General features: G+C 62.1%; 28 protein-coding genes, 1 tRNA gene and 1 pseudogene (1 of these 30 cut by a window edge). 8 read left to right on the forward strand and 22 right to left on the reverse strand.

The genetic code is table 11. The annotated features are described in order from the left end of the window. On the forward strand, nt 1-964 hold the 3' portion of the coding sequence (locus ACFCU0_RS00935; protein WP_434971777.1) for a nucleoside recognition domain-containing protein. 20 nt of this gene lie to the left of the window's left edge; 964 of the gene's 984 nt are visible here — the last part of the coding sequence; the start codon falls outside the window, past its left edge; it ends in the stop codon at nt 962-964. Nucleotides 965-1,032: 68 nt separating this feature from the next. Further along, nucleotides 1,033-1,578, forward strand: coding sequence for a spore maturation protein (locus tag ACFCU0_RS00940; RefSeq protein WP_434971778.1), 546 nt, complete (start codon nt 1,033-1,035; stop codon nt 1,576-1,578). An 85-nt stretch (nt 1,579-1,663) separates the two neighbouring features. On the opposite strand, the gene ACFCU0_RS00945 is transcribed toward ACFCU0_RS00940, so the two are convergent. Then, nucleotides 1,664-2,746: a M14 family metallopeptidase gene (locus ACFCU0_RS00945; RefSeq protein ID WP_434971779.1), complete on the reverse strand. Its 1,083-nt coding sequence runs from the start codon at nt 2,744-2,746 to the stop codon at nt 1,664-1,666. Nucleotides 2,747-3,100: 354 nt separating this feature from the next. Here ACFCU0_RS00945 and ACFCU0_RS00950 point away from each other — a divergent pair, with 354 nt between their 5' ends. Further along, complete coding sequence (locus tag ACFCU0_RS00950) at nt 3,101-3,316, forward strand: cold-shock protein (RefSeq protein WP_434971780.1); 216 nt, start codon at nt 3,101-3,103, stop codon at nt 3,314-3,316. 227 nt (nt 3,317-3,543) lie between these two features. Here ACFCU0_RS00950 and ACFCU0_RS00955 read toward each other — a convergent pair whose 3' ends face one another. The 6 genes from ACFCU0_RS00955 to ACFCU0_RS00980 form a co-directional block, all read right to left on the reverse strand. Continuing rightward, entirely contained in the window at nt 3,544-4,881 is a 1,338-nt protein-coding gene (locus ACFCU0_RS00955; protein ID WP_434971781.1) for a type IX secretion system plug protein domain-containing protein, read from the reverse strand. An 86-nt stretch (nt 4,882-4,967) separates the two neighbouring features. After that, entirely contained in the window at nt 4,968-7,304 is a 2,337-nt protein-coding gene (locus ACFCU0_RS00960) for a tetratricopeptide repeat protein (protein ID WP_434971782.1), read from the reverse strand. A 117-nt stretch (nt 7,305-7,421) separates the two neighbouring features. Next, nucleotides 7,422-8,297, reverse strand: a complete 876-nt coding sequence (locus tag ACFCU0_RS00965; protein WP_434971783.1) for a DUF3078 domain-containing protein — start codon at nt 8,295-8,297, stop codon at nt 7,422-7,424. Between the two features lie 220 nt (nt 8,298-8,517). After that, nucleotides 8,518-8,709, reverse strand: coding sequence for a histone H1 (locus ACFCU0_RS00970; RefSeq protein WP_434971784.1), 192 nt, complete (start codon nt 8,707-8,709; stop codon nt 8,518-8,520). A gap of 161 nt (nt 8,710-8,870) precedes the next feature. Then, the gene (locus ACFCU0_RS00975; protein WP_434971785.1) at nt 8,871-9,599 is read right to left on the reverse strand and encodes an acetylglutamate kinase; all 729 of its coding nucleotides are present in this window, start codon (nt 9,597-9,599) and stop codon (nt 8,871-8,873) included. A 211-nt stretch (nt 9,600-9,810) separates the two neighbouring features. Beyond that, on the reverse strand, nt 9,811-11,088 hold the full coding sequence (locus tag ACFCU0_RS00980; RefSeq protein WP_434971786.1) for an amylo-alpha-1,6-glucosidase: 1,278 nt from the start codon (nt 11,086-11,088) through the stop codon (nt 9,811-9,813). Between the two features lie 592 nt (nt 11,089-11,680). On the opposite strand from ACFCU0_RS00980, the gene dnaE reads away from it, so the two are divergent. From dnaE to ACFCU0_RS01000, 4 genes are all read left to right on the forward strand, one after another. Beyond that, complete coding sequence (gene dnaE / locus ACFCU0_RS00985) at nt 11,681-15,172, forward strand: DNA polymerase III subunit alpha (RefSeq protein WP_434971787.1); 3,492 nt, start codon at nt 11,681-11,683, stop codon at nt 15,170-15,172. 460 nt (nt 15,173-15,632) lie between these two features. Beyond that, nucleotides 15,633-16,454, forward strand: a complete 822-nt coding sequence (locus ACFCU0_RS00990; RefSeq protein WP_434971788.1) for a phosphatase PAP2 family protein — start codon at nt 15,633-15,635, stop codon at nt 16,452-16,454. A gap of 141 nt (nt 16,455-16,595) precedes the next feature. Further along, the gene (locus ACFCU0_RS00995) at nt 16,596-17,357 is read left to right on the forward strand and encodes a type 1 glutamine amidotransferase (RefSeq protein WP_434971789.1); all 762 of its coding nucleotides are present in this window, start codon (nt 16,596-16,598) and stop codon (nt 17,355-17,357) included. Nucleotides 17,358-17,370: 13 nt separating this feature from the next. Next, the gene (locus ACFCU0_RS01000) at nt 17,371-18,315 is read left to right on the forward strand and encodes a diacylglycerol/lipid kinase family protein (RefSeq protein ID WP_434971790.1); all 945 of its coding nucleotides are present in this window, start codon (nt 17,371-17,373) and stop codon (nt 18,313-18,315) included. A 43-nt stretch (nt 18,316-18,358) separates the two neighbouring features. On the opposite strand, the gene ACFCU0_RS01005 is transcribed toward ACFCU0_RS01000, so the two are convergent. Beyond that, the gene (locus ACFCU0_RS01005) at nt 18,359-19,189 is read right to left on the reverse strand and encodes a DUF3667 domain-containing protein (protein WP_434971791.1); all 831 of its coding nucleotides are present in this window, start codon (nt 19,187-19,189) and stop codon (nt 18,359-18,361) included. Between the two features lie 183 nt (nt 19,190-19,372). On the opposite strand from ACFCU0_RS01005, the gene ACFCU0_RS01010 reads away from it, so the two are divergent. Continuing rightward, a complete protein-coding gene (locus ACFCU0_RS01010; protein WP_434971792.1) occupies nt 19,373-19,969 on the forward strand; it encodes a peptidoglycan DD-metalloendopeptidase family protein in 597 nt (198 codons plus the stop codon). A 74-nt stretch (nt 19,970-20,043) separates the two neighbouring features. Here ACFCU0_RS01010 and ACFCU0_RS01015 read toward each other — a convergent pair whose 3' ends face one another. The 14 genes and pseudogenes from ACFCU0_RS01015 to tuf form a co-directional block, all read right to left on the reverse strand. Next, nucleotides 20,044-21,699 carry a hypothetical protein gene (locus ACFCU0_RS01015; RefSeq protein WP_434971793.1) on the reverse strand — a complete coding sequence of 552 codons (1,656 nt, stop codon included), beginning with the start codon at nt 21,697-21,699 and terminating at the stop codon, nt 20,044-20,046. A 28-nt stretch (nt 21,700-21,727) separates the two neighbouring features. Further along, complete coding sequence (locus tag ACFCU0_RS01020) at nt 21,728-23,074, reverse strand: dicarboxylate/amino acid:cation symporter (RefSeq protein ID WP_434971794.1); 1,347 nt, start codon at nt 23,072-23,074, stop codon at nt 21,728-21,730. A gap of 172 nt (nt 23,075-23,246) precedes the next feature. Continuing rightward, a complete protein-coding gene (locus tag ACFCU0_RS01025; protein WP_434971795.1) occupies nt 23,247-24,710 on the reverse strand; it encodes a DUF92 domain-containing protein in 1,464 nt (487 codons plus the stop codon). A gap of 227 nt (nt 24,711-24,937) precedes the next feature. Then, complete coding sequence (locus ACFCU0_RS01030) at nt 24,938-27,298, reverse strand: right-handed parallel beta-helix repeat-containing protein (protein ID WP_434971796.1); 2,361 nt, start codon at nt 27,296-27,298, stop codon at nt 24,938-24,940. A gap of 394 nt (nt 27,299-27,692) precedes the next feature. Further along, nucleotides 27,693-32,024, reverse strand: a complete 4,332-nt coding sequence (rpoC, locus tag ACFCU0_RS01035; RefSeq protein ID WP_434971797.1) for a DNA-directed RNA polymerase subunit beta' — start codon at nt 32,022-32,024, stop codon at nt 27,693-27,695. A gap of 110 nt (nt 32,025-32,134) precedes the next feature. Continuing rightward, entirely contained in the window at nt 32,135-35,998 is a 3,864-nt protein-coding gene (gene rpoB, locus ACFCU0_RS01040) for a DNA-directed RNA polymerase subunit beta (RefSeq protein WP_434971798.1), read from the reverse strand. 1,078 nt (nt 35,999-37,076) lie between these two features. Next, nucleotides 37,077-37,460, reverse strand: coding sequence for a 50S ribosomal protein L7/L12 (gene rplL, locus ACFCU0_RS01045; RefSeq protein ID WP_434971799.1), 384 nt, complete (start codon nt 37,458-37,460; stop codon nt 37,077-37,079). A 212-nt stretch (nt 37,461-37,672) separates the two neighbouring features. Then, nucleotides 37,673-38,212 carry a 50S ribosomal protein L10 gene (rplJ, locus tag ACFCU0_RS01050; RefSeq protein WP_434971800.1) on the reverse strand — a complete coding sequence of 180 codons (540 nt, stop codon included), beginning with the start codon at nt 38,210-38,212 and terminating at the stop codon, nt 37,673-37,675. A gap of 76 nt (nt 38,213-38,288) precedes the next feature. Beyond that, nucleotides 38,289-38,999, reverse strand: a complete 711-nt coding sequence (rplA, locus tag ACFCU0_RS01055) for a 50S ribosomal protein L1 (protein ID WP_434971801.1) — start codon at nt 38,997-38,999, stop codon at nt 38,289-38,291. A 136-nt stretch (nt 39,000-39,135) separates the two neighbouring features. Continuing rightward, complete coding sequence (gene rplK, locus ACFCU0_RS01060; protein WP_434971802.1) at nt 39,136-39,573, reverse strand: 50S ribosomal protein L11; 438 nt, start codon at nt 39,571-39,573, stop codon at nt 39,136-39,138. A 165-nt stretch (nt 39,574-39,738) separates the two neighbouring features. Continuing rightward, nucleotides 39,739-40,287 (reverse strand): transcription termination/antitermination protein NusG, encoded by a 549-nt coding sequence (gene nusG / locus ACFCU0_RS01065; protein ID WP_434971803.1) that lies wholly within the window; start codon nt 40,285-40,287, stop codon nt 39,739-39,741. A 74-nt stretch (nt 40,288-40,361) separates the two neighbouring features. Then, a complete protein-coding gene (gene secE / locus ACFCU0_RS01070) occupies nt 40,362-40,544 on the reverse strand; it encodes a preprotein translocase subunit SecE (protein WP_434971804.1) in 183 nt (60 codons plus the stop codon). A gap of 146 nt (nt 40,545-40,690) precedes the next feature. Then, a tRNA-Trp gene (locus ACFCU0_RS01075) sits at nt 40,691-40,766 on the reverse strand. An 82-nt stretch (nt 40,767-40,848) separates the two neighbouring features. Next, nucleotides 40,849-40,986 (reverse strand): annotated as a pseudogene (tuf, locus tag ACFCU0_RS01080) (elongation factor Tu); the annotation flags it as partial.

Here is a 40,986-nt window from a genome sequence, read left to right on the forward strand (position 1 = left end):
GGGACTGATCGTGTTCAGTCTCGCCTTCGCGCTCGTGACGGATGTCACGGAACTCGTTCAGGATCGCTTTCCCAACGAATCCGCGGTTCCGGCCGCCGTCACCTTCCCTCAGGGCTACGACGCCGACGCCCGACGACAACCGGTCCGGGTCACGTTTGACGACGAGACGTACCGGAGCCGCTTTCCCGAGGATTCGCCCGATTCACTCGCATCCGCCTACGACGGCACGCTCGTTCAGACGCGCGACGGCCGCCAGATCCGCCTCGAGGCCGGCGCCCTGCCGGAGCCTCTCGCCACGATCCGCTCCTTTCAGGCGGATGAGGATGGAGATCCGCTGCGTGCACGCATCGATGGGTCTCCCCGATTCGCATCCGGACCGGTGGCGGTGGATCTGCGCTTCGAGCCCGTCCGATTTCGGAAAATGAACGACATTGCGCAGGCGGCTCTGACCTTTGCCGAAACCGGCGCCTCGCTCGCGCTCGGGTTCATCGGCATTCTTGGGTTGATGCTTGGGCTCGTCAAGATCGGGGAAGAAGCGGGACTCGTTCAGGCGCTCGCACGATTTGTCCAGCCGGTGCTGTCGCCGCTCTTTCCAGGCGTGCCGAAGGATCACCCGGCCCTCGCGAATGTGACGCTCAACCTGCTCGCGAACGTTTTCGGGCTTGGAAACGCCGCCACACCACTCGGGATCAAAGCGATGGAGGACCTCCAGGAGTTGAACCCGAAGAAGGAAACCGCGACGGATGACATGGTGATGCTCCTTGCCATGAACACGTCCAGCGTCCAGCTCGTCCCGCCTTCGCTCCTCGTGGCAATCATGGGCCTGCAGATCAACCAGCTCTTCTTCTCTATCACGCTGGCGACGCTCTTTTCCAGTATCGCCGGCATCCTGGGTGCCTATGGGCTGAGCCGGCTCCGGCGCTTCCGCCGCTCGAATCCGATGCTCCAGAAGGACGACGCCTGAGTCTCGCTTCCGCCTCTGTTTCGGCCACGCCCTCCCGATCAAGCCCTGTCATTCCACGCCTTTGCCCCATGATTGAAGTTCTGCGCGACGTCGTCTCCGTTCTTTCTTACTTCGTTCTTCCCTCCCTGCTCGTCGGGTTTCCGCTATACGGCCTCTACAAAGGGGTTCGCGTCTACGAAGTGTTCGTCGAGGGAGCCAAAGAAGGCTTCCAGGTGGCCGTCACCATTATTCCGTATCTCATCGCGATCCTCTTCGCGATCGGGATGTTTCGTGCGAGCGGTGCCATGGACTTCCTCGTCGACATGCTTGACCCGGTTCTCGCCCTCATTGGCATCCCTGCCGAGGTGGTCCCGATGGGCCTCATCCGTCCCCTGACCGGATCCGGCTCGGCCGGGCTCGTCGCGGACATGATCCAGCAGTACGGGGAGGACTCGCTCCTCGTGAAAATGGTTGCCACCATGTTCGGATCGACCGAAACAACGTTCTACGTGATCGCCGTCTACTTCGGCGCTGTGAACATCCGGGAGACGCGCCACGCCGTTCCGGCCGGACTCTTTGCCGATTTCGTCGGCTTTCTGGCGTCGGTCTACGTCGTGAAGCTACTTTTCGGATAGCCGGTTGGCCTGGCGTTCGCGCCCACAATCTGCGCAGGCAACGGCCTTCCGGTGCACCGGTCTTCCCCTGGCACCGACCGCCAGATCACCCTATGGTCGCGAGGGCCAGACTAAGAGCGGTGAGCTGCAAACGCATGGCCTCAGACGGCGGAAGGGGCGTAAGCGAGAATGTGCGAAGCAGGTCCGCAACGGCATCATCGTCGTCAGCCACGTCACGATGGCGAAGGTCGGCGAACCTGTCCCGAAACGCTTCATAGCGGGCCGGACGATGCGGGTGATCGGATGAAGCAACGGAGGTCGGCCCGCCCGTGAGGACCCACAGCGGTAGCTCCGTTACGAGGCACAGCGGATCTCCGCCCCACCCCATCACCATCTCCATCGAACTGTCGTGGAAGCGGCGCGCCATGTCGTCGTCGCCGATCGACCGAAAGTAGGACCGCATCGCCTCCCCGCGGGGTGTCGTCTGGATACCGGGATCGATCCAGAAAAACCCTTTCTCGCCCTTCCGGTTGTGATCGTGCATGGCGAGGCCCGCCTCGGCCGCCGCGCGCCTGTATTCGTCCTGCAGGTCCTCTGTGCGATACGTCCAGGGACGATTGATCAGCAAAAGCGCCCCCTCGCTGACCGACATGCCGTGCAGACTGGCGTGCAAGACAAACGGTGCATGCGGCTTCAGGAACGACGCCACCGCCTCATTCTCCGGCCGCATCGACGGAAACCCAAACTCCAGGTCACGCCCCGGCAGGTCGCGACTGACGTGCCGCAGGTAGGCGCGGATGTCGGGCCAGGCCTTGATCCACGGCCGATTCCGATGCTCTCCGTCAGGGTTCGTATGGGGCACGATGTAGAACGTAAACCGCTCGAGCACCCCCTCGAATCGATTCGGCTGATCCAGGACCTCGCGAATCATTGACCGAAGCGTCTCCGGACCGACGGGCTCATCCGCGTGGTTGCCCGCGATCAAGCTGACGTGCCGCTCGCCGCTCCCGAGAACGACCGCGTCGATGGGACGTCCCTCCTCACTCTCCCCGATGGTACGGAACCGTGCAAGAGACGGATGCCCCTTACAGGCCGTAAGCAACCAGTCTCGTGCCTCGGCACTTGACGCAAAGCTCGGGTCGGGATCGGCGCACGGTGTGAGATCAAACGGGTCGGATCGGGCCATCATGGGCGAAACAGGCGTTCACAGAAATATAGACAAAAAGGATGCATGATGAAGATATGCCCAGAATACGGAGGTTTCAATAATATGGCTCCCTGGCTCGGACCCTCACCCGGGGCGCGGGGTTGTGGAGGGCTGCAGGATGCTTGCCTCGGGACGTGTCCGGAGCGGGTCGATGAGTGCGCCTTCAAAAAACTGAGGGCAACGGTTGACAATCCGCATGCTCATCCACTAACTTCGCCACCGTACCCAGGGCCTCATGTCCGGCTGACCCGAAGACGGTTTCGATCGTCTTCGATCGCCAGCAGGGTGGAGGAGTCCTGCATTACTTCATGCATTCATTGGATTCAACGCAGCATCATGGAAGAGCGCAAAGTCGGAACCGTCAAGTGGTTCAGCAACGAGAAAGGATTTGGTTTCATCGTGCCTGAAGAGGGAGGTGAGGACCTTTTCGTGCACTATAGCGAAATCAACACTGAAGGGTTTAAGACTCTGAATGAGAACGACCGTGTAGAGTTTACGGTCGGCCATACAGATAAGGGCCCGAATGCGCAGGACGTTGACGTGATCGGCTAATGCCTCTGACGTCACGACGTGCCAACGCCCCGACTTGCTTCACGCAGGTCGGGGCGTTTTGCGTTTGGGAATAGGGTTCAAGGTTCAGGGTTCAAGGTTCGGGGTTCCCTGATGCCCAAACCCATGGACAAACCAAAGTACAAACAAACCCAGCTGTACCCCCTCCCTCGATCGGGTCGAGGTGACCTTGCCCTATGTACACAGTCGCACCTCCAGACGACGCCGACTTACCGCACGCCTTCGACCGTCCCTACATTCACCAGTCGATCAGAATTGAGGGTGATGTCGCGGTAGTAGACGAACGCCTGGTACCGGTCGCGTGCCGGAGCGGCGGTTCGGTTCATTTCTGCGCGCAGGCCGGGATCGTCGGTCGCGTAGAAGTACTCGTACCGTCCCTGCTTCAGCAAAACGTCAGCTTCGTAGCGGCCGCGTCCCTCGACCCACCGCATCCGGTTCTCCGATCTCACCTGGTCGCCGGAGAAGCTCCCGGCCAAGATCACCTCTCCTCCGACCGGGCGTTCGGCCGGCGGTACGAAGGCGAACGTCGTCTGCACATATTCCGCCGCCGTCTGCGGCCGAGACAGCGCCGTTACGGCATCATTGACCACGATCTGGGGTCCGATGGGGTCGCGGAACGGCGTGCCGGAAAAGCGAGCCACATCGGGTTCGAGCAGCACCTGAAACGGGGAAACTGACCGGTCGACCCGTTCGATGCGTGGTCCCACGCGAAGCTGGCTCAGGTCCAGGGCGTAGCGCGACCGAACGGGAGCAAATGCACGGCCTCGTGACAACTCGAACTCCACTCCGTCGGAGGGCATCAGGCGCGACCGATTGGCGCACCGCGTGGCCGAGAAGTCCGCATTCCTTGCGAAACAGACGGCGTAGTCGTACGTGCTGCTGCTCAACGCCGGGGGCGGCACGTAGCGCGCGATCGGACGATCCGACGGCTGTTGCTGCCCGGTCACGATGAGTCCTTCAACGCCGAGGTTCAGCGACCCTGCGTCTTCCGTGACGAAGAAGGGCCGCTCGAACAGAACGGCATCCTCCCTCCCCTGCTCGGTCACGCGGACGATGAAGTTGCCGCTCGCCTCAAACTGGATGTCCTCGTTCGGGAATTGGTAGCGGTAATGCGTGTATCGCACCTCCGTCCCCTGCGACGGCGTGTACTCCAGGACGTTGTCGGACTGGAAACTCGCCAGGAAGCGGCTTGCCGAAGCATCCCGGTTCCAGTCCCGGTCAGCGTGGTAAAAATAGACCGACACGGGTCCCGACGCCTCCCCGATGAGGTCGAAGGCAAGGGTGAGCGTCTGGGAGCCGTTCAGACGCAGAATGGGAAGGGCGGCCTCATTCGTCCCGCGGAAGAGCTGGACCGTCTTTGCGCGATCCGCCTGTGGCGCGAGACGGAGACCGGCCTCCTCCCGGGCGGGCTCGGCGGACTCGGACTCTGCCGTGTCCGTCCCCGCGCAACCCGCGAAAAACAGAACCAGTGCGGCCAGCGTCGACAGCAGGGCCGGCCGGACACACCACTGCCGCGCAGATCGAGACGAGGAAAAACAGGCGCGCATGGAGGACGAGATCAAGACCACGGAGGAAACGGCTGGCTCGTGCCGGCGGGCCAGTACTCAGAGTATAGGTGATGCATCCATGCCCCTCAACCGCCTCGGGAGGTCGATTCGAGTTCGTCACGGGGCGTCTCGTCGTTCCGTTTCCGCAGCCACTCGGCCCGCTCCGCCAGGTGATGCCAGACGCGGGCTTCGGAACCTGCGCGTCGGTCCGTCATCTCTTCTGCCGCGCGTTGAGCGATGGCGGACACCGCTTCCGAGCCACCAGCCCGTGCTGTGAGAGATGCGCGAAGCAGTTCATGAGACAGCGTCACCCGCCATGCGCGCGGGAGCACGTTTCCTCCGATTCGGTCTACTAGACCCAATGCAGGTCTTTCCCAGTCCGCCGGTCGCTCAGGCAGAGGGATAAGAGAAGCCCAGTGCAACGCCGACGCATCCGGCCGGTGCCCTGCGTCGTAAAGAAGCGCGGCCCAGAGTTGGGCGCGGCGAATCTCTTGCGGAGCGCGAGGGGAGGACGCCGCCCAGCGCAGCACCTGCTCGGCCCGTGGCACGGCCGGCCCACCTCCCACCACGTGTCGCAACAGTGTCGGATTGCGAACCGAAAGGCGCCGTACCCAGATCGCCACGCGCTCGTCCACCCGGTACGGAGGGATCGCCGAAACAGCCCGATCGTACATCGTCGCCGCCGAGTCAGGGCGTCTCGCCAGGACCAGCGCATCGCCCCGGACGACGTCGACCCCAGGCGTGTGCCACTCCGGGGGAAGGTTGGCCAGACCGGCGAGGACGGTGTCTGCGGGCACAGCCTGCGCCAGCCGGAGTCGGGCGCGCCGCACGTGTGCGGACGCCGATCGCGGCTCGAGCTGTATGGCACGCTCAAGGTGCGTGATGGCCGCGGACGTGTCGCCCGAAGCCAGTTGACGATCCGCTTCCTGGATCCGGCGGCGGTGCGCCGGGACGAAGTGCGGGCATCTCGTTTCCAGGAGTGACGGTCGCGCGAACCACCGATCGGCCGTTCCTCCGGCATCGGCATCGATTGGCGTCGACAGTGAGAGCGCATTACTCCACTCCGCGGCAAGATCGCGGACGGATCGCCCGTATACCCGCTGAAAATCGGCTCGGGCGTAGACGGCTTTCAGTCGTTCCGGTCCATACCGATCAAGGAGATACGACACGAACGATCCCATCGTCGTGTACGAGACGGCGCCGCGATCCGTCCAGAACCCTGCAGGTGAGAGGCGCGCGGCCACCGCCTCGGGAAGGTCCGTGCCGAGTCCGGTGCGCCCCCGCGCCGCGCGGACGAGGTCGTCGGGCGACGGTGCGAGAGACGGCGGCTCCAGGGCAACGGCCCATCCCTCTACCAGACCCACTGACCACGATGCGCGAACCCCCGGCAACCCGAACGGACGGCCGAACAGGTGCGCGAGTTCGTGCTGGAAGCTACCTTTCAGGCGGTCCACCAGCAGGTGCGACTGCGCCCGTCCGAGCCAGACGGGTGCGACGGATGTCTGACGCGCACCGGTGAGCCGCGCTTTCACCTCCGGCGACGGGTAGACAAACGTGAGGATGCGCTCGCCCCGGGCCATGTCCGTCTGGAGTCGTTCGGACAGCTGGTGATACGCAAATTCCTGCTGCAATGCCCACGACCGAACTTCCGCCGGCTCGTGAGCAGTGGAGTCGTAGTGAATTTCGAAGTGGTCCGTCTGTAACGTTCCGGGGAGCGCCTTCTTGAGATGGCTCTCGGTCACCGTCACACCGAGATTCGGGGCAAAGAGGTACGAAACGCCGAGAAGCCCGGCGGCAATCACGCCGGTTCCCGTCCAGCGCCGGGACCCGAATCCACGCAGCCGCGCGCCGAGGACGACGGCGACAGCGATCCACAGCACGGTCACACCGCGGAACCAGAACAGTCCCGCCCGAATCGCGAGCTGCTCGTCGTAAATGGGCCCGAGAACACCGCCGAAGACGTGGTTGTACGTGAAAAACTGAGGGTGAAAGCCCAGGTCGTACACCGGCCCGGCCATCATCACGACAAGCCCCACGAGGGCTACGCGGACTACAGGGCGTCCCGTCGAGGACGCGGTGATTCCGTAGGCGACGGCCCCACCCAGAACCGCGGACACCGGGACGAACAGCAGATACAATCCCACCCCGGTAAGGTAGGCACAGTTCGGTGCCCAGAGCATAGCAACAGTCAACAGTCCCGCCGGGACGAGCGCCGGCGGCAGGAGATGAAGCCCGGTGCGAACTGCCTCCCCGGGGCTTGTCGCCGGCGTGAAGCTCGTTGCGGCCGCCCAGCCCGAAATGAAATAGGCTGCGGCCGCCACCACGGCTGAAGACTCTACATGAAGCACATTGAGCAGCGGTATCGGCCACAACGCAACGCCAACCGCCGCATACGCGAGATGTATCCGAAAGCTTCGGTTCACCGCTCGATGGGTTCGGTTGTCGGACGGTACGTGTGCGCGTGACCGGTGAGGCGCTTCAAGTTAGCGGGCGCAGATGAATCCTCACGTAGTGTCGTGGCCCGCCTCGCAGCGGGGACGCTACAGTACGTCGAACGACACCCCTACGGAGAGCACCTCCTTCAGCTGGACGCTGTCATCAATGTTCTTATCATATAACAGTGTGACCTCCAGTTCTGTGCTGATATAATCGTTGACGCTCAGCTGCAGAACGTTTGTCCACAGCACATCCGGTGGATCCTCCGTCTGATTGAATGAAAAGAAGGCATTCAGATTGGACTTGTACCGAATGTCCTCCGTGATACGCCGATTCACGTCGAGCGCGTACTCGGCACCCGCCTCAACCCGCGCGGCCCGGTCAAAATCGACATCGTACAGTACCTTCAACTGGTCCTTGAGCACGATGGTCTGCTTCGAAGCTGCGCCGAGACGCATCTGCACCCACGGAGCAGGCTCGTACGTCAGACCGATGGACTCCGTGATGAAGGCAGGCGCCAGAAACTGGGACACGAGACGCGATTCCCCGTCCGTAATTTCTCCCCCCCGCGGATTGTCGTCGGGATATGGGTTATCCTGGCCAGGAAACGCAAATCCTTTCGCGAACTGCGTCCGGATATTCCCGGCGATCGTCGGGTTGAAGATGCGAAAGAAGCCCTCGCCCTGGTAACGGAGGGCGGACTCCAGCCGAATCAAGTCGTCGGCCTTGCGCACCTCACTCTCGTCATCCTGGTCAAAATCCTGGCGCAGGATGCCGAAGGCGAGCCGCGCCTGGTGCCGATGAATCCAGTGACGTCCGCGCCGCTCCGCGAGCCCGTCAATCGACGTGGTAAACGCCAGCGAGTTAACGCCCCCCTCCTGCCAGTTGCTATATGCAGCCTGCGACCCCGACAGCTTGCCGCTTACATCGGTGGACCAGACCCCCACCGTATCGGACGACGCCGTTTCTTGAGCGAGCACCGGTGGAGCGGAAACGAAGAGCCAGACGATCGCGACAGCAGCGAGGCTGTGCGCAACTGAACGGCATGAGATCGATTTTGAGATACGTGAATACATGGGATACGGTCGAATGGATCGAAAAACGGGATCGACGAAGTACGTGCAGAGACAGAAAAAGGCTATGCCGTGATAACGACATAGCCCTCTGTGCCAGAGGCACGGAAATCCGAAGGGGGAGATCCTACAGCTCGTCGTTCTTGATCTCCTGAATCTCCTGGCGGATTTCGTGGGCGAGCTTCTTCAGCTCCATCATGCTCTTCCGAGCCCGCGTGCCAGCCGCCTTGTTGCCCTTCTCATAGAACTTCATGAGGTCCTCCTCGGCTTCCTTGACGGTGTTGGTGAGCTCTTCGTAGCGTTCTTCGAACTTACTCATATTTGAGTCGCCTCCGTTAAAGTGTGCGTGTGATACGTCTGATCAGACGGTACGTCTCGATTACTCTGAACCGAACATAAGGCGCCTCTGAGCCCCTGTCAAGCCGCTTTTCGGGGAAAAACCGCCCCGTGCCCGACCTGAGCGGGGTTTTACCGAAACGTTCAAGCAGCGAGACGTGTGGCTCTCACCGGGTCGTCCCACAATCCCTCCGGATTTGTCACAATGGCTGAGCACCCGGCGTCTGCCACACGGCGCACCGCGTCCGGCTCGGCGACGGCGTCCCCGACGGACGTCGCGTCGACCTCATCTTTCGTCCCTTTCGCATCGATAATCCCCGCCTGCCCGGCCTGAGACAGGAAAACGACGGTCGCGTCGAACACATCATCCAGGGCGTTCTCGATGGCGATGACCGTATCGGCTGTCCAGACTTCCCGCACTTCCCCCGACGCCGTGCGCGCCAGACTCGACACCACGCCGACAACGTGCTGCTTCAGTAGAGCCTCCAGCCAGCCGGTTTTGCCGACGGACAGGTTCGGGCCGGTTTCCGACCCGTTGGCCGTCTCTATCCGGAGAAGCCCGCGATCGGTGCCCTGAATCCCGACGGTGCTAACGACTTCGTCCGTGAGCGAGCCAACAATTTCCTGATTCGCCTCGCGTACGGCACGCTCCACCAGCCGCTTCTGCTTCTCGGTTTCCACATCGAGCACGCCGCTCGACCGCTCCGGGAAAATGCCCTGCGCCTCAAGCGTCCGTTCGACCTTTTCCCCACTGCCGTGCACAATCAGGCAGTCGCGCTGTGCACCCTGCGTGATCTGCTTGGCCATTTTCTTGATAAAGAGCGGATCGCCGAGATGGTACCGATCCAGGTAAACGATGTACAGATCGCGCATGAAGACCGAGGAACGTCGTTAGAAAGGATGTCGGTAAGCATGACGAGAAAGCCGGCAGGTACCGGTCCGCGTCACGTCAGGCGTTCGCGCATGGAGCACATTCGTATCAACCACCCGCCGTAGGAAGCGGTTCGGCTTGGCCGTATTTTCAGAGGGGATAGTGCCGCGAGAGGGTACCTCATCCGCCGGCAGCCGCCTTCACATTGCGCGGTCACCCGAGATCTGGAGTCGCCGGCCGGTACGACAGACGCTTGCCTGCGAGATGTCTGTCGAGGATCACCGCACCTGCGGCGCTCCATGCAAGGGGGCGCGTGCCGCCCGGGGCCGCTGTTTCAGCGTCGCGATACTCCGGAAACAGCCATCTTTCGGAAACACCATCCGCGCCGCTCGCGTCGAGGGCCGGGTCCCCGTCTTGCCGACGATTGGCCCCGTGAATCGCGTCGAGCACGTCGCGGGCCGCCTCCTCCTGCCGTCCCATGCCGAGGGCGCATCCCCACCATCCATTCACCATCGGCCAGAGGCCGCCGTTGTGGTAGTGGCCCGGACGGTTCTGAAAGGTACCGCGGTGGTTGCCCTGGAGCAGGTGCCAGTCCGGATCGCCTTCGCGAACCGGCGGCCAGAACGCCGGAATGAGCCGGCCGGGGCGGTCCGACCGCATCGACTCGCCCGCCTCCAGCGTTCGCCGTGCCGACGCGTCATCGCCGAGGCCGAGCAGCACGGCGAGAGCATTCCCCCAGGCGTCGAACATCGTCTGGTATCCGCCGGGACTCAGGGCCGGCAGCCAGTACAGGGGGACGGCGTTGCCCTTTAGAACCTGTTGCGCAGCGTACGGGTGGTAGGCACCGTCCGCGGCCGAGCCGCCGAGGTCCAGCCGGAACGTTGCCGCGATGCGCCGCTCGATCGTGTCTCGTCGCTCCGCCGCGTCGCCGATCCCAAGCATTTCCGCGCCGCGAAGTGCCCAGACGCGCATTAGCTGATCGAACAGCACGTAGCCGTGCAGGATGTACTCATCCGCCCAGTCCCCTCCGAGCGGGACGTAAACGAGACCTCGTCGGTTGTACTCCCAGGCGGTGAGGAGCTGGAGGCCGCGCCGGACGTCATCTGCATGTCGTGCTCCAAACGCCACGTCACCGGTTGCCTGCACGTACTGGGCCAGGCCCACGACGAACCAGGAAATGGCGTCGACGCGGCCGCTGAGGCCGCCATAGCTCACGTCGGTGATTTGTCCCTCCCGAATGGCGAGGTTCGACGGGATCTGACCGTCGGGCCCACCGGCAGCTGCGAGGGCTTCGAGGGTGTCCTTCAGGCCCTGCGTGATCCGATCATCGCCCGCCACCAGACCGGCCAGCCCACACATCACGCTATCTCGGGCCCACACGCGGCGATAGTTCGTCACGTCCGTCGGGCTCGCGAGAATTCCGTCTGACGTCGTGACGGCGTGAAGAAGGTCGAGAGCCGCATCGGTAGCAGGGTCGAAGGAAGCGGGCATGCGGGCCGGCAGATGTCGAACAGTTAGAATGGACTCGTCAACGTAGGCCCCGGCCGCACGACCGTCAAGCGCGTCCTGGGCGTCCTGGGCGTCCTGGGCGCCCTTCGGATCGTTTCCGCTATGCGCCCCCGGCCCGTGCGAATTGCTCAGATACGTGGCGGTGTTCAGGTGCTTCGGTGTTCAAGTGCGCAAGCGTTCGGGTTGTCGCATGTTGACGTGTTGAGATGGTCGCCAAAGGGGCCTTGCCCCCGAAGCGTCGTGTGGCTGAAGGCACCAACGAGTCCACGACCCAACGGTCCATGACCCAACGGTCGAAGGCCGCCCCCACTCCGACTGTCCCGCCCCTGAAGCTACGGATTCGGTACCCGGCGTTACATGCGATCCCGGCAAAACGCCGGTGATCCCATCCCGCAACGCAATCAAATCCCCAATTCCCAATTCAAGATCCGCAATCCCCAATCCCCAACCCTTATTCACTTGCGTTCCCCCATGGATATCATTTGCTTGGAAAGGCCGGACGTAAGTTTCTTCCCCGGGCGGTCTTGCCCCTCCCCGGCCCCGCTTCTGCTTCATCCGACCCCGACGTACCTGCATGGATTTCTGCCATCTCCACTGCCACACGCAGTATTCGCTCCTGGACGGCGCCGCCGGCATCGACACGATGATCCAGCGAGCGAAAGAAAAGGAAATCCCGGCCGTCGCGATTACCGATCACGGGAATCTCTACGGGGTCCCGGAGTTTTACACCACTGCTCAGAAGCACGGCGTTCAGCCCATCATCGGGTGCGAGTTCTATGTAACTCCAAGCGGGCACCAGGACAAATCGGACCGGACACGGTATCACCAGGTGCTGCTCGCGAAAAACGCGACCGGCTACCAGAACCTTATCAAGCTCTCCTCTAAGTCCTACACGGAGGGCTTTTACTACAAGCCGCGCATCGATCTGGACATGATGCGCAAGCACCACGAGGGGCTGATTGCGACGACGTGCTGCCTGCAGGGCTGGGTCCTTCAGACCATCCTGAAGAAAGGAGAGGACGCCGCGCGACAGGTCTTCGAGGCGTTCCTGGACATCTTTCAGGACGACTATTACATCGAGATTCAGAACCACGACATCGAGGACCAGCACACGTGCAACGAGGTGCTGCTCCGGTGGTCGGAAGAATACGACGTGGATGTCATCGCAACGAACGACGTTCACTACGTCGACCAGGGTGACGCCGAAGCGCAGGATATCCTCCTTTGCCTGCAGACCGGGAAGGATTACAAGGATCCGAACCGGATGCGCTTCTCCAACGACCAGTTCTACCTGAAGGGCGCCGAGGAGATGACGGAGGCGCTGACCGGGATTCCGGAGTCGTTCCAACGCGAGGCGCTCGTGAACACCAACGAGGTGGCCGCCAAGTGCAACTTCGAGCTTCAGATGGGCGACTTGCTCATGCCGCACTATCCGATTCCGGATGGCTTCGACGGCATGGATGATTACCTCCGTCACCTCACCTTCGAACGTGCCAACGAGCGCTATGGCGACCCCCTCTCCCAGGACGTCGTGGACCGGCTCAACCACGAGCTCGGCATCATTAAGGAGATGGGATACTCGGGGTACTTTCTGATCGTGCAGGACTTCACCGAAGCCGCCCGTGACCTGGACGTCCGCGTCGGTCCCGGCCGGGGATCGGCCGCGGGATCGGCCGTTTCCTACTGTCTCGGCATCACGAACGTCGAACCGCTCCAGTACGACCTGCTCTTCGAGCGTTTCCTGAACCCGGAGCGCGTGTCGATGCCCGATATCGACATTGACTTCGACGACCGCGGCCGATCGAAGGTGATCGACTACGTGGTCAAGAAGTATGGGCGTGAGAACGTCTGCCAGATCATCACTTTCGGCACGATGGGTGCGAAAACCGTCGTCCGGGACGTGTCGCGCGTTCTCGACGTGTCGCTTGACCGAGCCGACGAAATCGCAAAGATGATTCCGGAAGGGCCGGGCGTAAGCCTGGAATCTGCGTTCGAGGAAAACCCCGACTTCCGGGCCCTGAAGGACGCGGACGACCCATCCGTGCGCAAGATGATGAATTACGCGGAGGTGCTCGAAGGATCTGTTCGGCACACCGGCGTTCACGCTGCCGGCGTCATCATCGCGCCGGGTGAGGTGAGCGACTACGTACCGGTCTCCGTCTCAAAGTCCAAGGGCGAAAAGGTCATCACGACGCAATACGACGGGGACTGGGTCGAAGACTTCGGCTTACTCAAGATGGACTTTCTCGGGCTGAAGACGCTTACCGTCATCAACGATGCGATCGAGCTGATCGAGCGAAATTACGACGTCACGATCGATCTTGATGAGATCCCGCTGGACGACGAAGATACGTACAAGCTATTCCAGCGAGGCGACACCGTCTCCATTTTTCAGTTTGAGTCGACGGGGATGCGCGAATGGATGCGCAAGCTGAAGCCGACGGAGCTCAATGACCTCATTGCCATGAACGCCCTGTATCGTCCGGGGCCGATGGAAAACATCCCGACCTACATCGACCGGAAGCACGATCGGGAAGAGGTCGAGTATCCACACCCGATGCTGGAGGACATCCTGAAGCCGACGTACGGCATCCCGGTGTACCAGGAGCAGGTGATGCAGATGGCGCAGGAGATGGGCGGGTTTTCGCTCGGGAAAGCCGACATTCTTCGCCGCGGGATGGGGAAGAAAAAGGCGAAGGTGGTCAACAAAATGAAGGGCGAGTTCGTCGAGGGGGCCAAAGCCCGCGACGTGGACGACGAGACGATCGAGCGCGTCTGGGAGCTCATGGCCAAGTTCTCCGGGTACGGTTTTAATAAGTCACATGCAGCGGCTTACTCCATCGTCGCGTATCAAACGGCGTTTCTGAAAGCCCACTTCCCGGCCGAATTCCTGGCCGCGGCCATGACGAATGACATGGGCAACACCGACAAGCTAAGCGTCGTCCTCGAGGAGGCCCGCCGAATGGGGATCGAAGTGCTGCCGCCGTCCATCAATCACAGCCAGACGAAGTTCGATGCGAAGGACGGCAAGATCCGCTTCGGAATGGGCGCCGTAAAGAACGCGGGCGTAAATGCCATCGAGTCGATCATCGCCTCTCGCGACAAGAACGGCCCGTTTGAAACGATTTACTCGATGACCAAAGATCTTGATCTTTCGGTCGTCGGGAAACGGACGCTCGAAGCACTCGCGGATGCAGGCGCCCTCGACGATCTCGAAGGCCACCGGGCGCAGCTGGCAAACGCCGTTGACGGCGCTGTACGGTACGGCCAGAAGGTACAGGCCGATCGTGCGGCGGGCCAGAATTCGCTCTTCGGGAACGGAGAGATCGGATCGAGCGAAACCGAACCGAAGCTTCCCGATGCCGAGCCGTGGCCGACCGGCACCCGCCTTAAAAAGGAGCACGACGTCCTCGGGTTTTACGTATCCGGCCACCCGCTCGACGAATACCGCGCCGAGGTTGACGCCTTCGCCTCCGCCCAGTTCGGCAATACAGATGCGATCGAGAAGTTGATCGACAATCACAGCGGCGACGAGGACCAGTACGGGCGCGATCGCGGGCCCGTCCGCACGTTCTGTGGCATCGTCACGGAGATCAACCGGCACACCACGCGATCCGGAAAGCCGATCGCGTTCGGCACGATCGAGGACTTCACTGGGCAGGGCGAACTGGTCTGCTTCTCCACGGTCCTTGACCGCGCCGGGCAGTATCTCGACGTCGACAAGGTGGTGCTCGTAAAGGGCAACGTCGAAATGCGCGGCGGTCAGGTGAAGGTGCTCGTGAAGGACATTCTTCCGATGTGGAAGGTCCGCGAGCAGAAGGTGGAGGAAGTGATCCTGACCGTCGACGCCGAGACGATGGTGGCGGAGGAGCTGCTCCAGCTCAAGGCACTTTGCGAAAACAATCGCGGCCACTGTAAGCTTTACTTTGACCTCAAAGCCCCGGAGTTAACGGGACCCGAACGGCTTCGGAGTCGCTCCTTCGTGATCGAACCTACCTCCGAGTTCATGAAGGGAGCGCAGCGCCTGGTAGGCCCGGAAAATATACGACTGACGGGTTCGATTTAACCCGTTCCCGTCCAGCCCACTCAACAGGGCGTGCTTGGCCGACAGATCTCAAATTCAGAGCCCTTCCCGGATCCGGGGCCCTGACGCGCATAGAGCAGCATCCAGAGCCAGCTGGTTTTTTGTGAAGGAACAGTGGACAACGACGGCATTTCGTTTGTATGTTACGAAACCGTAGTGTTGTTACATACCCGACACGCCCCGCGCGCCTGTGTTCTCTGCTCCATCCTGCGTAGCCCGCATTCTGGCCCGTACACTTGCGTGTGAACGCCTGTACTCCGGTTCCTGCATCCTGTGCACGGTCCTCGCGCTCCTCAGCTGTCACGGACTTCTGCCCGGATCCGCAAGCGCGCAATTACGACCCTCGGCGCTCTCTGAAACGGAGACGGTCAGCGACGCGGGCACAAGTTTGCGAGTCCACGCCGCCCCCCGCGGCCCCTCCCCTCGTGCGTCATTCGCACCGATGCAACGACAGGGCCTTCGCGCCGGCTCTTACCTTCCGGAAGCCGACGAACCGGTGCTCCGAACCGACGCGGATCGGTGGATCCCATCCTGGCAAAACGTCCGGTCCGACGTTCTTTCCATTGTCCGGGCACCTTTCACACTCGATCGAGACGAGACGCTCCAGCTGGTCGGTGCCTCCGGTCTTGTCGTGGGTGTGATGGCTGGACTGGATCGCCCCGCCGCCCGACGCGTCCCCGCGAATGCCGACACCCACCTCGCAACTCTGGCCACGCCGGCATCCGCCCCCGGACGCCTCTACGACCGGATCGGTCCCGACCGCTTTGTCCTCGGAGCCATTGGGACGTTCGCGGTGACGGGCATCGCTCTGCAGGAGAAACAGTTCACACGCACGTCCTTCAATCTGGTTGAGGCCCTCGCCCTCACCAAGGTCACCACCGGCCTCTTCAAAGGGCTTGCCGGTCGATCCCGCCCGTATGCAAACGCAAGCCCTTGGGACATCAATGCCGCGAAGTTCGGCAGCGCCCATGCGACCAAGTCGATGCCGTCGGGCCATACCTCTCGCGCGTTTGCCATCGCCTCGGTCATCGCCCACGACTATGATCGGTGGTGGGTCCAGGTACCAGCGTATGGCGTTGCAACCTCCGTTGGCGTCCAGCGGATTCGCAGCGGCAATCACTGGCTCTCCGACGTTGTCCTCGGCGGTGCGCTCGGGTACCTGATTGGACGCACGGTCGCCGACACGGACGGCCCCGGGGACGGATCGGTCTCCTACGACCCGATCGTCGGGACGAACCAACTCGGTCTTCGCGTCCGGTTTTAGCACGTCGCTACCTTCCGGTACCCCGCAGGAGACCTTCCGGCCGCTTTACAATGACGTGAGCGACCTCGTCTCCATAGGAACGGCAGCCCGGGCGAGACGTGCCCGAGTATCGCATAGGTCACCAAATACCCAATTGTCGGGATGCTGCACATCGCACTGCTGGACGCCTCCCTCGGAACGCCGCATGCCAAGCGAAACTTCCGGCGTGAGATCGACGCGACGCTGACGGTGTTCGATGTAAACAAGGGTGAACTGCCACCCCCGATCGCCGATGAGAAACCGCTGCGGCAGACCGGGATCTCCGACCCGTTCGACGCGGCCGTCATCTCGGGGTCACAGTCGTCCGTCTATCACGACGACGCCTGGATCGCCCGATTGTCTACCTGGGTTCGTACTGCCGTTGCATCAGGCCTCCCCATGCTCGGCGTCTGCTGGGGCCACCAGCTACTGGCCGAGGTGCTCGGTGGACGCGTCGAAGGCGGAGCGTACGAACTCGGGTATACGGAGGTCGAACGAGTCAACTCGGATCCGTTCTTCGAGGGCGTGGAGAGCCCCTGTACCGTATTTGCGACGCATTCCGATCATGTCACCGAGATGCCGCCGGAGGCAACCGTCCTGGCCCGAAACGACGCGAGCATCCAGTCTTTCCGACACCAGAACGTGTTCACGACGCAGTTTCACCCTGAATACGATCTCCGAACGGCCAAGGCGATGATCGAGTCGAAAGACCTGCCGGCGACGGACATCCAGCAGGCACTCGACACCTGCACGGCCGAGAACGTGCGCAAGGCCCAGAACGTCAAGCGCGTGTTCGACAACTTCCTCTCGTACGTCGCCGGTGTGTCGGATCGAGCACCGATAGCAAACGACCCGCCGACCGCCGAACGCCCGTCCCAGCCGTAGCGACGATCTGAACGTGTCTCCCACCACGCACGTCATCGCCAATCCGGCGGCCGGGTCTCGGCACGTCCAGCGCCGGTCGCGACGCATCGCAGCACGCCTATCGCAGGGACCGGCGGCGGCGTTGATCTCGTGGACGCAGGGGCCCGGTCACGCCACGCGACTGACGCGGCGCGCGCTTCGACAGGGAATCCGTCAGATCATCGTTCTGGGAGGCGACGGCACCCTCAACGAGGTGGTCAACGGCTTCTTTGATGCAGACGAGCCCATTGCCCCCGACGCATCGCTTCTCCCGCTCGGTGGAGGCACAGGGTCGGACTTTCTCCGAACACTGCGGGAACTGCCGGACCGTCCCACGGGAAACGCGGGCACCGACGTCCACCCGGTGGATCTGATGCGGGTTTCTTATACCAACGTCCACGGTGATGTCCGTACCCGCTACGCGATCAATATCGCGTCGATGGGTCTGGGCGGGCTGGTGGTCCGAAGGGTGCAATCAGTTGAACAGCGACGCTTTATCGGGGGGACTGTTGCCTACTTTGCAGCGATCATTCGGTGTCTCCAGGACTACGAGCACGACGACGTTCGCGTTATCGCGGACGGCACGGACACCGGCGTACATCGCGTACGAAACATCGCCGTTGCCAATGCACGATATTTCGGTGGCGGACTCCAGATCGCGCCGCACGCGGTGGTCGACGATGGCGTGCTGGATGTCGTGTTGCTAGACAATGTCCCGTTCCGGCGGCTTCTGCGCGATGCACGGAGGATCTACGCGGGGGAGCACACGGGCCTCCCCTACATTCGACCCCTTCGCGCGCGAAGCCTCACGATCGTACCTACCGGCACCAATCCGGTCTTTCTGGAAATGGACGGTGACCCCGTCGGTCAACTGCCCGCCACGTTCCAGGTCATTCCAGACGCTGTCAACATTCACCTGCCGTGTTCGACCTTGTCGTAAGCAACAACGGTCCGATGGCAGACGTGCTGCGCGGACGACCATCTTACGCAGCCCCTGCCCCGTTCAACCAGGCGACGAGAACGATCACCGCGACGATGACGGCGACCAGGGCGACCATGTAGACGGTGAAAGAGATCGCAAAGGTGAGCCACACGTCCTTCCACCTCTTTCGGTAGAACCCGTATGCGCCGTGAGCGATGATCGGGAAAATGAGGAGCGTCGACCCCTGAACGATCAGAATGCCGGTAAGAGACGGGACTGCCACCATGATGACGAGCTGCAGTATGCCCGTGTAGAGCGTTGCCTGGCCTGCGCAGTACAGCACCATGATAAGCGTTTCGGCAAACGTGTAGTCCGCTACGGACCGAAAGACGCGCTGCTGGACCCACGCGACCGGCAGGACGCTCACGGTGAAGAGAAGGGCGGCGTACGGCTTTACGTAGTCATCCATCGCGTCAACGACCGCGGGGTCGGCCGCGGACTGGCCCTGCGCCTCGAAGATCGATCGCATGGAGTCGGCGACAAGCTCGAAGGAGCCGATAAAGACGGCCGTAGCGACGACCATGAACGCCAGTGGGCCCACATACGGCTTCTGCCTCCCCTTTACGTACGCTCGGGCAACGCTCCCCGGATCAACCGCCAGGCGTCGAATCGTGTACAACAGCCCCTGATCGAGGTCGAACACCCTCGAAATGAACGCACGCACAAGGTGTCCGAACGTCAGCGGTCGATCCAGATACTGCTGCCCGCACGCCGAACAGTACGAGCCGGAGCGATCGGCCCCGCAGTTCATGCAGTATGACTGACGCGTCGCTCCCCGAACCCTTACCTGCTCCCCATCGGCACCAGCCGGTTGAACGGTGGGATCGGCCAAACCGTCGGACGGTGCGTTCTCGTCTCGGGTCTCGCGGGATGGAGAAGCGTCTGTTGAATCAGGCACAGGTCCGCGGAAAACAAACGAGTGGATGAACTGAATGGCGGGTTCGCCGTGCTGATGTAGGCGCATTGTGCATCAAAGTTCATCTCCACCCCACCGAACGGATTGACCATTCTCAGCATGACGTCCCCTGCATCGCGACATCAGTATCCTTCCGTCGTCGACATCCCGTCCGATGTCGCTGTTTTCGATTTTACAGAAGAATATGACCCCAACGCGATCGAGGACCATGCGTGGGGAATCGGTCGGTACGACGAGCATCGCGCGCAGGAAATGTACAACAACTCCGGCCTGTACGCCGAAGAGCGCTGCATCCACATGGGCATCGACCTCTGGGGCCCTGCCGGTACGCCCGTGAAGGCGTTCGCGGACGGCCGGGTATATGCCATCGTCAACCACGACAGCCCGCGCAACTACGGCCCCACGGTCATCACCGAGCATCTGCTGGACGAAGAGCGGGTCTGGGCCCTTCACGGGCATTTATCTCGGGAAACGCTCGAGCACCTGGACCTCAATCAACCGGTACAGGCCGGCGATGTCCTCGGCTGGTTCGGGACGACGCACGAAAACGGGGGCTGGCCGCCGCACCTGCATCTGCAGCTCTCGCGCGAGGAACCGCTTGACAACGATATGCCCGGCGTGGTTGCGCCGGCGGACCGCGAGAAGGCGCGAGAGACCTACCCGGACCCACGCCAGGTTCTCGGCCCGATCTATTGACCGAGGAACTCGGTCGGTCGCTCGTCCACTCCGACCGCCACGACAGGACCCGACGGGCGCATGTCGATGGCGCTTCAGGCCCCGGCGTCCAGTTCGTTAAGCGCGGCCGTGGCCATCTGTTCGAGACCGTCCGAGAAATCGTACGGTGCGGGCCAGTCGATGGCCTGCGAGAGTCGGTCGCGCGCCGCAGCCGTCTCCCCCCGGGAGGCGTGAATCCGTGCTGAGTAGTACAGGGAGTACGGCGCCCACTTCGACCGCTCGTCTCCCACAAGCTCAAGCGCGTCTGTGTAGTGATGGAGCGCAAGCGAGTCTCGACCGAGCTGGTGGTACGCCCGACCGAGCCGATAGGCCGCCTCGGCCCGGTGATCGATCATGACGCTTGCCTCTTCCATCGCGGCGACGGACTTCGCCCGGTCGATCGCCTCGACGTAGCGCGCGCCATCGAACGCGATGCGCGCCCGTAGTAGCTCCCGGTCTGCGGACGTCATCGGTTCCTTGGACCGCTCCGCTGCCCAGCGCGCCGCCCAGCGGTCGGTATCAAAGTCACGAAATACCTCCACGTCGCGGTAGACCCGACGGGCGCGGGACCATCCCTGCATCATCTCCAGCGCGAGGCCCTGATACAGCATCGCCTGGGCACGCAGCGCGTTGCCTGCGTGCAGCGTCAGGTACCGGTCAAACCACACCGCTGCTCTCTCAAAATCCCCGTCTACGAACAGGAGGTATGCGTGAAAGTAGTCGAGATAGCCTAATCGCGCATACCCCGACGTCTCCATCCGGGCCCGTGCATCCGCCAGCACGATGCGGGCCTCCTCCACGGCTCGCTCCTCGATGAGCGCGAACGTCAGCAGATACGACGCGATCAGACTCTCCGGTGCCATTCGGTGGAGCTCACGTAGACGCTCCAGGGCAGCATCCTGACGATCCCGTACCACCAGGTCGAGTACAGCGTCGGCAGCTCGCGCCGGGTACCGATTGGTCCGGCTCTCAGAGGCCGCCCGTCGGACCTGGCGCCGCCCCGCTTCCGCATCGCCACGGAAACCGAGAATGCGCAGTACGAACCGAAAGGTACGGGGTAGACGGGCGACGGCGACCCGGGTGAGTCCCAGGCTCATCATCGGATCCGCGAACGTCGGGTAGTCGTCCTCCAGATCGGCGAGCCGGGACCGCGCGCCCCGGGCTTTCCATGCCGCCGACAGATAGTTTCCCTGGCGACCCGCTATGATCGCGTTCATCCATCGCCGCTCGGCTTCTACGTGACGGGTCCACGCCGAAACTCCGAAACGGTCCACGTGGGCATCGACCGCCGTCTCGAGTCGATCGGACACGGCATCGAACTCCCTGAAATGGCGGTCGGCCTCCGTGATAAAGGCCTGCAGCAGCTCGATCCACAGCCGGCCGTGTTCTGCGGCCATCCGGCCGTCGGGTCTACCGGCCAGGAGATCCAGCGTATCCGCCGCCGAGCCGAGCCGGTATTCGAAGATGAGCCGTCGAGAGGCATCCACGAGCGTGGCAGACCGATCCGTTTCGACGCCGAGTGGACGCGACCAGCCCGTCGAATCCGGCACGCCGGCGTGTGACGCGAGTGGCACGAGGAGAAGCGCCAGCAGAACCAGATAGACGAACCCCATCGCCCGCACGCACCAGCCGGGAGCGAGGCTGCAGCGCGGAGAGAACGATGCGCGTAGGGACGTCTTGTCGTTACCAAGGCGGTTTGGACCGTCCATCATCAAAAGCGTTTCGGCAGCCCCGCGTGTTCTACAGGGCGCTTTCTTCGACAACCACCGAAGAGTCACCGACCGCAATTCCGTCGCCGTCACCGACGCCGAGTTCCCCTTCACTCGCCGCAATCACGGACGCGACCATCGTGTCGCCCGTGATGTTGTTCGTGGTACGAAGCATATCCAGCGGACGGTCAACGCCCAGGATAAGCGCGATGCCCGCACTCGGCACGCCCACGGATTCCAGGATGACAACTAGCATGACGATTCCCGCACTGGGAACGGCGGCCGTTCCAATGGACGCCAGCACGGCGATGAAGACGATGTTTGCCTGCTGCATGATCGTGAGATCAAAGCCAAGCACCTGCGCGATAAACACGGCGGCGACGGCCTGATAGAGCGCGGTACCGTCCATATTGATGGTCGCGCCCAGAGGGAGCACAAAGGAGGAGACCTCTTCGGACACGCCGAGGTTCTTCTCCGCCACCTCCATTGTGACGGGGAGGGTGGCACCACTGGAGGACGTCGAAAAGGCAACGAGCTGTGCGGGGGCGATGCCGCGGAAGAAGTCGATCACGGACTTCCGCGTGAAAAGCCGGAGCAGGGTCGGATACACGATGAAGACCATGACCGCGAGGCCCGCAACAACGGTCAGACAGTAAACCCCGAGCGCCTCCACGACGTCGATCACCTGATCCGGGTTTTCCCCGGCGATGCTTGTGATCGCGTCAGCCATTAGGCCGAAGACGCCGATCGGGGCCATCAGCATCGTGATCTCGACGACACGGATGACGACGGAGTTCAGTCCGTCGAAAAAGTCAATGAGCGGCTGCGCTTTGTCCTTCGGGATCTGCAGCAACGCGAGGCCGAGAAGAATCGCCACGAACACGATCTGCAGCATGCTCCCATTATCGCTGGCCGCCGCGAAGAAGTTGGTCGGTACCATATCCACGATCGGCTGCAGCGGGCCACGGTCGCGGGCCTGCTGCGCGAACTGCTGTCGCTGCTCGGCGTCGCCGCCGTAGGTCTGCGTCAGCGCCTCCTGCACCTCGGTCGGCACGTAGGTGCCGGGCTCGATGGTATTGACCAGAAAGAGGCCGACAACCAGCGCGATGATGGTCGTGCCGATGTAAAAGGCGATCGTCTTCCCGCCGATCCGCGACAGCTTGGACGTATCGGACAGCGACGTCACGCCCATCACAAGCGACGCAAGGATGAGCGGCACCGCGATGAACTTCAGGAGATTCAGAAAGATCGTTCCGAAGGGAGCGATCCAGTCCGTCGTAAACTGACCCAACCCCGCGGACGCGGCGTAGATGCCGTACAAAAGGCCCAGCACCAGGCCGATAATGATCTGCCAGTGGAGTTTTTTATACCAGTCCATAAAATGAGGCGGGTCAGAGAAGGACGGATCGAAGACATATTAAGAAACGGTTCAGCCCGGTGGTGCACAAGCGGCTTTGTCCAAAATTGTCTTCAATTGCTGGGCATCGGGATCTTAGTCTCCGATGGCGCACCTCCCCCGCCGGCGACCTCGTGCCTGTTCCGGAGACTCGTCAGGAAATGACGAGGCCGGCCAGGAGAATCGCGAGACACGCCCCCGTTGCCGTGGCGATGGCGTTGACGGTTTCGTTGTCGATGAACGTACAGCCGCGCACCGGCTCGTCGGCGTGTGGGGGGCGCTGTTCCGTGGCTATCCCCGTCACGGGGTTTCGGTATATCGCCTGGAGGTAGGCCCCGGCGAGGCTGTCGGTCCACGCGCCCGCGATGCCAGCCACAACGATCAGGAGCATCCCTCCCACGTCGGTCAACCCCAGCAGGAGGGCAGTCAGCGCGACGGAGGCCGCTCCTCCGGCGGAGGCCAGCGTGCCGACTCCCGAAACAGCGCCGCTTGTCCCCGACGCGACGCGTGTCCAGGTGCGCAGCGACACTGGCTTGGCCGTGGACAGCGTGCCGAGTTCCGTCGCCCACGTATCCGCTGCAGCCGCAGCAAATGCACCCAGGATCCCGAACACGATCAGAGGGTCCGACGCGGCCAGCGTCAGTCCGAGCAGAATCCAGGCCACGCCGCCGTTAGCAAGAACCTGCGCGGCATCACGCGGACCGGCTTTCTGTACGCGCTCTGTTGCAGACGCTTTTCCCTCACGGCCAATGAAAGAAAGCGCACTGGATCCGACAAAGAAGACGACAGCAGGGCCCGCCCATGCGGGAGGAACCCACGCCACGAAAGAGGCTGCCAGCAATCCACCGGCCAGGGCGCCGTCCCAGGACAGCGCGTGGACACCGTAGGCGAGTCCGGCAAACACGATTCCCGCAAGAACGGCAAACATACCGAGTGGGGATGCCGGTGCCTCGAGCCACGGGACGGTGGCGCCGACGGCCGCCAGCACGACGAACAGGTTGTCCCATCCGTTTCGACCGACGGCCTCGGCAGCGGTGGTGACTGCGGCAATGACGACGGCGCCGGTGATCACCGCGCCCAGCGATGTGTCCGGGCCCACGGCGAGCAGGCCGACGATGGATGCCAGCAAGGCGACAAGACCAAATGCAAGGCTCCCCTCAGCCGACTTTTCCTTCTGTTCGTCTCCGAGCCACCCGGCGGCGGGGTCCGCGAGGGCAAGTACGAGATATGCAACCTGAAACGCCGGGATGCGGACGGGATCGACGAGCCAGGTTAACCCGATCGCCGGTAGAACGGACAGGGGAAATAGCACCGTGCCAAGACTCGACGGTCGCGCCTCATGCATGCCAGGCAGCCACCCGCGAGCCCACATTACGGCATTTGCTGCGACGAAGAAGATGGCAAGCGCCACGAGGACCCGCGGCGACGGAAGGACGAATGGCGCGCCGGCGACGGCGAGGCCTACGAGCATGTGGACGACCCGTCGAGAATGTACCGCCGCGACGCCCGAGGTCCGCAGCACATCTCCCAGGATCGCTATGACCGCAAGCAGGACGGCTCCGGCGGCGAAGATGGTCGCCTCAGCGGTGGAAAAGAGGTCAAGGAGCGGAATGGGCACAGAGGGCCAGAAGGATAGGCTGCGACGATGAGGGTGCGTTGCACGCCGCCGCGGGAAAGCGGACGTGCCATGTTACCAGCATTCGACCGCCGTACGTTCGCACCCCGCATCACGTTCTGTCACCATCCGGAGGGCGCCAGAAGCGGCGTTCAACACAACAGGGGCGCGGTCTAATCGACCACGCCCCCGTATTCGTTTTGCACGAGTGTCGGTGTGTCAACGTCCTACTACCGGACCACGACAACACGTCGCGTCGCTTGAAACGCCTCTCCGCGTACGCGCACGAAGTAATGGCCGCTCGCGAGCCCGTCCGGACGGACGACCAGTCGCTTCGGGTCATTGGCTCGCACCTCCCCGTCACTGAGCGTGCGGATGCGACGTCCGAGGGCGTCGAAGAGGTCGACCGTGACACGCTGTGGGGAGCGAACCGTGATTTCGATCGTCCCGCGCTCGGAGAGCGGGTTCGGTGCTACGTCAGAGACGCGGTACGCCCTTTCCAGGCCCACCGTGACGAGCCGATCTGTGCTGTAGGTGGTTGATCCGTCCACATCCACCTGCTCCAGTCGAAACGTGTGATCTCCCACATCCAGATCTTCGACGCGGAAGCGGTAGGATGTCGACGCATTCGTCGTCCCGGCACCATCAACGAATCCAATGCGGTCATATCCGGTGTCGGTTTTCTGCTGAATGTGAAAGCCGGTGTTGTTTGTTTCGGAGGTCGTGGTCCACGTCAGAACCGCCGTCTGACCGTCCGTGCTTGCACGGAACTGCGCCAGTTCGACCGGCAGGGCACCACCGCTCTCCGCGAGGGTGAACCGTCCGAGGTCGGGGAGACCGAACGTTGACGCCACGTTGTTCGACACGTCGATGGTGACGTTTGACGTTTCGAACCAGTTGGCGCCGTCGTCAACTGTCTGGAAGACACCCAGCGCGGACGCGTCGGTGACCGATGACGTAGCCAGTTCATCGTCTCCACCGTCGGAGCCGTCGTCATACTCCAGGTCCAGGTCGACGTCCAGGCCGGTGTTGGTCGCGGCCGTGATGTCGTAGATCCGGCTGATCGATCCGACGCCTTTGGTGACCGGCTCACCGTCGGTCCGCGTAACAGTCACTTCCCCGGGCGAGACGGATCCGTTGGCGGTGAGGACCGCACCAATGTCTCCGAACGAAGAGCTTCCGCCGGCGGCAACGGTGCGCGTGGCCTGAATGCGACCCGCGGTAAGCCCCCCGTCCGTGAGTGTTGCCTGATCCCCGAGGACGACCGGCGTCCCGTCAATTTCGCTGTTCAGTCCAACGGTCAGTCCGGTCGCGACCTGAATCGAACCCGTCGGGGTGCCAAGAACAACACCGTCGCCGACGTCAATCGCGTCCACCGTCGCAGTGCCAGTTGACGCAAAGCCGAGATCCGAAGGAAGGGTGATGTTCTCGTTGTACATGGCACCGTCAGCCAGCCAGATCACGTCGCCGTCCGTTTGCTCTGCAAGATCGAAAGCGGAGCGCCCGTATGCACTACTTCCTCCGACGCCGTCTGCCGACACGGTAATGCTGCGACGTAGGCCAAAGACATTCGATGCCGTCGACGAAGCGTTGCCTGCCTCCGGACGAAGGGTTGTGGCATCCGACTCTGAGACGTACGTCACGGGTCCCAGCGTATTATTCGCCAGAATGATTTCCTGGAGCTGCGTCGTCGTCGTAACGGAGACGGGGGAACCCGTATCCGGATCGATCACCGGAATACCAGCGCCGAGGACCACCGGCGTCCGGGTGATTTCACGAACGTCGTTGCCACGAAAGTCCAGGCTGGCCGTTGGGTTGTAGATGGCTATCGCCGTGAAGTCGTCTTGAGCGTCGCCGTCGGCCGTCGCTTCGATCGTGTTGTCGACCACGCTGATCTCGCTTCCGTCCACGATCCAGATGGATTCGTTTCCAGCTCCGCGCAGGGTATTGTTTTCAATCGTGTAATTGTTATCCGGGTCGCCGAAGAAGCCAATCGGACCGCCCGAGATATCGCAGCCAGACACCTCGACATTGGTACCATCGATTCGTATCGCCGACGCCGTATTGGCGAGGCTTCCTCCTCGTTCGATGACGAGTCCGGAGATTTCTACGCCGTCAACGTCCGCCCCGACGAATAGGGTCGCCGCGTTCGAAGGTGAAGCGCTCGTTTGGGCGATTCGGAAGTCCTTAATTTCAATCCCACTCAGTCCGAGGCCATCCTCGATCCGAATGGCGGTCTCCGCTGAACCCTGCGGTGTGGATTGCACGGTCACCTGGTCGGCACCGGCGCCCTGGATCTGCAGGTTCGACTCGATCACGACGTCTTCATCCGGCCCGTACGTGCCGGGACAGATGTAGATGGACGTCAGCGCATTGTCGGTATTCACGGCATTTACGGCGTCCGTCAGCGACGCGTAGACGTTCGCTGTACCGCTGGCGTCACAGTCTACCGTGGCACCCGGAGCCGCCTGGCCGTCATCGTCAACGACCACGTCACCGCTCTGGGCATGGGCCTCTGGCGCGAGGAAGAGCAGAAAGAGAACACTGAGCCACGCGAGCGGCCGAGTTAAGCGTGTAGCGTACGTCATCATAGAGAAAGGGGTTTGAGAAGGGGCCTCGCCCGAATGGTGTACACGAAGTAGGTCCGGGACCGACAGAAATGCTGACGTTCCATCCGCAGGACGCCTCCAATCTTGCCGACGAGGAAGACAAAGTGCAGGAAGCAGGTGTACATGTACGTGCCCGCATATTCAGCGGCCAATATATTGTGTTCAAGAATCATGCGACGTGAGACGGAGATTGATCGGCCGGATCGCAAAGCGATAGATCGGTGATATCAGTCGCCACGTCGGCCCGGAACGAACGCGTTTCTACACGGGGAGCGGTCCGTGGTGGAAAAAACGAAACCGCCCCGGCCTCACGATGGAGACCGGGACGGTCGTGGTTTTCTGAAGCGTCGGACGCCTAAGGCGACCGAGTTATCCTCTAGCTATCCTCAGAGGATGCCTTGATGGCTTCGGTGCTCGGCGCACCGTCTCCGGCGGCCTTGCCGTCGCCGGCAGGCTCGCCGTTGCCACCGATCGCCGCCTGAAGCTCTTCGAGCTCCGACTTCGATCCGACAACGATGTCGCGGTAGCGCCGCTGGCCGGTACCGGCCGGAATGCGGTGTCCCACGATGACGTTCTCCTTGAGCCCGTAGAGCGGGTCGTTCTTCGCTTCGATGGCGGCGTTCGTCAGGACCTTCGTGGTCTCCTGGAACGACGCGGCCGAGACGAAGGAGTCGGTCGAGAGAGCGGCCTTCGTAATGCCGAGAAGGACGGGCTCACCTACGGCAGGGCGGGCCTCCCGCACCTCGACTTCCGGCTTGTCCTCACGCTTAAGCTCGGAGTTCAACTCACGTAGCTTCCGGCGCGAGATCACTTCACCGATCTTGATGCCGGACTCGCTCGGGTCGGTCACCACGAACTTGTCGTAGAGCTCGTCATTCACCGCCGCGAGCTCGTGGCGATCGACGATGTCCTCTTCGAGGAAGTGGGTATCGCCAGGCGCGGTGATATTGACGCGCTTCATCATCTGGCGGATGACGACCTCGATGTGTTTGTCATCGATGTCGACGCCCTGCAGGCGGTAGACCTCCTGAATCTCGTTCAGCAAGTACTCCTGCACGGCTCGCGGACCCTTGATCGCGAGGATGTCGTGCGGGGCGATCTGTCCATCGGACAGCGCGTCGCCGGCCTGCACGTAGTCATTCTCGTGAACCAGCAGGTGCTTCGACATGGAGACCATGTAGGTCTTCTGCATGTCGTCGTCCCGGCTTGTCACGATAACCTCCTGCGACCCACGTTTCCGGTCGCCGAAGCTGACGATGCCGTCGATCTCGGACACGGTCGCGAGATCGCTCGGCGTCCGGGCTTCGAAGAGTTCCGTCACACGCGGGAGACCGCCCGTGATGTCGCTCGTCTTGGCCGTCTGACGCGGGATCTTAGCAATGACCGCACCGGCCTGTACCTGATCGCCGTCGTCGACCTGAATCCGCGACCCGACCGGCATGTTGTACTCGCGCTCTTCGCCGTCGGGCATGTCGACCATGATAGCCGGCGTCAGCGTACGCTCGCGGCTCTCGATGATGACTTTCTCCTTATGGCCGGTCTGCTCATCGGTCTCTTCACGGTACGTCGTGCCTTCGATGACGTCGTTGAAGCGGATTTCGCCATCGACCTCCGTCAGGATCACGCTGTTGTACGGATCCCAGCTGGCCATGACGTCGCCCTGTTCCACGTCGTCGCCGTCCTCCACAAGGAGTTCAGCACCGTAGGGTACGACGTAGCTCGTGAGTTCGCGACCGGATCCGTCGGGATCCATCACGCGAATCTCACCCTGACGGGTGAGAACAATTTCCTTCGGGCCGTCGGAGTCTTCGTACGTCACATGACGCAGGTTTTCGAACTCGACAATGCCCTTCTGACCCGCCTGGATGGTCGACTCGGCCGAGATACGGCTGGCCGTACCACCAATGTGGAAGGTCCGGAGCGTAAGCTGGGTCCCGGGCTCGCCAATCGACTGAGCCGCGACCACACCCACGGATTCGCCCACTTCGACCATACGCCCCGTAGCGAGGTTGCGGCCGTAGCAGAGCGTGCACACGCCCTGACGGGACTCACAGGTCAGAACCGAGCGGATTTCGATCTCTTCGATCGAGGTTTCGGCAATGCGCTGGGCCGCCTCTTCATCGATCAGATCGTTGGCGTCGAGAATCTTCTCGTCCGTCTGCGGATCGTACACGGCGTGCACCGACATACGTCCCACAATACGCTCGGAAAGCGGCTGGACGACATCCTCGTTGTCTTTCAGCGCCGATACCTTAATGCCGCGAAGCGTCCCGCAGTCGTGCTCCGTAATGGTCACGTCCTGCGACACGTCGACGAGACGACGCGTGAGGTAGCCGGCGTCGGCCGTCTTCAGCGCTGTGTCGGCGAGTCCCTTCCGCGCACCGTGCGTACTGATAAAGTACTCCTGCACGGAGAGACCCTCCTTGAAGTTGGAGATAATCGGGTTTTCGATAATCTCTCCACCGCCTTCACCGAGGTTCTTCTGCGGCTTGGCCATCAGGCCACGCATGCCGCCGAGCTGGCGGATCTGCTCTTTCGAACCACGCGCACCGGAGTCGGCCATCATGAAGATGGCGTTGAAGCCCTGGTGGTTTTCCTTCAGCGTGTTGAAGAGCACCTCCGAGACGCGATTGTTCGTCTGCGTCCAGATGTCAATCACCTGGTTGTAGCGCTCGTTGTCGGTGATAAAGCCCATCGCGTAATTGTTGCGGGCCTTATCGACCTCCTTGTTGGCGTCCTCGATCAACTCCAGCTTCTCGTCCGGGACGATGATGTCCGAAAGCGAGAACGTGATGCCGGACGTCGTGGAGCGGCCGAAGCCCATCTCCTTGATTTCGTCAAGGAAGCGCGAGGTCTCCTTGAAGCCGGTGGCCTTCAGGACGCGCGAAATGATCGGCCGGGAATTCTTCTTCGTCACCACCTCGTTCACGAAGCCGACGCCGTCCGGCACCACTTCGTTGAAGAGGACGCGACCGACCGTCGTGTCAAGCAGTTCGCCCGACCCGTCCGGGTCCCGCAGCTTGATCTTGGCGTGCGTATGGACGATGCCCTGATCGAAGGCCTGCCGCACCTCGTTGACCGTGGAGAAGCGCATGCCTTCTCCCTTCTGCCCGTCGCGGGCCTTGGTGATGTAGTAAAGGCCGAGGATCATGTCCTGCGTCGGAACGGCGAGCGGACCGCCGTTGGCCGGGCTCAGGATGTTGTGGCTCGACAGCATGAGCACCGTCGCCTCGAGGCACGCCTCGTGCGAGAGCGGTACGTGGACGGCCATCTGGTCACCGTCGAAGTCGGCGTTGAACGCCGTACAGACGAGCGGGTGGAGCTGGATGGCCTTGCCCTCCGTCAGCACCGGCTGGAACGCCTGAATGCCGAGACGGTGCAGCGTCGGCGCACGGTTGAGCATCACCGGGCGACCCTGGATCACCTTCTCGAGGATGTCCCAGACAGCCGCCGTCCGTCGCTCGACGTATTTCTTGGCGCTCTTGACGGTCTTGACGATGCCACGCTCGATCAGCCTCCGGATGATGAACGGCTTGAAGAGCTCGACCGCCATCTCCTTCGGAATACCGCACTGATGGAGCTCAAGCTCCGGGCCGACGACAATGACTGAACGACCGGAGTAGTCGACGCGCTTCCCGAGCAGGTTCTGGCGGAACCGTCCCTGCTTCCCTTTCAGCATGTCGCTGAGGGACTTCAGCGGGCGGTTCGACGAGCCGCGAACGGAGTTCGACTTGCGGCTGTTGTCGAACAGAGAGTCGACAGCCTCCTGCAGCATCCGCTTCTCGTTCCGCAGGATCACCTCCGGCGCCTTGATGTCGATCAGGCGCTTAAGACGGTTGTTGCGGATGATGACGCGCCGATAGAGGTCGTTCAGGTCACTCGTCGCAAACCGACCTCCATCCAGTGGGACGAGCGGGCGCAGTTCCGGTGGAATGACCGGAATGACGCGAAGGACCATCCATTCCGGGCGGTTCTCCATACGCGTCTTCGCGTCGCGGAACGCCTCGACGACGTTCATACGCTTCAGCGCTTTGGCCTTCCGCTGCTGGCTCGTTTCGGTTTTCACCTGGAACCGAAGCTCTTGCGAGAGCCGATCCAGATCAAGACGCTCCAGCATCGTTTCAACGGCTTCACCGCCGATCATGGCGAGGAACTTTTCCTCGTCATCGTCCGGAAGACGATTGTTGTCTTCCCGAATCTGATAAAGGATGTTAAAGTACTCCTCCTCAGTAAGGAGCTGGTTCTTCTTCACCCCCAGGCGCTCGGCCGTGCCCGGCTGGATGACGATGTAGTTCTCGTAGTAGATGACCTTCTCCAGGTCCTTCGACTTCAGACCGAGCAGGTGGCCGATCTTGTTCGGCAGCGTCTTGAAGTACCAGATGTGAACCACCGGCACGCTCAACGTGATGTGGCCCATCCGTTCGCGACGGACGGCCTTCCGGGTCACCTCGACGCCACACCGGTCACAGATAATGCCCTTGTAGCGGATGCGCTTGTACTTGCCACAGTGGCATTCATAGTCCTTGACCGGACCGAAGATCTTCTCGCAGAAGAGCCCGCCCATCTCCGGCTTGAACGACCGGTAGTTAATGGTTTCGGGCTTCATCACCTCACCGTAGGAGCGCTCCAGAATGTCTTCCGGAGACGCCAGGCTAACGGTGATCTCGCTGAAGTCCTTGTTGATCTCTTTGGTTTTTCCGTACGGCATATTCGATTGCGGAATGTGAAATTCGGGATGCGGAGTTGACGCAGAGAGGAACCGTGCGATGAAGAGCAGGGGCGGCCCCCTGGCCCCTCACCGGACACGGCACTCCGCAATCAATCGAGCGTGACTTCGAGGCCGAGCCCCTGCAGCTCGCGAACGAGAACGTTGAAGCTCTCGGGGACACCCGCGGACGGCATGTTCTTGCCCTTGACGATCGACTCGTACGCGCGGGAACGTCCTGACACGTCGTCGGACTTGTACGTGAGCATCTCCTGGAGCGTGTGCGAGGCTCCATAGGCGTAAAGCGCCCAGACCTCCATCTCACCGAGACGCTGTCCACCAAACTGAGCCTTACCGCCCAGCGGCTGCTGCGTGATGAGGCTGTAGGGCCCGATCGACCGGGCGTGCATCTTGTCCTCGACGAGGTGGCTGAGCTTCATCATGTAGATGTGCCCCACCGTCGTTTTCTCGTCGAAGGCCTCGCCGGTCCGGCCGTCGTACAGCTGCGCCTTTCCGTCGCGCGGCAGCCCCGCCTCTTCGAGCTGGTCCGCGATGTCGTCCATCGAGGCACCGTCGAAGATCGGCGTTGCGTACTTAACACCCAGCTTATCGCCGGCCCATCCGAGCAGCGTTTCGTAGATCTGCCCGAGGTTCATCCGTGACGGCACACCCAGCGGGTTGAGGCAAATGTCGACGGGCGTCCCGTCTTCGAGGAACGGCATGTCCTCCTGCGGCACCACCTTCGCAATGACCCCCTTGTTGCCGTGGCGGCCAGCCATCTTGTCGCCAACGGAGATTTTTCGCTTCCGCGCGACGTAGACTTTCGCCATCTGCACGATACCCGCGGGCAGTTCGTCGCCCATCTGGACCTGGTGCTTCTCGCGCTTGGCCTTGCCTTCGATGTCGCGACGACGCGACTTGTAATTACGCAGCAGCGAGGCAATCTGCTCGTTAAGGTCTTCGTCCTCCGTGAACTTGAGGCGGGTCGACAGGCTCTGCGGATCGACCTCGTCGAAGGCTTCTTCCTTGAACGTGGCGCCTTCAGACAGAATGACGTTTCCGTCACGGTCTTCAATGCCGGCACTCTCAACGTCGCCGACGAGCTTGAAGAATTTATCCCAGAACCGATCGTTCAGGTCGGCGCGCTCGCGCTCGAGATTGTTCTCGATGTTCTCAAGGCGCCGCTCCTCCATCTTCTTGGAGGCCGGGTCGAGCTGGCGACGGCTGAAGAGCTTCGTGTCGATGACGACCCCGTCCATGCCAGGCTTGGCCTTCAGCGAGGCGTCTTTCACATCGCCCGCTTTGTCTCCAAAGATGGCGCGAAGCAGTTTCTCTTCCGGCGTCGGATCGGTCTCGCCTTTCGGGGTGATCTTACCAACGATAATGTCGCCGGGGTTGACCTCGGCTCCGACGCGGATAATGCCGCGCTCGTCGAGGTCCTTCGTGGCCTCCTCGGAGACATTCGGAATCTCACGGGTCAGCTCTTCCTCCCCACGCTTCGTGTCGCGGACCTCATGCTCGAACTCCTCGACGTGCACGGAGGTGTATACGTCGTCCGAGACGAGGCGCTCACTGATGACGATCGCATCCTCGAAGTTGTACCCGTGCCACGGCATAAACGCGCACAGCACGTTCTTACCGAGCGCGAGTTCGCCCTTCTCGGTCCCAAAGCCGTCCGTCATCACCGTGCCTTTCTCGACACGCTGCCCCGTGCGGACAATCGGCTTCTGGTTCATCGCCGTGTCCTGGTTCGTGCGGCGGAACTTGGTCAGCTTGTATTCACGAACCGGCTCACCGAACGTCAGGTCGGTTTCGTTCTGGTCTTCGTCGTACTGAACGACGATCCGCTCGGCGTCAACGTACTTGACTTCTCCGGGGCCTTCGGCAACCACCACCGCCCGCGAATCCTTCGCGACGCGGCCCTCGAGGCCGGTCCCGACGATCGGGCTGTCGGCGCGGAGAAGCGGCACTGCCTGTCGCTGCATGTTCGCTCCCATGAGCGCACGGTTGGCGTCATCGTGGGAGATGAACGGAATCAGGCTGGCCGACGGGGAGACAATCTGGTTCGGGGCGACGTCCATGTACTGGACCTCGTCCGGCTCGACGATCGGGAAGTCCCCGCGGAAACGGCACTTCACCTGGTCGGTCTGGAAGTTGCCGTCCTCATCGATCGGCGCATTGGCCTGCGCGATGATCGCCCGATCCTCCTGCTCGGCCGAGAGATACTCGACCTCTTCGGTCACGCGACCGTCCTCGACGACGCGATACGGCGTTTCGATAAAGCCGAAGTCGTTGATGACGCCGTGGACACACAGCGACGAGATCAGACCAATGTTCGGGCCCTCCGGCGTCTCGATCGGGCAAAGCCGGCCGTAGTGTGTGTAGTGGACGTCGCGAACCTCGAATCCGGCGCGCTCACGCGTCAGGCCACCCGGCCCGAGCGCCGACATCCGGCGCTTGTGCGTCAGCTCAGCCAGCGGGTTCGTCTGATCCATGAACTGGCTCAACTGGTTGGTCCCGAAGAACGTGTTGATCACGCTCGAGATCGTCCGTGCGTTGACCAGGTCCTGCGGCGTGAACTTGTCGGCATCCCGCAGATTCATCCGCTCCTTAATCGTCCGCGCCATACGCGCAAGTCCAAGAGAGAACTGGGAGCCGAGCTGCTCACCCACCGTCTTGACCCGGCGATTGCCGAGGTGGTCGATGTCGTCGGCGGTGCTCTCGCCGTTCTGCAGCTTCACGAGTTCGCGGACGATGCCGACGATGTCTTCCTTCGTCAGCACCTGCGTGTCCGCGTCGACGTCGAGCTCGAGACGCGAGTTGATGCGATGGCGCCCCACTTCGCCGAGATCGTATCGCTTGTCGGAGAAGAAGAGCCGCTCGAGAGCGTTTCGAGCCGTATCCAGATCCGGCGCTTCGCTTCCGCGGAGCTGCTGGTAGATCTCCCGCAGCGCTTCGGCCTCGTTATGCGTCGAATCCTTCTTTAGCGTCGAAACGAGCGTCGATTTGTCGAGCGCATCATCGTCCACATCCTCTTTGATGAGGTACAGGCGAGTGATGCCGTGCTCTTCAAGCTCCTCGAAGTCACCTTCTTCAAGCTCGTGCTCGGCCGGCAGAATTACCTCTCGCTCGGTTTCTTCGTCGACGACCTCGCCGGTGTCCTCATCGACGATCTCGATCGTCTTCTCGATCGTGACGCTGGTTGCGAGTTCGCGATCGAGGTAGTCGTTAAATGTTTCCTCGTCCGCCACGTCCACCGCATCCGCAAGGTCGAACATGCGGATAATCTCCTCATTCTCGGAAAAGCCGAGTGCGCGTAGGAGGGTCGTGACCGGCACCTTCTTTTTGCGGTCGACATATGACCACAGGACATCGCGGACGTCCGTGGAAAACTCCATCCACGAACCGCGGAACGGGATGACGCGGGCACTGAAGAGCTCCGTGCCGTTCGAGTGAATGTCCTTACTGAAGAAGACGCCAGGGCTCCGGTGGAGCTGGGACACGATCACGCGCTCGGCACCGTTCACGATGAACGTACCTCGCTGCGTCATGTAGGGAAGCGTACCGAGGTACACCTCCTGCTCGATGGCTTCGATGGCTTCATCGTCGCCGTCTTCTTCTTTACTCGAGAGGCGAAGCGTCGCCTTCAGAGGGACGGAGTACGTCAGACCCTGCGCGATGCACTCTTCGATCGTGTGCTTCGGCGCGTCGAGCTCATACGAGATGAACTCGAGCGTGTAGCGCTCGCGACTATCTTTAATGGGGAAGTGCTCGTGGAAGACGGCCTGCAGGCCCTCGTCGTCCGCCCGGTCTTCCGGGGGGACGTTATCCTGAACAAAGTCGTGGTACGCTCGAATCTGAACGTCCAGGAAGTCGGGGTAGTCCCACACCGAGGGGATGTCCGCGAACGTCTTGCGCGGCGGCGCATCCTCCAGATGACCGGTGGTTGCAATTTGACCGTTGAGAAGGGTGGGCATAAGCTATGGTGTGAGCGTGGTTGTACGTTCAGTCCGGACGAGCACGGCTTCAGGCGGGGCGGGCACCGCGGGAAGCATTAGGCTCGTGGGCATTCTGGATAGCGGGCGTTTCGAGGGCTCGAATCGCGTCGTTTGTGCAGTTGGACGCGATGCGGAGCCGGCAAACGAGTGGACGGTGCGGGTACCGTCGGTGCGGAGCGGGGCTGTGGGCGGTCGACCCCTCCCGGTAAAAGCGGAACCTCAAGGGCGGCGGGGGCAAGCCCGTTCTGCGGTGCGGGGCGCGGCGCACGCGCCGGTTCAACCCTCCCCGCGCACCGGGAACCTGAGGGCCGCGGTCGTTCACTCCGGCCACGCCGTTATGCTGCAACGACGGAATCGGGGCAACGAACCGGGTCGTGCAAGCCGTGGGTCGAAGACCGCGGAAACCGGTTACCCAACCGGCCCCGGTTGTGCGTTTCGGGTGGCGGCGATCACATCGGGCAACGCCCCGGGGGCGTTTCCTCCCTTCGCCCGTGTGTCATACCTTATCGTCGCATCAGCGAACGCGCCGGGGCCCGCCGGTGCGATGGGGTGCGACGATGCGTGATGCGTTTCCGTGGGGGAAGCGCGACGCGAAATGCGTTGAGACATACGCTGGTGGTCTCGGTGCACTCGGTACGCCGGAGTCGGGACGCTGACGGCGACTGCGGAGGTCACACGCGGGGCGAATGCAAATCGGCCCCGTCAGTCCCAGGTCGGTGGTTCCGGAATACGCAGGTGCAAAATGGACAGCCCGACTCCGCTCGTCGGACTTGTAGATTATTTAGCAATGCATCAACGCCGTGCCCGGGGGCTTGTTTCGGGATTTGGAGATGTTCCCATGCCAGATTTTATTTTAGGATCGCACCTCACTCGCGGCAGACGTCGATTCCCTTCCCATCACAGTCTTTTCATCGAAACGCGGGTCGAGGCGGGGGGCATGCTGTACGAAAACGCGTCGGGCCAACCCTCCGGTCTGGAAGGTCGGCCCGAGGCGTCACGTTCGAGATGCAGCCGAGCCGCGAGGTGCGCGGCCCGTGCAACCGAAGGCGCAGAACGCCTACTTCAGCTCGACGTCGCCGCCGGCATCTTCGATCTGGGTCTTGAGCTCGTCCGCCTCGTCGCGCGGAATGCCCTCTTTGATCGGGCTCGGGGCTTCATCGACGAGCGCCTTGGCTTCTTTGAGGCCGAGGCCGGTGATCGAGCGGACCTCCTTAATGACGGCAATCTTATTGCCGGAGACGCCTGTAAGGACGACGTCAAACTCTGTCTTCTCTTCACCACCGTCGGCTCCGTCGCCGCCCGCAGCGCCACCGGCCGCAACAGCGACCCCGGCCGAGGCGGGCTTAATGCCGTACTCTTCCTCGAGCACGTCGGCCAGCTCACTGGCTTCTTTGATGGTGAGATTGACGAGCTGTTCTGCGAGTTCTTGAATGTCTGCCATAGTCGTTGGGACCTGCGACGGTCTACGTCTTCTGCCCGTCCGGGCGTGAGACTGCGTCGCGCTTTAAGGTATTCGTTAGAAGAAATCGAACCACGTGCCGGCAGAGGCCGTCCGTGGGTGCTGCGGTTGCTACGATGACCTGCCTGAATGAACCCGCGACCGTGTACCGATCCGGGCCCGGCAGATGCATGGGGGGAATCGATGGCGCGTAGTTATGCGTCTTCGCCTTCACCATCGGCGATGGACTTGATGGCGCCGGCGAGTGTACTCGCGGGGCCCTGAAGGCTGCCTGCGATCGTCTGAGCCGGCCCAAGGAGGAGACCCACAACGTCGCCGACGAGTTCTTCGCGCGACTTGAGCTTGGCGAGTTCCTCGAGCGCTTCGTGCCCCTCGTACATGTCGCCTTCGATGTAGGCGACCTTGAGTTCGGGGCGCTCCAGGTCTTCGTCTTCGAGGAAGTCCTTGAGGACGCGCGCCGGCTTAGCCGGGTCGTCGCTGAACGCGACGGCCGTCGGGCCAGAGAAGTGCTCGGCAAGGGCGTCCATGCCCTCGATCTTGTCGAGCGCAATCTGCGCCAGCGTGTTCTTGGTAACCATGTAGTCGACACCGGCTTCGCGAAAGCGTCCGCGAAGCTCGTTTGTCTGGTCGACGCTCAGGCCGGAGAAGTTGGTCAGGTAGATGATCGGGCTACCATCGAGCTTCTCGCCGATCTGCTCGATGATGTCCGCTTTCTGTGCTCTCGTGAGAGGCATGAGGGTGTATCGTGTGGTTCAGGAGGTTCGGTCGAATGCGATCCAGGGCGTGCCGCCGGGTTGCGACGGTCCGGAGCTATCGTGCGTCGGAGAGCACGGAGCTGCGGTCCACGCGGATGGGCGGGCCCATGGTGGTCGACATCGTGATCGACCGGAAGTACAGCCCCTTGGAGGAGGCCGGACGCAGGTGGAGCACTTCTTTCAGGAAGGCGCGGGCGTTCTCGTAAATCTCTTCGACGGAGAACGAGGCTTTCCCGATCGACGTGTGGAGATTGCCGTGCTTGTCGACGCGGAACTCGATCTTGCCGGCTTTCACCTCTTTCACGGTTTCGGCGATATCCATCGTCACCGTCCCACTCTTCGGGTTCGGCATGAGGCCGCGGGGACCGAGGACGCGCCCGAGTCGGCCGACCTGGCCCATCACGTCCGGCGTGGCGATCACCACGTCGAACTCGAGCCAGTTGTCATCTTGAATCCGCTGGACGTACTCGTCGAGACCGACGTGATCGGCACCAGCTTCTTCCGCTTCGGCCTGCTTCGCGTCGTTCGCAAGCACGAGCACGGTGACCTCGCGGCCCGTGCCGTGCGGGAGCGCGACGGAACCGCGCACCATCTGGTCTGCGTGCCGTGGGTCTACGCCGAGACGAAGGTCGAGGTCGACCGATTCATCGAAGTTGGCGGTGGCCGTCTGCTTCACGATGTCCGTTGCCTGTCGAAGCGTCAGGGGGCCGTCTTGCTGACCGACGATCTCCGCTGCCTGACGATACCGTTTTCCTTTCTTAGCCATGTGAATCTGGGGTTTTGCGGTTCGAGCGTCCCCACCCGTGGTTCCGGGCAGCGGACTCCCGCGTGATCATAAGGGGATTCGAGTTGGTGCCGGAACGACCGGGCACCGGAGCCCACGAATGGTGGGCCGTACGCGCTTACGATTCGGGCTTGCCTTTCACCGTGATGCCCATGGAGCGAGCGGTCCCGGCAATCATGCGGGCCCCCTGCTCCGGCGTATGCGCATTCAGATCCTCCATCTTTTGCTTCGCAATATCGATGCAGTCCTCCCACGAGACCGTCGCCACCTTCTCGCGGAGCGGATCGCCCGCGCCGCTTTCGATTCCGGCGGTCTGCTTGAGAAGAATCGACGCCGGCGGACTTTTGACGATGAAGTCGAACGAACGGTCGGCGTAGACCGTGATTTCGACCGGCAGCAGCGTCCCCATGTCGTCCTGGGTGGCTGCGTTAAACTTTTTGCAGAACTCCATGATGTTCAGCCCATGCTGACCGAGGGCCGGACCAATCGGCGGCGCAGGGTTGGCCTGGCCGGCTTTGATCTGAAGCTTGATGACGGTTTCGACTTGTTTTGCCATGTAGACCTTCGCGGTACCGGCGTGGCGGAAGCCACTCCCGCGTTTTCTAATGTCGTGATGTAGTGAATCGGCGTGTGCGCATCATTATCCCGCACACAAGAATGCCCGCGTGGCGTGCATCACCCACGAGGGCGGAGTAAATCCGGGCGTTGGGAGCCGTGTGCGCTACTCTTCGTGTTCAACCTGCAGGTAGTCGAGTTCGACGGGGGTCTTCCGGCCGAAGATCGAGACCATCACCTTCACCTTCATCTTCTCCGGGTAGACCTCTTCAACGAAGCCGTTGAAGCTATCGAACGGGCCGTCGACGACCTGAACCGGGTCGCCCACCTTGAAGGGGATCTCCGGCTGCTCGCCCATCTCTTCGGCGCGATCCATCTTGCCGAGGATGCGCTGAACCTCGTCGGGGCGGAGCGGCGTCGGGTCGTCTCCGGTTCCGGCAGTCAGAAAGCCAATCACGGACGGCAAGCCTTCAGCCATCTCGCGAAGTCGCGGCGTCAGGTCGCAGTGCATCATGATATACCCGGGAAAGAAGGTTTTCTCCTTCGTTTTCTTCTTTCCGCCGCGCATCTCAAAGACGGTTTCGGTCGGAATCAGGATCTCACTGATATCATCTTCGAGATCGAGCCGGTCGATTTCGCTTTCCAGGTACCGGCGCACCTTTTTCTCATGTCCCGAGAAGGTGCGCAAAACGTACCACTTCTTGATTGCCGCCATGCCGTCGGTTGCGTGAATCAGTCGGAGAGGTCGTGAATCGGTTGGGGAGCGCGGTGTGCGCGAGGCCCCGAGAGCTACTGATAGATGACCTCAAGCGCCGTGCTGATCGCCTGGTCGGCGATGAAGATGAAGCCCGAAATGATGATCGTGGCCACGAGCGTGACGAGCGTGGAGTTGATGAGCTCCTCCCTCGTCGGCCAGTTGACCTTCTTCATCTCGGTGATGACGTTCTGAAGGTACTCTACAATCCAGCCCATACAGGTTCAGTCGGTCAGAGTCGCCCCGTGACGGCCTCGAGACCAGCCACGGGGCGAAGGTGATGGCATCTATCCCGGCGCATAATTCCGGGGATGCCGAAGTCAATCGCGATGGATGTTCTTCGCCGCTGGGACGAAAGAACGAATGGCACGGGCGGAAGGACTCGAACCCTCAACCGGCGGATTTGGAGTCCGCTGCTCTGCCAATTGAGCTACGCCCGTAAGTGAACCATGGAGTTCGAAAGGCTCAGGCGTGCATTTGTTGCAGCCGGAGCCCCGAACTCCGTGATTCAATCTAAACCTCTTAGTCGAGGATCTCAGTCACGACGCCGGCGCCGACGGTGTGCCCGCCCTCGCGGATCGCAAAGCGCAGCCCGTCCTCCAGCGCCACCGGCTGGATCAGCTCCACCTTGAACGTCGCGTTGTCCCCCGGCATCACCAT

It is taken from the genome of Longibacter sp. (assembly GCF_051155795.1).
In the GTDB taxonomy this organism is placed as follows: Bacteria; Bacteroidota; Rhodothermia; order Rhodothermales; family Salinibacteraceae; genus Longibacter.

What these genes read in the sequence shown, in the direction of transcription:
- ACFCU0_RS00940 (WP_434971778.1), top strand. Translation starts at nt 1,033, where the DNA reads ATGATTGAAGTTCTGCGCGACGTCGTCTCCGTTCTTTCTTACTTCGTT.
- ACFCU0_RS00945 (WP_434971779.1), bottom strand. Translation starts at nt 2,746, where the DNA reads ATGATGGCCCGATCCGACCCGTTTGATCTCACACCGTGCGCCGATCCC.
- ACFCU0_RS00950 (WP_434971780.1), top strand. Translation starts at nt 3,101, where the DNA reads ATGGAAGAGCGCAAAGTCGGAACCGTCAAGTGGTTCAGCAACGAGAAA.
- ACFCU0_RS00955 (WP_434971781.1), bottom strand. Translation starts at nt 4,881, where the DNA reads ATGCGCGCCTGTTTTTCCTCGTCTCGATCTGCGCGGCAGTGGTGTGTC.
- ACFCU0_RS00970 (WP_434971784.1), bottom strand. Translation starts at nt 8,709, where the DNA reads ATGAGTAAGTTCGAAGAACGCTACGAAGAGCTCACCAACACCGTCAAG.
- ACFCU0_RS00975 (WP_434971785.1), bottom strand. Translation starts at nt 9,599, where the DNA reads ATGCGCGATCTGTACATCGTTTACCTGGATCGGTACCATCTCGGCGAT.
- ACFCU0_RS00980 (WP_434971786.1), bottom strand. Translation starts at nt 11,088, where the DNA reads ATGCCCGCTTCCTTCGACCCTGCTACCGATGCGGCTCTCGACCTTCTT.
- dnaE (WP_434971787.1), top strand. Translation starts at nt 11,681, where the DNA reads ATGGATTTCTGCCATCTCCACTGCCACACGCAGTATTCGCTCCTGGAC.
- ACFCU0_RS00990 (WP_434971788.1), top strand. Translation starts at nt 15,633, where the DNA reads ATGCAACGACAGGGCCTTCGCGCCGGCTCTTACCTTCCGGAAGCCGAC.
- ACFCU0_RS00995 (WP_434971789.1), top strand. Translation starts at nt 16,596, where the DNA reads ATGCTGCACATCGCACTGCTGGACGCCTCCCTCGGAACGCCGCATGCC.
- ACFCU0_RS01010 (WP_434971792.1), top strand. Translation starts at nt 19,373, where the DNA reads ATGACGTCCCCTGCATCGCGACATCAGTATCCTTCCGTCGTCGACATC.
- ACFCU0_RS01015 (WP_434971793.1), bottom strand. Translation starts at nt 21,699, where the DNA reads ATGATGGACGGTCCAAACCGCCTTGGTAACGACAAGACGTCCCTACGC.
- ACFCU0_RS01020 (WP_434971794.1), bottom strand. Translation starts at nt 23,074, where the DNA reads ATGGACTGGTATAAAAAACTCCACTGGCAGATCATTATCGGCCTGGTG.
- ACFCU0_RS01030 (WP_434971796.1), bottom strand. Translation starts at nt 27,298, where the DNA reads ATGATGACGTACGCTACACGCTTAACTCGGCCGCTCGCGTGGCTCAGT.
- rpoC (WP_434971797.1), bottom strand. Translation starts at nt 32,024, where the DNA reads ATGCCGTACGGAAAAACCAAAGAGATCAACAAGGACTTCAGCGAGATC.
- rpoB (WP_434971798.1), bottom strand. Translation starts at nt 35,998, where the DNA reads ATGCCCACCCTTCTCAACGGTCAAATTGCAACCACCGGTCATCTGGAG.
- rplL (WP_434971799.1), bottom strand. Translation starts at nt 37,460, where the DNA reads ATGGCAGACATTCAAGAACTCGCAGAACAGCTCGTCAATCTCACCATC.
- rplJ (WP_434971800.1), bottom strand. Translation starts at nt 38,212, where the DNA reads ATGCCTCTCACGAGAGCACAGAAAGCGGACATCATCGAGCAGATCGGC.
- rplA (WP_434971801.1), bottom strand. Translation starts at nt 38,999, where the DNA reads ATGGCTAAGAAAGGAAAACGGTATCGTCAGGCAGCGGAGATCGTCGGT.
- rplK (WP_434971802.1), bottom strand. Translation starts at nt 39,573, where the DNA reads ATGGCAAAACAAGTCGAAACCGTCATCAAGCTTCAGATCAAAGCCGGC.
- nusG (WP_434971803.1), bottom strand. Translation starts at nt 40,287, where the DNA reads ATGGCGGCAATCAAGAAGTGGTACGTTTTGCGCACCTTCTCGGGACAT.
- secE (WP_434971804.1), bottom strand. Translation starts at nt 40,544, where the DNA reads ATGGGCTGGATTGTAGAGTACCTTCAGAACGTCATCACCGAGATGAAG.